This window comes from Streptomyces sp. NBC_00158 (genome assembly GCF_045160885.1).
Taxonomy (GTDB): Bacteria; Actinomycetota; Actinomycetes; order Streptomycetales; family Streptomycetaceae; genus Streptomyces.
Map to the genome: position 1 here is coordinate 6,795,928 of NZ_CP108161.1, position 57,041 is coordinate 6,852,968.

Annotated in this window: 49 protein-coding genes (2 of these 49 only partly in view); 34 read left to right on the plus strand and 15 right to left on the minus strand. The window is 74.2% G+C overall.

Features of this window, described 5'->3' with window-relative positions; all coding sequences use genetic code 11:
- A protein-coding gene (locus OG553_RS31145; protein ID WP_405982173.1) for a SulP family inorganic anion transporter crosses the window boundary here: on the plus strand, positions 1 to 174 show its 3' end. Its footprint begins 1,530 nt before the window's first position; 174 of the gene's 1,704 nt are visible here — the last part of the coding sequence; its start codon lies off the left edge, out of view; it ends in the stop codon at positions 172 to 174.
- Between the two features lie 1,126 nt (positions 175 to 1,300).
- On the opposite strand, the gene OG553_RS31150 is transcribed toward OG553_RS31145, so the two are convergent.
- On the minus strand, positions 1,301 to 2,461 hold the full coding sequence (locus OG553_RS31150) for a methyltransferase domain-containing protein (RefSeq protein ID WP_405982174.1): 1,161 nt from the start codon (positions 2,459 to 2,461) through the stop codon (positions 1,301 to 1,303).
- A gap of 276 nt (positions 2,462 to 2,737) precedes the next feature.
- Here OG553_RS31150 and OG553_RS31155 point away from each other — a divergent pair, with 276 nt between their 5' ends.
- Positions 2,738 to 3,157: a molybdopterin-binding protein gene (locus OG553_RS31155; protein WP_405982175.1), complete on the plus strand. Its 420-nt coding sequence runs from the start codon at positions 2,738 to 2,740 to the stop codon at positions 3,155 to 3,157.
- Positions 3,158 to 3,189: 32 nt separating this feature from the next.
- Here OG553_RS31155 and OG553_RS31160 read toward each other — a convergent pair whose 3' ends face one another.
- Positions 3,190 to 4,551 (minus strand): phosphatase PAP2 family protein, encoded by a 1,362-nt coding sequence (locus OG553_RS31160; RefSeq protein ID WP_405982176.1) that lies wholly within the window; start codon positions 4,549 to 4,551, stop codon positions 3,190 to 3,192.
- Positions 4,552 to 4,688: 137 nt separating this feature from the next.
- Here OG553_RS31160 and OG553_RS31165 point away from each other — a divergent pair, with 137 nt between their 5' ends.
- From OG553_RS31165 to OG553_RS31205, 9 genes are all read left to right on the plus strand, one after another.
- The gene (locus OG553_RS31165) at positions 4,689 to 5,531 is read left to right on the plus strand and encodes a DUF2182 domain-containing protein (protein ID WP_405982177.1); all 843 of its coding nucleotides are present in this window, start codon (positions 4,689 to 4,691) and stop codon (positions 5,529 to 5,531) included.
- 96 nt (positions 5,532 to 5,627) lie between these two features.
- Positions 5,628 to 6,296, plus strand: coding sequence for a DUF1326 domain-containing protein (locus tag OG553_RS31170; protein ID WP_405982178.1), 669 nt, complete (start codon positions 5,628 to 5,630; stop codon positions 6,294 to 6,296).
- Between the two features lie 307 nt (positions 6,297 to 6,603).
- The gene (locus tag OG553_RS31175; protein ID WP_405982179.1) at positions 6,604 to 7,434 is read left to right on the plus strand and encodes a class II aldolase/adducin family protein; all 831 of its coding nucleotides are present in this window, start codon (positions 6,604 to 6,606) and stop codon (positions 7,432 to 7,434) included.
- Between the two features lie 52 nt (positions 7,435 to 7,486).
- Positions 7,487 to 8,488, plus strand: coding sequence for an ABC transporter permease (locus OG553_RS31180; RefSeq protein ID WP_405982180.1), 1,002 nt, complete (start codon positions 7,487 to 7,489; stop codon positions 8,486 to 8,488).
- A gap of 44 nt (positions 8,489 to 8,532) precedes the next feature.
- Positions 8,533 to 10,089, plus strand: coding sequence for an FAD/NAD(P)-binding protein (locus OG553_RS31185; protein WP_405982181.1), 1,557 nt, complete (start codon positions 8,533 to 8,535; stop codon positions 10,087 to 10,089).
- Entirely contained in the window at positions 10,086 to 10,538 is a 453-nt protein-coding gene (locus OG553_RS31190; RefSeq protein ID WP_405982182.1) for a tyrosinase family oxidase copper chaperone, read from the plus strand. Before OG553_RS31185 ends, OG553_RS31190 begins: the two co-directional genes overlap by 4 nt.
- A 39-nt stretch (positions 10,539 to 10,577) precedes the next feature.
- Positions 10,578 to 11,444, plus strand: a complete 867-nt coding sequence (locus OG553_RS31195; RefSeq protein ID WP_405982183.1) for a tyrosinase family protein — start codon at positions 10,578 to 10,580, stop codon at positions 11,442 to 11,444.
- Between the two features lie 74 nt (positions 11,445 to 11,518).
- Complete coding sequence (locus OG553_RS31200; protein WP_405982184.1) at positions 11,519 to 11,983, plus strand: MoaF-related domain-containing protein; 465 nt, start codon at positions 11,519 to 11,521, stop codon at positions 11,981 to 11,983.
- A gap of 72 nt (positions 11,984 to 12,055) precedes the next feature.
- The gene (locus tag OG553_RS31205) at positions 12,056 to 13,465 is read left to right on the plus strand and encodes an amino acid permease (RefSeq protein ID WP_405982185.1); all 1,410 of its coding nucleotides are present in this window, start codon (positions 12,056 to 12,058) and stop codon (positions 13,463 to 13,465) included.
- Between the two features lie 62 nt (positions 13,466 to 13,527).
- Here OG553_RS31205 and OG553_RS31210 read toward each other — a convergent pair whose 3' ends face one another.
- Entirely contained in the window at positions 13,528 to 14,394 is an 867-nt protein-coding gene (locus OG553_RS31210) for a LuxR C-terminal-related transcriptional regulator (RefSeq protein ID WP_405982186.1), read from the minus strand.
- Between the two features lie 257 nt (positions 14,395 to 14,651).
- Between OG553_RS31210 and OG553_RS31215 the strand changes: the two genes are divergently transcribed.
- The 3 genes from OG553_RS31215 to OG553_RS31225 all read left to right on the plus strand — a co-directional run bounded on the left by OG553_RS31215 (position 14,652) and on the right by OG553_RS31225 (position 19,104).
- The gene (locus OG553_RS31215; RefSeq protein ID WP_405982187.1) at positions 14,652 to 15,032 is read left to right on the plus strand and encodes an SgcJ/EcaC family oxidoreductase; all 381 of its coding nucleotides are present in this window, start codon (positions 14,652 to 14,654) and stop codon (positions 15,030 to 15,032) included.
- Positions 15,033 to 15,274: 242 nt separating this feature from the next.
- Positions 15,275 to 17,515 (plus strand): protein kinase domain-containing protein, encoded by a 2,241-nt coding sequence (locus OG553_RS31220; protein ID WP_405982188.1) that lies wholly within the window; start codon positions 15,275 to 15,277, stop codon positions 17,513 to 17,515.
- The gene (locus OG553_RS31225) at positions 17,512 to 19,104 is read left to right on the plus strand and encodes a phytoene desaturase family protein (RefSeq protein WP_405982189.1); all 1,593 of its coding nucleotides are present in this window, start codon (positions 17,512 to 17,514) and stop codon (positions 19,102 to 19,104) included. The genes OG553_RS31220 and OG553_RS31225 overlap by 4 nt, the downstream gene beginning before the upstream one ends.
- Positions 19,105 to 19,264: 160 nt before the next feature.
- On the opposite strand, the gene OG553_RS31230 is transcribed toward OG553_RS31225, so the two are convergent.
- Positions 19,265 to 20,449, minus strand: a complete 1,185-nt coding sequence (locus tag OG553_RS31230; RefSeq protein WP_405982190.1) for an FAD-dependent monooxygenase — start codon at positions 20,447 to 20,449, stop codon at positions 19,265 to 19,267.
- Between the two features lie 84 nt (positions 20,450 to 20,533).
- On the opposite strand from OG553_RS31230, the gene OG553_RS31235 reads away from it, so the two are divergent.
- The 4 genes from OG553_RS31235 (at position 20,534) to OG553_RS31250 (ending at position 22,681) form a co-directional block, all read left to right on the plus strand.
- Positions 20,534 to 21,151 carry a TetR/AcrR family transcriptional regulator gene (locus OG553_RS31235; RefSeq protein WP_405982191.1) on the plus strand — a complete coding sequence of 206 codons (618 nt, stop codon included), beginning with the start codon at positions 20,534 to 20,536 and terminating at the stop codon, positions 21,149 to 21,151.
- 79 nt (positions 21,152 to 21,230) lie between these two features.
- Positions 21,231 to 21,614, plus strand: coding sequence for a VOC family protein (locus OG553_RS31240; protein ID WP_405982192.1), 384 nt, complete (start codon positions 21,231 to 21,233; stop codon positions 21,612 to 21,614).
- Positions 21,611 to 22,249, plus strand: a complete 639-nt coding sequence (locus OG553_RS31245) for a DinB family protein (protein WP_405982193.1) — start codon at positions 21,611 to 21,613, stop codon at positions 22,247 to 22,249. The genes OG553_RS31240 and OG553_RS31245 overlap by 4 nt, the downstream gene beginning before the upstream one ends.
- 60 nt (positions 22,250 to 22,309) lie before the next feature.
- A complete protein-coding gene (locus tag OG553_RS31250) occupies positions 22,310 to 22,681 on the plus strand; it encodes a DUF4180 domain-containing protein (protein WP_405982194.1) in 372 nt (123 codons plus the stop codon).
- An 11-nt stretch (positions 22,682 to 22,692) separates the two neighbouring features.
- Here OG553_RS31250 and OG553_RS31255 read toward each other — a convergent pair whose 3' ends face one another.
- Entirely contained in the window at positions 22,693 to 24,432 is a 1,740-nt protein-coding gene (locus OG553_RS31255) for a serine hydrolase (RefSeq protein ID WP_405982195.1), read from the minus strand.
- Positions 24,433 to 25,213: 781 nt separating this feature from the next.
- On the opposite strand from OG553_RS31255, the gene OG553_RS31260 reads away from it, so the two are divergent.
- The 4 genes from OG553_RS31260 (at position 25,214) to OG553_RS31275 (ending at position 30,751) form a co-directional block, all read left to right on the plus strand.
- Positions 25,214 to 26,329, plus strand: a complete 1,116-nt coding sequence (locus tag OG553_RS31260; protein WP_405982196.1) for a nitronate monooxygenase — start codon at positions 25,214 to 25,216, stop codon at positions 26,327 to 26,329.
- Positions 26,330 to 26,334: 5 nt separating this feature from the next.
- Positions 26,335 to 27,888 carry an acyl-CoA synthetase gene (locus OG553_RS31265; RefSeq protein WP_405982197.1) on the plus strand — a complete coding sequence of 518 codons (1,554 nt, stop codon included), beginning with the start codon at positions 26,335 to 26,337 and terminating at the stop codon, positions 27,886 to 27,888.
- 155 nt (positions 27,889 to 28,043) lie between these two features.
- Positions 28,044 to 29,159 (plus strand): calcium:proton antiporter, encoded by a 1,116-nt coding sequence (locus OG553_RS31270; protein ID WP_405982198.1) that lies wholly within the window; start codon positions 28,044 to 28,046, stop codon positions 29,157 to 29,159.
- An 83-nt stretch (positions 29,160 to 29,242) separates the two neighbouring features.
- Positions 29,243 to 30,751 (plus strand): fatty acyl-CoA synthetase, encoded by a 1,509-nt coding sequence (locus OG553_RS31275; RefSeq protein ID WP_405982199.1) that lies wholly within the window; start codon positions 29,243 to 29,245, stop codon positions 30,749 to 30,751.
- A 15-nt stretch (positions 30,752 to 30,766) separates the two neighbouring features.
- Here OG553_RS31275 and OG553_RS31280 read toward each other — a convergent pair whose 3' ends face one another.
- Together OG553_RS31280 and paaK are read right to left on the minus strand one after the other, a co-directional pair.
- Positions 30,767 to 31,645, minus strand: coding sequence for a YhjD/YihY/BrkB family envelope integrity protein (locus tag OG553_RS31280; protein ID WP_405982200.1), 879 nt, complete (start codon positions 31,643 to 31,645; stop codon positions 30,767 to 30,769).
- Between the two features lie 121 nt (positions 31,646 to 31,766).
- Positions 31,767 to 33,092 (minus strand): phenylacetate--CoA ligase PaaK, encoded by a 1,326-nt coding sequence (gene paaK, locus OG553_RS31285; protein WP_405982201.1) that lies wholly within the window; start codon positions 33,090 to 33,092, stop codon positions 31,767 to 31,769.
- Positions 33,093 to 33,232: 140 nt separating this feature from the next.
- Between paaK and OG553_RS31290 the strand changes: the two genes are divergently transcribed.
- Both OG553_RS31290 and OG553_RS31295 read left to right on the plus strand, forming a co-directional pair.
- Complete coding sequence (locus tag OG553_RS31290) at positions 33,233 to 34,087, plus strand: alpha/beta fold hydrolase (RefSeq protein ID WP_405982202.1); 855 nt, start codon at positions 33,233 to 33,235, stop codon at positions 34,085 to 34,087.
- A gap of 64 nt (positions 34,088 to 34,151) precedes the next feature.
- The gene (locus OG553_RS31295; protein WP_405982203.1) at positions 34,152 to 34,694 is read left to right on the plus strand and encodes a hypothetical protein; all 543 of its coding nucleotides are present in this window, start codon (positions 34,152 to 34,154) and stop codon (positions 34,692 to 34,694) included.
- Between the two features lie 13 nt (positions 34,695 to 34,707).
- Here OG553_RS31295 and OG553_RS31300 read toward each other — a convergent pair whose 3' ends face one another.
- The gene (locus OG553_RS31300) at positions 34,708 to 36,357 is read right to left on the minus strand and encodes an acyl-CoA synthetase (RefSeq protein WP_405982204.1); all 1,650 of its coding nucleotides are present in this window, start codon (positions 36,355 to 36,357) and stop codon (positions 34,708 to 34,710) included.
- Between the two features lie 174 nt (positions 36,358 to 36,531).
- Here OG553_RS31300 and OG553_RS31305 point away from each other — a divergent pair, with 174 nt between their 5' ends.
- The 8 genes from OG553_RS31305 to OG553_RS31340 all read left to right on the plus strand — a co-directional run bounded on the left by OG553_RS31305 (position 36,532) and on the right by OG553_RS31340 (position 46,091).
- Positions 36,532 to 37,332: a crotonase/enoyl-CoA hydratase family protein gene (locus OG553_RS31305; RefSeq protein ID WP_405982205.1), complete on the plus strand. Its 801-nt coding sequence runs from the start codon at positions 36,532 to 36,534 to the stop codon at positions 37,330 to 37,332.
- Between the two features lie 821 nt (positions 37,333 to 38,153).
- The gene (locus tag OG553_RS31310) at positions 38,154 to 39,113 is read left to right on the plus strand and encodes a Zn-ribbon domain-containing OB-fold protein (RefSeq protein WP_405982206.1); all 960 of its coding nucleotides are present in this window, start codon (positions 38,154 to 38,156) and stop codon (positions 39,111 to 39,113) included.
- On the plus strand, positions 39,110 to 40,171 hold the full coding sequence (locus OG553_RS31315) for a thiolase domain-containing protein (protein WP_405982207.1): 1,062 nt from the start codon (positions 39,110 to 39,112) through the stop codon (positions 40,169 to 40,171). Before OG553_RS31310 ends, OG553_RS31315 begins: the two co-directional genes overlap by 4 nt.
- Positions 40,168 to 41,343, plus strand: a complete 1,176-nt coding sequence (locus tag OG553_RS31320; RefSeq protein ID WP_405982208.1) for a thiolase domain-containing protein — start codon at positions 40,168 to 40,170, stop codon at positions 41,341 to 41,343. Before OG553_RS31315 ends, OG553_RS31320 begins: the two co-directional genes overlap by 4 nt.
- A 128-nt stretch (positions 41,344 to 41,471) precedes the next feature.
- Positions 41,472 to 41,723 (plus strand): DUF397 domain-containing protein, encoded by a 252-nt coding sequence (locus OG553_RS31325; protein WP_405982209.1) that lies wholly within the window; start codon positions 41,472 to 41,474, stop codon positions 41,721 to 41,723.
- 241 nt (positions 41,724 to 41,964) lie between these two features.
- Positions 41,965 to 42,426: a hypothetical protein gene (locus OG553_RS31330; RefSeq protein WP_405982210.1), complete on the plus strand. Its 462-nt coding sequence runs from the start codon at positions 41,965 to 41,967 to the stop codon at positions 42,424 to 42,426.
- A 130-nt stretch (positions 42,427 to 42,556) separates the two neighbouring features.
- Positions 42,557 to 45,232, plus strand: a complete 2,676-nt coding sequence (locus OG553_RS31335; RefSeq protein WP_405982211.1) for an ATP-binding protein — start codon at positions 42,557 to 42,559, stop codon at positions 45,230 to 45,232.
- Positions 45,233 to 45,266: 34 nt separating this feature from the next.
- Positions 45,267 to 46,091, plus strand: a complete 825-nt coding sequence (locus OG553_RS31340) for a maleylpyruvate isomerase N-terminal domain-containing protein (protein ID WP_405982212.1) — start codon at positions 45,267 to 45,269, stop codon at positions 46,089 to 46,091.
- 18 nt (positions 46,092 to 46,109) lie between these two features.
- Here the strand turns inward: OG553_RS31340 and OG553_RS31345 are convergent, their stop codons facing one another.
- The 4 genes from OG553_RS31345 to OG553_RS31360 are packed head-to-tail and all read right to left on the minus strand — an operon-like array spanning position 46,110 to position 49,877.
- Positions 46,110 to 47,534, minus strand: coding sequence for a pyridine nucleotide-disulfide oxidoreductase (locus OG553_RS31345; protein ID WP_405982213.1), 1,425 nt, complete (start codon positions 47,532 to 47,534; stop codon positions 46,110 to 46,112).
- Positions 47,531 to 48,715: an MAB_1171c family putative transporter gene (locus OG553_RS31350; protein WP_405982214.1), complete on the minus strand. Its 1,185-nt coding sequence runs from the start codon at positions 48,713 to 48,715 to the stop codon at positions 47,531 to 47,533. The genes OG553_RS31345 and OG553_RS31350 overlap by 4 nt, the downstream gene beginning before the upstream one ends.
- A 2-nt stretch (positions 48,716 to 48,717) precedes the next feature.
- On the minus strand, positions 48,718 to 49,251 hold the full coding sequence (locus OG553_RS31355) for a toxin-antitoxin system, toxin component (RefSeq protein WP_405983189.1): 534 nt from the start codon (positions 49,249 to 49,251) through the stop codon (positions 48,718 to 48,720).
- A gap of 14 nt (positions 49,252 to 49,265) precedes the next feature.
- Positions 49,266 to 49,877, minus strand: coding sequence for a hypothetical protein (locus OG553_RS31360; protein ID WP_405982215.1), 612 nt, complete (start codon positions 49,875 to 49,877; stop codon positions 49,266 to 49,268).
- A gap of 430 nt (positions 49,878 to 50,307) precedes the next feature.
- Here OG553_RS31360 and OG553_RS31365 point away from each other — a divergent pair, with 430 nt between their 5' ends.
- Complete coding sequence (locus OG553_RS31365; RefSeq protein WP_405982216.1) at positions 50,308 to 50,808, plus strand: hypothetical protein; 501 nt, start codon at positions 50,308 to 50,310, stop codon at positions 50,806 to 50,808.
- A 17-nt stretch (positions 50,809 to 50,825) separates the two neighbouring features.
- Here the strand turns inward: OG553_RS31365 and kstD are convergent, their stop codons facing one another.
- Together kstD and OG553_RS31375 are read right to left on the minus strand one after the other, a co-directional pair.
- A complete protein-coding gene (gene kstD / locus OG553_RS31370) occupies positions 50,826 to 52,640 on the minus strand; it encodes a 3-oxosteroid 1-dehydrogenase (RefSeq protein ID WP_405983190.1) in 1,815 nt (604 codons plus the stop codon).
- A 230-nt stretch (positions 52,641 to 52,870) separates the two neighbouring features.
- A complete protein-coding gene (locus OG553_RS31375; protein ID WP_405982217.1) occupies positions 52,871 to 53,995 on the minus strand; it encodes an aminoglycoside phosphotransferase family protein in 1,125 nt (374 codons plus the stop codon).
- A gap of 231 nt (positions 53,996 to 54,226) precedes the next feature.
- Between OG553_RS31375 and OG553_RS31380 the strand changes: the two genes are divergently transcribed.
- A complete protein-coding gene (locus OG553_RS31380; protein ID WP_405982218.1) occupies positions 54,227 to 55,720 on the plus strand; it encodes a hypothetical protein in 1,494 nt (497 codons plus the stop codon).
- Positions 55,721 to 55,860: 140 nt separating this feature from the next.
- On the opposite strand, the gene OG553_RS31385 is transcribed toward OG553_RS31380, so the two are convergent.
- Positions 55,861 to 57,041, minus strand: the 3' portion of a protein-coding gene (locus tag OG553_RS31385) for a PP2C family protein-serine/threonine phosphatase (protein ID WP_405982219.1). Its footprint extends 244 nt past the window's final position; the window shows 1,181 of its 1,425 coding nt (coding positions 245-1,425); its start codon lies beyond the right edge, outside the window — the gene reads right to left on this strand; its stop codon occupies positions 55,861 to 55,863.

Below are 57,041 nucleotides of genomic sequence, written 5' to 3' on the forward strand. Positions count from 1 at the left end.
GACCGGGGGATTGTGTTCGCGTTCGCCCGTGTCAAACAGGACCTGCGCCACCCCCTCGACGTCTACGGCCTGACGGCGAAGATCGGCCCGGAGCGCATCTTCCCCACGCTCCCCACAGCCGTCGCCGCCTACCGCGACTGGCAACGCGCCAGAGGGCGCGATACCGCCCTCTGAGTCGTAGAGCACTTCGGTCAGCCCGGTCCGCTCGACTCCGCACGCCTCGGCAACCACGACCTTTGCGTGGTCCAAGAAGCTGAAGGAGATGAGGTCGGCGAGTTCGTTCCGGGCAAGTCGCCAAGGCTCGCTGTGCGGCACCGGAACGGCGCGTAGCCCCGGGCCCGCCGGAGGACCAGCTACCTCGGACCCACCTTTCCTGGGCCTTGTGGCCCGGAGGCCGAAGCGGAGGTTCAGATATCGGGAGGACCGTCCTCGATGGAGGACGGTCAAGGGGCGGTCACGCAGGCTCAGGCAGGGCTGGCCCTTGGACGCGTCACAGGTGGGGCAGTCGACCGACCGGACATCGGTGGACGAGAGGTGCCAGGTCGGCTGAGCTGCCGGCCGCGGCCGCGGGGGCAAGGCCGGCCCGCCGGTCCACTCCGGGCCGCGTGCCTGAACCTGTCACCCGAACCTGCACCAGACCCGTCCGCTGCCAAAAGGAGGAGCTCCTCCTCGAAGCTCTCGAAGCCATGGTGGCGGCCAGTGCTGACCAGATAGCCAAGGCCCGGACGATGCCACTGATCGGTACGCCAAGTGAAGCGGCGCACGGGAACGCTGGAGGTCATGTCGACCTCGCAGCGCAGACTGGCTCGCGATCGAGGAGCAGGGTCTGAGGAGCCACGTCTCCGCTTTGCATGCCATGAGTGCGGTGGAAATTGCGAGGAGCATCGTGATTGTCTTCTGACCTTCGCAACTCGTCTCATCACACCGAGAAGTGAGTGGCCCGGCCTGTGGTAGGTGCCCCGGCAGCCTTGGGGGAGCACTTCAGGGAGGCGTTTCGACGGGTGTCTTTGAGGGTTCAGCCCCGCAGCGGCTGACCGCGAACGGCCGAGGGCGGAGGGCTCCGCGGTGCGCACTGTCGGCAGCCGCGTCGGTGATCAAGGCACCGCGGACGCGCTTTCGAGGGAATGATCCAGCGGCAGTCCGGGAAGGAGTCGGGAGCTACGAAGTGGGCGAGTGCGCATTTTGCGGCTGTGTGTACCGATGTGCCAAGAACCCTCGGTAGACAGCGCCACCTGGTGCCGAAACTGGTTGGCATAAGTACAGGTCAATCGGATGGGCTGGGGACATCTAGCGGCTGTGGTCACAGGGCCCGCGCCAGGAAGTGGCCGGGGGCGTCCTCGTACTCGGCCAGGGACCAGCCGGTGGCCCCGAGTGCGGCCGCCAGGTTGGGCTCCGCCAGCAGGTCCCGGGAATCGGGCGCGCGGCCGTGCCGGGCCGCCCGCTCGGCCCGGCCCGAGGGGTGGAACAGCAGCAGGGTGCCGCCCGGGGCGCTGACGCGGGCCCACTCGCGCAGGGCGGTCAGCGGGTCGGGCAGGTGGTCCAGGAGTCCCGCGCTGAAGATGCCGTCCAGGCAGCCGCCGGGGAGCGGGAGCCGGGTGCAGTCGGCGGCGAGCAGGCTCCCGTGGCGCGACCGGCCGTGCCGGGCGGCGGCCCCGAGCATGGCCGGGGTGACGTCGACGCCGAGGACGCTGCCGGTCTCCCCGACGTGGGCGCGCAGCGCGGGCATGGCCCGGCCGGTGCCGCAGCCGAGGTCGGCGGCCCGCCCGCCCGGCTCCGGCCGCATCCGGGCGACGGCGGCCGCGTAGGCCGGGGCCTGGTGGGCGAAGCGCTCTTCCCAGGCCTCCGCCCGGTGGGTGAAGAAGGCCCGGGTGGCGGTGTGCTCGGCGCGGACGGCCGCCAGCGCGGAGAACCTGCCGATCGTCCGCCGACACCAGGGCGCGAGGCTCTCGTCCCCGAGCCGGAGGTCCACGCCCCAGGCGCTGCCGCCGACGCGGAAGGCGTGCGTGGTGTGCAGGTCGCAGGAGACCAGGGCCACGGCCTCGGACGGCAGCTCGCGGAAGCCGGCGACGGGCCGGGGGCCGCAGGCCGGCGGGGCCGCTTCCGCCAGCAGGGGGTCGCCGCCGGCGGCCGGGGTGTACCCGGTCCGGCCGCATCCGCCCGGTTCCTCGCGCGCCGCCCGGTCCGCGGATCCGGCCGCCACGGCCAGTACGCGCGCCCCGGCGCCCGCCGCCAGTACGGGAACTCCGGCGGCGAGGGCGCCCCGGAGCAGGGAGACGCCGGCCGCGCCGGTGCCGGGGCCGCCCAGGACGATCAGTGCCTCGATGCCCGTGAGGTCCGCGGGCGGCGCCTCGTCGGCCCAGAGCCGGACCGTGCGCGTGCTCAGCCCGGCCGTGGTGACCGCGCCGCCGATGGCCGACGCCAGGTCGCCCTGGGGCGCGTACTCAAGGACGGCGACGGGCACTCTGACTCCTCAGAACCGAGCCACTTCGGCGGAATCAAGTGGCATCCACGCAAGGATGCCCGGTTCCGTGGCGCATATGCGAGGTGTGTCCCGAGGGCTGAGATCAATACGGGGACCTGAGCCCCGCGGTTCGGATCCGCAACCCGTAAGGCCCCATCCGACTGGCGGATGCGATGTGCCTGCGCAAGGGTGCGGGAAACGTGCCCTACTGTCGGAGAAAGCCCAGGTCACAGCAGGTGCACGGGCCAAGAACGAGTCTTTTGTGAGGCGTTTCCCATGAGCATGAGCATCCGCAACCAGATCCCCGGCACGGTCACGGCCGTCGCCACCGGTGAGGCGATGGCGACGGTGCGGGTACGCCTGGCGGGCGGTCAGGACGTCACCGCCGCGATCACCGCCGACGCCGTCAAGGACCTCGGCCTCGCCGAGGGCTCCGCGGTGAAGGCGCTCGTGAAGGCCACCGAGGTGGCCCTCGCCACCGGCCCGGTGGCGAACATCTCGATCCGCAACCAGCTCGCGGGCACCGTCACCGAGGTCGCGACCGGCGGCGCCATGGGCTCCGTCAAGGTGACCGTCGAGGGCGGGGAGCTCACCGCGGCCATCACCAAGGACGCCGTCGACGCCCTCGGCCTGGCCGCCGGCAGCTCCGTCGTCGCGCTGATCAAGTCGACCGAGATCTCGCTCGCCGCCGCCTGACCGGCCCGGGGACGGCCCCGCGGAGGGCCGTGTCAGACCAGCTCGGGTGCCGGCTCGCGCCGCTGGGCCGGCACCCGGGCCGGCCCCGGCTGCCGGTCCCACAGCCGGGTGGTCCGTACGTAGCCGTAGACGACCGAGGCCGTGGCCAGCAGGAGGAGGGGCCCGAACGCCCACGGGTGGCCGGCCATCTCCACCGGCAGGAAGCGGTACGACAGCAGCAGTGCGGTGAAGACCGTGGTGCCGTGGACGACGAGCAGGGTGGCCCGCCGGTCCCAGCCGCGGGCGAGCGCGCGCAGCGCCGCCTCGATCGTGAGGGTGAACACCACGCCGGAGATGATGTCCGCGCCGTAGTGGTAGCCGAAGCCGAGCGTCGCGCCGAGCGTGGCGACCAGCCAGAACGCGCCGAGGAAGCGCAGGGCGCGGGGGCCCTTGCGGGAGTGGATGAAGATCGCGGTGGCCCAGGCCGTGTGCAGGCTGGGCATGCAGTTGCGCGGGGTGAACTCGTCGAAGGGCATCGGCTGCGGGACGCCGAGGGGCGGCGCGGTGTGCGGCCACAGATCGGCCAGCGCCCACTGCCCGCCGTCGGCGCCGTAGGCGAAGATCGGCCCGACCACCGGGAAGGCCATGTAGATGCCAGGCCCGAGCAGGCCGACGACCAGGAACGTGCGCACCAGGTGGTGGGCCGGGAAGCGGCGCTCGGACGCCACGTTGCGCAGCTGGTACAGGGCGACGAGGACGGCGCCCACCGCGAGCTGGATGTAGACCCATTCCAGGACGTGGTGGCCGACGGTGCCGGTGGCCTCCACGATCCGGCCGGCCACCCACGAGGGGTTGCCGAGCGCGTGGTCGGCGGTCGCCACGTACTGGTCGAGGACCATGGGGCGGGTCTTCGACGTGATCAGCAGCCAGGTGTAGCCGGTCTTGCGGCCGGCGACCAGCAGCAGGGCCAGGGCGACGCCCTTCAGCAGCAGCGCGCGTTCCGCTCCGGTGCGGCGCACGAGGGCGAAGACGCCGCAGCCCAGGGTCACCCACAGGGCGCCGCTGCCGACCATGTTCTCGGCACCGACCGCCGACCTCACGAGCCAGAAGACCAGGTCGAGGCCGACCGCGGCGCCGAGCGCGACGAACCGCTCCCGCCAGGTGAGCACGACCATCATCAACGCCATGCTCGCGTACAGCACGGTGCCCGACCGGGGGGCGAAGACGGCCTCCCGCGCCTGGCTGACGATCGGACCCGCCACGCCGTAGTGGCGCGCGGCGATCTCCAGGGCGACGAGGAACCCGAGGCCGGTCAGGCCCACGGCCGCCCACAGGAGGACGCCTGGCCGGCGCAGGATCCCGGACGCGGTCGCGGTGCTCGTGCGCGGAAGCGCTCGTGGTTCCTCAGGTATCAATTTTCAGCCGATGTTCATATTTCAACCGGTCAGTGTTGGCTCGAACATGTTAGCTGAGGGGGCCTGGATCGCCGGGCCGCCGGTTCTGTGCTGAGCTGGAGGGGTCCTCGGGCCACCGCGCCCCCGGGAGGCGCACCATGCCGCACCCGCGCCCCGGCGCGACCGCGCCGGCCCCGCCCGCCGTCCTGCTGCCCCGGCGCGAGCTGGCGGCCGGCTGGACGCTGATGGTGCTGATCGCCGTACTCGCCTGGGCGGTCACCGTCGGCCAGTCCCGGCGGATGCCCGTGGGGAGCGGAACCATGGGCCTGGCGCCGCCGCTCTTCCTGGCGCTGTGGGTGGTCATGATGGCGGCGATGATGCTGCCGTCGGTGGCGCCCGTGGCCATCACCTGGGTCCGCGCGATCGGCCGCCACTCGGCGGGCCCCGCCCGGGTGCTGCGCACCACCGCCTTCGTGAGCGGCTACCTGCTGGCCTGGACCGCCTTCGGACTGCTGGTCTACGGGGTGCTGGCGGTGACCGGGCGCCTGGTCGGCGGCAGCCCCGGCGTCGCGCGCTGGATCGGCGCCGGGGCCTTCCTCCTCGCCGGGCTCCAGCAGTTCGGACCGCTGAAGCGGGTCTGCCTGCGGCACTGCCGCAACCCGATGTTCCAGCTCGCCCGGTACGCGCGCTACCGGCGGTGGGCGAAGGACCTGCGGGTCGGCGCCCACCACGGCCTCTACTGCGTCGGCTGCTGCTGGGGCCTGATGATCGTGCTGGTCCCGCTCGGAGTGATGAACCTGGCCGCGATGGCGGCCGTGGCCGTGGTGATCTTCCTGGAGAAGCTCTGGAGCCGGGGCCCCTGGCTGGCCCGGGCCGTCGGCATCGCCTTCCTCGTCCTCGCGGTCCTCGCCCCCTTCCAGGAGTGGCTGCTCCCCGGCCTCCAGGACGCGCCGATGGGCGACATGGACCCGATGGGGGACATGGGAGGAGAATCGAGCTGATGGCCCGCGCCGCCGACCGCCCCGGCGATGTCCGCCGGGGAACCGCCGGCCATGTGCGTCCCGCCGCGCGGCGCGGGGTCACGTGGAGGCGATGAGATGTCCGAGACCACAGCCACAGCCACCGTCCCGGCATGGCACGCGGCCGGGGACTGGTTCGACACGTGCAGGTGCGACGTCCCCTGCCCCTGTTCCTTCGCCCAGCGGCCCACCTACGGCGAATGCGACGGGGTCCTCGCCTGGCACATCCGCGAGGGCAACTACGGCGAGGTGGTGCTGGACGGCCTGAACGTCCTGATGCTCGGTTCCTTCGTCGGGAACGTGTGGGCGGAGCACAGCGACACCTACGCGGCGGTCTTCCTCGACGAACGTGCCGACGACGGCCAGCGCCAGGCGCTCCAGATGATCTTCGGGGGCCAGGCGGGCAGCTGGCCCGCCGAGATGGTGGCCATGATGAACGCGGAGATGCGGGGCATGGACTTCGCGCCGATCCACATCGAGGTCGACGAGGACCTCGGCGGCTGGCGGGCCACCGTCCCCGGCCGGGTCGAGGCCGCCGCGACGGCCCTCACCGGCCCCACCACCCCGGAGGGCGCACGGGTCCAGTCCACGAACCTGCCCGGCTGCGAGACCGGACCGGGGCAGGTCGCCACCTGGGGCCGCGCCACCGCGGACCGCGCCGACGCCTTCGGCTTCCACTGGAGCAGGGAAGGCCAGTCCAGCAAGCACATCACCTTCGACTGGACCGGCCCCGACGGGCCGGCCTGACCCCGGCGCCGGCCCCGGCGCGGACCACCGATGGGTGGTCTGTGCCGCTATGCCCGTAATCAGGCCCGCTGCGCAAAGGTGAAACGCACGCTTATGAAGCCGTGCGGAGCCGCTGGAGGCCGAAAAAACACCCCTCCGTGGGACAGGATTCAGGTGCAGGAGCTGACGCCCTCCCGGCCGTAACACCCCGACTGACCAGGGGTTTCGGCGCAATCCCCCCTACCCGCAGCGGGCTTCGCGCTGCCCTGGCGCGGGTGGGGGAGACGGGGACGGGCGGGCCCGAATCCGACCTTCCAGGAGATCCGACGTGTCCACCACCGCACCCGAAGCCATCGCACCCGAGACCACCGCACCCGAGGCCTTCCTCGCCGACACCCACACCGGCCTGCCGATCCCGGCCGACCCGGTGTTCGCCTCCGCCGACGACGAGCGCCGCCACCGCAAGCAGCGACTGGCCGCCGCCATGCGCCTGTTCGGCAAGGCGGGCTACGCCGAGGGGATCTCCGGCCACATCTCGGTCCGCGACCCCGAGGACCTGGACACCTTCTGGGTCAACCCGTTCGGCGTCTCCTTCAACCGCGTCCGGGTGGCCGACCTGATCCGCGTCGACGCGGCCGGCCGCGTCGTCGACGGCACCGGCAAGGTCAACCCGAGCGCCTTCACCATCCACTCCAAGATCCACGAGCGCCCCGAGGCCAACGCCATCGCGCACGGCCACACCGTCCACGCCCGCGCCCTCGGCGCCCTGGAACGCCTCCTGGAGCCCTACGACCAGGAATCCGCCGCCTTCTACCAGGACCAGGTGCTGTACGGGGACTACGACGGCCCGGCCATCAAGATCGAGCACGGCCAGGACATCGCCGACCGCCTCGGCGCCAAGCGCGCCATGCTGCTGCGCCACCACGGCCTGATCACCGTCGGCGGCTCCCTGGAAGAGGCCGTCCACTGGTTCTTCACCTACGAGAGCTGCGCCCAGGTCCAGCTGCTCGCCCTCTCCGCCGGGCGCCCCGTCCCGATGTCCCACGAGCAGGCCCTGCTGGCCCGCGACGGCTTCGGCGACGAACAGCTCGGCCGCTACAGCTTCCAGATCATGTGGGACGAGATCACGGCCGAACAGCCGGACCTGCTCGACGAGTAGGACCGCCCGCGCCCCCACGCCCCCCGGCCGCACCGGATCCCAGGAAGCAGTCATGAGCTCAACCGCCTCACCGCGCGCGGAAGCGCGCACCATCCTCGTCATCGTCGCGATCGTGCAGTTCGTGATCGGCGGCTGGTTCTCCTGGTCGGCGTCCCACGCCGCACCCCGGGACCTGCCCGTGCTCGTCGTGGCCGCACCCGGCGCCCCGCAGGGCGCCGGACAGCTCGCCGACCGGCTCCGCGAAGCCGCCCCCGGCGCCTACGCGATCGAGACCGCCGCCGGAGTGGAGGAGGCCGACGCCGCCCTGCGCGACCGCAAGGCGTACGGGGCCCTGCTGCCCACCGCCGGCGGACTCGAACTGCGCCTGGCCTCGGCCGCCTCGCCCACCGTCGCCCAGACGCTCACCGGGCAGGCGCAGGAACTCGCCGGCGGCCCCGTGCTCGTCACCGACGTGGTGCCCGCCGACTCCGACGACCCGCACGGCGCCGGCCTGACCATGGGCTTCCTGCCCCTGCTGATCACCGCCGTGATCGCCGCCCTGCTCTTCGTCCTCAAGGTGCGCGCCGCCGGCGCCAAGTTCCTCGGCGTCATCGGCTTCGCCATCGCCTCCGGCCTCCTCAGCTCCCTCATGCTGACGCACCTCAGCGGAGTGGCACCCGGCAACTACTTCGTCAACGCCGCGATCGTGGCCCTGCTCGAACTGGCCATGGTCTCCGTCATCACCGGCCTCGGCTCGCTCGTCGGCCCGCCCGGCATAGCCGTCGGCGCCGTCCTGATGTTCGTCGTGGGCAACCCGCTCTCCGGACTGGCCTCGGCCCCCGAGATGCTGCCCCAGCCGCTGGGCGCCATCGGCCAGTTCCTCCCGGCCGGCGCCGCGGCCACCCTGCTGCGCACCTCCGGCCCCTTCGACGGCGCCGGCGCGGCAGGACCGGTCCTGGTGCTCGCCGTCTGGGCGCTGATCGGCCTCGGCCTGCTCTACGCGAGCTCCCGCCGCCGCCCCGCGGCCGCGCCCGCGGCCCCCGCCGCCGAGCCCCAGCCCGCCGCCGCGCACTGACGGGCCGGCCCCTCTCGCCGACTCCTCTCCACGAAAGGCCGACCATGACCACCGACACGAACGACCGCCCGCCGACGCGCATCGGCCTGGTCGGCGGAGGGGCCGCGGCCGTCTGCCTGCTGGACCGGCTCTCCCGCACCCAGGGCCGCGGCCGGGGCTCGGTCACCGTCTTCGAACCCTCCGGCAACCTCTGGCGCGGCCGCGCCTACCAGCACGACGCCGACGCCGTCCTCGCCAACATCATCCCGGCCGAGATGAGCGCCCGCACCGGCGCCCCCGACGACTTCCTCGACTGGCTGCGCGCCTCCGGACTCCCCTACGGCCAGGGCGACTACGCCGCCGACGGCCACTTCCCGCCCCGCCACGTCTTCGGCTCCTACCTGGAACGCACCGCCGAGAACGCCGTCGGCGAACTCTCCCTCGGCGGCTGGCCCGTCGGCATCGTCCGCGACGCGGTCGTCGCCGCCCGCGAGGCCGGCGAGGAGGTCGTGCTGACCACCGGCGATGGCCGTACGCACACCTTCGACTACGTCATCTGCGCGGTCGGCGCCGGCCGTCCCGCCGACCACTACGAACTCGCCGGGAACACGGGCTACTTCGGCGACCCCTACCCGCTGCGCGACACGGTCGCCGCGATCCCCGCCGACGCGGACGTCACCGTCCTCGGCACCGGTCTCGCCGCCGTGGACACCGTGGTCTCCCTCGCCGCCCGCGGCCATCGCGGCCGGATCACCATGGCCTCCCGCAACGGCGCCCTCCCGGCCGTGCGCCAGCGGCCCGTCTTCCCCGAGATCCGGCACTTCACCCCCGCCGCCCTGCACGCCCGTGCCGCCGCCGGCCACGACGGCCGGCTCGGCCTGGACGACGTACTGGAGCTGCTGGAACGGGAGCTGGCCGAACACGGCGCCGATCCCTCCGCGGTGGTCGCCGAACTGACCTCCCTCGGCGGGGAACCCCCGATGGAGCGGCTGCGCCGCCAGTACGACCGCATCGACGAGGCCGACACCGGCATGCGGGTCATGCAGCACGCCGTCCCCGAGAGCGGCCCCGACGCCTGGACCCTGCTGCGCACCGCCGACCAGGACTTCATCCGGGAGCACCACTACCGGGCCGTGATGAGCCTGTGCTGCCCGATGCCCCCGGCCAACGCCCGCAAGCTGCTGGAACTGCACGCGAGCGGCGGGCTGCGCGTCCTGCGCGGCCTGTGGAACGTCAAGCCGCTGGACGGCGCCGGGTTCCACATCGCGGCCGACGGCGGCGAGTACGAGAGCGACGTCGTCGTCAACGCCGTCAGCGCGCCCTCCCACCGGGTCCCCGCCCAGGCCCGCCCGTTCGTCGACTCCCTCGTCGAGGACGGCATCGGCGAGTACCACCCCTACGGCGGCCTGCACATCGAGCCCTCCACCAGCCGGGCCGTGGGCGGCGGCCGGGCCCACCGCCGGATGCACGCCATCGGCGACATGGGCGCCGGGACGCTCTTCTTCACCTCCGGCATGCCCTCCGTCCTCGAACGGGCCGACGACATAGTCCGGGCGGTCGTCCAGGACATCACCGCCCCGGCCGCCGCCCCGGCCACCGCACCCCAGGAGCAGCACGCGTGAACACGATCACCCGCAGGGACATGATGCGGGCCGCCCTGACCACGGCCGTGGTCGTCGGCACCAGCGCCGCCGTGGCCCCGATCGTCCTGGCCGACCCCTCCCGCCCCGAGGCCCCCGCCGGGACCGGCACGGCCGCCGGACAGGGCCCGCTCCCGGGCTCCTTCGACGAGGTCTACCGGGGACGGCGCATCCAGGGCGGCCCGGTGGCCGTGAGCCAGGCCTCCGCCCGGACCGCGTCCGCCCGGACCGCTTCCGCCCCGGCCTCCGGGCCCGGCATCGAGATCAGCATCGACGGCCGCCCGCTGCACGTCATGCGCCGCGCCGACGGCAGCTACCTGAGCCTGGTCAACCACTACCAGTCCTTCCCCACGCCGCTGGAGGTGGCGCGGGCCGCGGTCGACGAGATCGGCACCGCCCAGCTCTCGACGGCCCGGCTGCACCACCACTGACGTCCCGACGGGCTTCGAAAGATCGAGGAACAAGCACACGTGTACACGCGCAAGAACCAGAAGGACCTGGACGCAGGCGAGCGCGCGAGGTTCGTCGCGGCCCTCCTGGAGGTCAAACGACGCGGCGTCTACGACGAGTTCGTCCGGCTGCACGGCCAGTACTTCGTCTCCGACGGCGAGGGCGGCCAGCGGGTGGGCCACATGTCCCCCTCCTTCTTCCCCTGGCACCGCCAGTACCTGCTGGAGTTCGAACGTGCCCTCCAGCAGGTGGACCCGAAGGTGACCCTGCCCTACTGGGACTGGACCACCGACCAGTCGCCCACCGCCGGCCCGTGGACCGACGACTTCCTCGGCGGCAACGGCCGCCCCGGCGACCACCGGGTGATGACGGGCCCGTTCGCCTTCGACCGGGGCGACTGGCCGGTCAACGTGGGCGTCACCGAGGAGAAGTACCTCATGCGCGACTTCGGCCGCCCCGCCGACCCGGTCGCCCTCCCCACGCCCGCCGAACTGGCGTGGGCGATCGACGACCCGGTCTACGACTCCGCCCCCTGGGACTCCACTTCCACCACCGCCGGCTTCCGCAACAAGGTCGAGGGCTGGACCGTCGGGGAGAAGGAGGGCTGGCACAACCACAACCGGGTCCACCTGTGGGTCGGCGGCCAGATGACCGGCGGGACCTCGCCCAACGACCCGGTCTTCTGGCTCCACCACACCTTCATCGACCTCATCTGGGCCCGCTGGCAGCGCGAGCACCCCGGCGCGGTCTACGAGCCCCGCCGGCCGCTGCCCGCCTCCGACCCCCAGCACGGCCGCGTCATCAGCCTCGACGAGCCGATGTCCCCGTGGCAGGTGCGGCCCTCGGAACTCCTCGACCACACCCGCTTCTACCAGTACGCGCAGTGACGCGCCCCGCGCGCCCGCTGCCCGCACCCCGGCACCACCGACGAACCCGTCACCACCACAGAGAAGGAACCGCCATGCGCCTCCGCACCACCGTCCCGGCCCTCGCCGCCGCCGCCCTCATCGCCCTCGCCGCCGCCCCCTCCGCCCAGGCGGCGGCCCCGGCCCCCGCCCCGGCCGGCACCCCGGTGGCCGCCGCCCCGGCGACCTCCTCCGTCCCCGCCTTCGCCGGCCACACGTACGTCCTGACGCTCGACAACGGCGCCGTCCTGCGCAACTCCTACTCCGCCGACGGCACCACCCTGGACTGGACCGCCCTGGAAGGCCCGATGGCCGGCCGCAGCGGCCAGGAGAAGCTCTCCGTCCGCGCCGTCGGCGAGGGCCTCTACTTCGTCAACTGGGTCGAGGCCTCCGGCATGACCGTCAGCCACGTCATGGACCTCGGCCACGGCACCGTCAGCGTCTACTGGACGTACGGCACCCCCGACGGCGGCCGCGCCGGAGAACTGCACACCGCGACGCTCCAGCGCGTCTCTTCTTGACCCGCACGGTGACGCGGGGCCGGCGCCACGGACGCCGGCCCCGCGCGCCTCTGCCCACGGGGGAAACCGCACATGCCCGCTCCACTCACCCAGACACCACGAACGCCCACGGCGCCCGCCCCCGCCGACGGGGAACTCGCGGGCGCCCTGCGCCCCCGCCACCTGACCATGCTGGCCCTCGGCGGCGTCATCGGAGCCGGGCTGTTCGTCGGCTCCGGCACCGGCCTGCGGATCGCGGGCCCGGCCATCATCCTGTCGTACGCCCTCGCCGCCACCCTGGCCCTGCTGGTCATGCGGATGCTCGGCGAGATGGCCGCCGCCATGCCCGCCAGCGGCTCGTTCTCCGTCTACGCGGAACGGGCCCTCGGCCGCTGGGCCGGCTTCACCGCGGGCTGGCTCTACTGGGCGGTGACCGTCATCGCGATCGCCATCGAGCTGATCGCCGCCGCGACGATCCTGCACCAGTGGATGCCGGCAGTACCGCAGTGGGCGATCGCCTTCGTGGCACTGGCCGTCTTCACCCAGTCCAACATGCTCTCGGTCTCCTCGTTCGGGGAGGCCGAGTTCTGGTTCGCGGGCATCAAGGTCGCCGCGATCATCGCCTTCCTCGCCCTCGGCGTCGCCGCCGTCTGCGGGGCCGTGCCCGGGGTCGAGGCGCCCGGGATGGACAACCTGACCGGCCGCGGCGGCTTCCTCCCACAGGGCTGGGACAGCGTCGTCGCCGGGCTGCTGACGGTGGTCTTCGCCTTCGGCGGCATGGAGGTGGTCACCATGGCCGCCGCCGAGTCCGGCGACCCCGCCCGCTCCGTCACCAAGGCGGTCAGCAGCGCGATCTGGCGGATCAGCCTCTTCTACCTCGGCTCGATGGCGGTCATCGTCACCCTGCTGCCCTGGGACGCGGCCACCCCCGGCCGCAGCCCGTACGTCGCCGTCCTCGACCGGCTCGGGATCCCCGGCGCCGGGCGGCTGATCGAGGTCGTCGTGCTCATCGCCCTGCTGTCCGCGATGAACGCCAACCTGTACGGCGCCTCCCGCATGGCCCACTCGCTCGCCGCCCGCGGCGAAGCCCCCAAGGCCCTGCTGCGCACCTCCTCCCGGGGCGCGCCGCGCCTGGCCGTCGCCGCGTCGGCGGCCTTCGGCTTCGTCGCGATCGCCCTCGACCACCGCTGGCCGGAGCGGATCCTGCCGTTCCTGGCGAAGGCCATGGGCGGTTCCATGCTGTACATGTGGCTGACCGTCGCGGCCGCCCATCTGGTGCTGCGCCGCCGGCTGGAGCGGGAGTCCCCGCACCTGCTGGTGGTGCGGATGCGAGGCTTCCCGTACCTGTCGTGGCTGGCGGCGGCCGGCATCGTGGCCGTGCTGGTGCTGATGGCCCTCGACCCGGAGGCGCGGGGCCAGCTCGGATGGTCGACCCTGCTGGTCCTGGTGCTGCTGGCGGTGGCCGGCGTACGGGCCCTGCGCGCACCCCGGAACCCGGGCTGACGCACGGCGGGCCCGGCCGGGAGGTTCCCGGCCGGGCGTGCGGGTGCTCGAAGGGGCGGGGGTCAGGCCGACAGCGGGCCGCAGTCCGTCTCGGTGTGCTCGTCCATGGGCAGCAGCCCGCTGGTGGCGATGAGGTAGCCGAGCTGGGCGCGGCTGCGGCTCTGCAGGGTGGCGGCGATCCGGCTCACGTGCGCGGCGACGGTCCGCCGGCTGGTGCCGAGCCGGCGGGCGATGGCCTCGTCCGTGTAGCCGGCCACCAGCAGGCGCATCACGGCCCGCTGGATCTCGTCCGCGATGTCGGGCTCCACGGTGCGGGAGGCGCCGGGGTCGATGGTCGAACCCCGTTCCCAGGCCTCCTCGAAGACCTGCACGAGGAAGGAGACGATGGAGGGCTGCCTGATCTCCAGTACCGAGGTCCGGGCCTCGCCGGGACCCGGGACGTAGGCGACGGCCCGGTCGATGACGATGAGGCGGTCGAAGACGTGGTCGAGGGTGCGGACCTCGCAGCCGGCCTCGGTGAGCCGCTCGATGTGGCGCAGCGTGGCCGCGTGGGTCCGGACCGCGTGCGGGTAGAGGGTGCGGTGCCGGGCGGTGCCGCGGACGTGTTCGAGCTCGTCCAGGTCGTAGGAGACGCGCGCGCCGCCCGGCTGTACGGTCATCAGCTCCTCCCGGCACTCGCGGACCGCGTGCGCCAGCGTGGAGTGGACCACCCTCTCCCCGTCGATCGCGGTGGCCCAGCCGGTGTGTTCGCGTTTGGCGGCGGTGTAGATGGCGGCCACCGGTACGAAGCTGCCCGCGATGGCGTGCGCGTCCAGCCGCTGCTTCTCCAGCGACTGCTCGATGGGCCGGACCAGTTCGGCCTTGGCCACGTCCGGCGCCACGGGCACGAGGACGGTCGGGTCGTCCGGCGGGGCGACGAGCAGCCCCATCCGCAGGAGACAGGCGGGTGCCCCCTCCCTGGGCGTGCACCCCTTCACCACGGCCTTGCGGTAGACGGTCAGGCCCTCACCGCATACGCCGCCCCCCTCTGCAGAGTCGTCACGTTCACAACATTCCCCCGGGTACTGACTTGCATGATCCTGCATGACCTAATTATGCACTTGGAAAAGTAGCCGGTATCGGTACTTAGGCTGCCAACATGGTGTCTTAACAAGGTATTGACCATGGAACCGGAGGTAGCGGGCGCATGTCGAACGGATACGGGGTACTGGCGGACATCCTGGAGGAGTGGCGTACGGCCTTCGACGCCCGCCGCGTGGACGACGTCGTCGCCCTCTTCGCCGAGGACGCCCTCTTCCAGGGACTCTCCCCCCGGTTGCTGAACGGCCGCGCGGAGATACGGACCTACTACGAGAACGTCCCGCCCGGCACCACCGCCGCCGTGGAGGTCCTGCACTCCCGCCCCCTCGCCGCCGAGGCCCTCGCCGGGTTCGCCACCGTCACCTTCCGGACACCCACCCCCCAGGACCCCGCCGGCGCCCCGCTCCCCGTCCGCCTCTCGGTCATCGCCCAGCACACCGGGGCCGGTTGGCGGATCCGCCAGTACCACGTCTCACGGCTGGGCTGACCCCCGCCGGGGCGGGAACCCCGGGGCCCGTCCGCGCCCACCCGCCGCCCGCGTCCCACGGGTCGCTCGCCGCACACCATTCCCGCAGGTCTACGCTGGCGGCTGCCTCCAGGTCACATCTTGAAAGCGATGCGCCGACCGGGGCCCGGCAGTCGCCCTTCCGCGTACACACTGCGAAAATCAGCGGCCATACTGGACCGGCCGGGGAGGGCGCGGCACGACGACGGGGGCGGCTTTAAGACATGGCGGAGTCCAGACTGATCCAGGGCCGGTACCGGTCACTCGATCTGATCGGGCGCGGCGGCATGGGCGAGGTGTGGCGCGCCCGCGACGAGTCGCTGGGCCGGCAGGTCGCCGTGAAGTGCCTCAAGCCGGTCGGCGCCGAACAGGACGCCCACTTCACCCAGGTCCTGCGCGAGCGCTTCCGGCGCGAGGCGCGGGTCGCCGCCTCGCTCCAGCACCGGGGCGTCACCGTCGTGCACGACTTCGGCGACGACAGCGCCTCCGGCGGCCCCCTCTACCTGGTCATGGAACTCCTGGAGGGCCGCAACCTCAGCCAGCTCATGGAGGAGAACGAGGCGCGCCCGCTCCCCGTCGACGTGGTCCTCGACATCGCCGAGCAGATGGCCGCCGCCCTCGGCTACACCCACGACCAGGGCGTCGTCCACCGGGACCTCAAGCCCGCCAACATCATGCGGCTCACCGACGGCACGGTGAAGATCTGCGACTTCGGCATCGCCCGCCTCGCCCACGACATCGGCTTCACCGCCAAGCTCACCGGCGGCGGCATGGCCATGGGCACCCCGCACTACATGTCGCCCGAGCAGATCGCGGGCGGCGAGGTCGACCACCGCAGCGACCTCTACTCCCTCGGCTGCGTCCTCTACGAGATCGCCACCGGAGCCCCGCCCTTCGACCTCGGCGACTCGTGGTCCGTGCTGGTCGGCCACCGCGACACCGCGCCCGTACCGCTGCGCGACCACCGGCCCGAGCTGCCCGGCTACTTCGAGCAGCTCGTGCTGGACCTGCTGGCCAAGCGGCCCGAGGACCGCCCCGGCGACGCCCGCCACCTGCACCGCCGCCTGGTCGAGGCCCGTTTCGGCCCCGGCGGGCGGCCCGCCGCGCAGCCCCCGCTGCCGGCCTGGGCCGAGGGGATGACCGCCGGGCGCAAGGCCGGGGTGGACGCCCGCCCCGCCAGCGGGGAGTGGGCCCTGCTGACCGGCTCCTGGACGGCGGCCCGCCCGGCCCCGGCCGCCGCCGGTTCCGGCCCGGGGCACGGCCCCGGCCCCTTCCCCGGCCCGGGGCACGGCCCCGGAGGTTGGGTCTCCGCCCAGGGGGACGTCCCTGGCGGTTCGGTCTCCGCCCAGGGGGACGTCCCTGGCGGCTCCGCCCCCGCCCGGGGGTACGTCCCCGGTGCCTTCCCCGCCTCCGGCGAACACCGCATCACCCGCCCCGCCCCCGCCGAGGACCCCCGGCTCACCGCCGCCTACGGCCTCGCGCTCGGCACCCCGCCCGCCGGGGAGCCCGACGAACTCGCCGCCGGGCACACCCGCGCGTTCGCCCTCAGCCGGGCCGGCCGGCCCGAGGAGGCCCTCGCCGTGTACGTGGCCGTCGCCCAGGGGCGGGCCCGGGTGCTCGGCCCCGACCACGCGGAGACCCTCGCCGCCTGCCAGGAGGAGGCGTACGAACTCGGCCGCCTCGGCCGGCACGGAGAGGCGTACGAGATGTACCGCGCGGTCCTCGCCGCCCGCGTCCGCACCGCCGGCCCGCTCCACCCCGACACCCTGCGCTGCCGCCACAGCCTCGCCTGCGCCCTGAGCGCCCTCGGCCGGCACGCCGAGGCCCACGCCACCGCCGCCGAGGTGGCGGCCGACCGCGCCGCCGTGCTCGGGCCCGAGCACGCCGACACCCTGCAGAGCCGCTACGAGGCCGCGTACTCCCTGGGCCGGCTCGGCCGCTGGCAGGAGGCGCTGACCGGCTTCCGCCAGGTCGCCGCCGCCCGGCACCGGGTGCTCGGCCGCGACCACCCCGACTCCCTCGCCGCCCGCTACGAGACCGGCATCGCGCTGGGCCGCACCGGCCGCTCCGCCGAGGCCCTCGACACGTTCCGCTCCCTGGTCCGCGACCGCACCCGGGCCTACGGAGCCCGCGACCCGGAGACCCTGCGCGCCCGGCACGTCCTCGGGGTCAACCTGGGCCGCCTCGAACGCTGGGAGGAGGCCGTCGCCGAGGCCCGCGAGGTCGGCCGGCTCCGCGCCGGGGTCCTCGGCGCCGAACACCCCGACACCCTGGTCAGCCGCCGGGAACTCGCCGTCGGTCTGGGCCGGCTCGGCCGCTGGGACGAGGCGCTGCCCATATACCGGGACCTGTCCGGCATCCGCGAACGCTCCCTCGGCGACGAGCACCCCGACACGGTCCTCGCCCACGCCGACGAGGCGCACTGTCTGGAGCGGCTCGGCCAGGTGTGCTACCAAGAGCCATGACCGCCAACTCAGGCTCCCGGGGCTTCGCGCAGGACGTGTACGACGCGGTGATCGTGGGAGGCGGCCACAACGGCCTCGTCGCCGCCGCCTACCTGGCCCGCGCCGGCCGCTCGGTGCTGGTCCTCGAACGGCTCGGCCACACCGGCGGGGCCGCCGTCTCCACCCGGCCCTTCGCGGGCGTCGACGCCCGCCTCTCGCGCTACTCCTACCTCGTCTCCCTGCTCCCCGCGAAGATCGTCCGCGACCTGGGGCTGCGGTTCGAGGTGCGCCGGCGCACGGTCTCCTCGTACACCCCCTACGAGCGCGGGGGCCGCCCCGGCGGTCTCCTCGTCGGCGGCGGCGAGGACCGCACCCGCGGGTCCTTCGCGGAACTGACCGGTTCCGACCGGGAGTACGAGGCCTGGCGGGCCTTCTACGGGACCACCGGCCGGCTCGCCCGCAAGGTCTTCCCCACCCTCACCGAACCGCTGCCCACCCGTACGGAACTGCGGGCCCGGATCGACGACGAGGAGGCCTGGCGGATGCTGTTCGAGGAGCCGCTCGGCCGGGCGGTGGAGCGGCGGTTCGCCGACGACCTGGTCCGGGGCGTGGTCCTCACCGACGGCCTGATCGGCACCTTCGCCGACGCCGACGACCCCTCACTCGTCCAGAACCGATGCTTCCTCTACCACGTCATCGGCGGCGGCACCGGCGACTGGGACGTGCCCGTGGGCGGCATGGGAGCCCTCACCGACGCGCTCGCCGGAGCCGCCCGGGCGGCCGGCGCGGAGATCGCCACCGGGCACGAGGCCCTGCGCATCCACACCGACGGAACCGCCCCCGCCGAGGTCACCTTCCGCACGGCGACCGGCGAGGGCGCCGTCGTCGGCCGGGACGTCCTGGTCAACGCCTCCCCGCGGGCCCTGGCCGAACTCCTCGGCGAGGACCCGGGCGACGCGGGCCCGGCCCCGGAGGGGGCCCAGTTCAAGGTGAACATGCTGCTGAGCCGGCTGCCCCGGCTGCGCGACGCCTCCGTCGACCCCCGCGAGGCCTTCGGCGGCACCTTCCACATCGCCGAGGGGTACGAGGAGCTCAGGCGCGCCCACGGTGAGGCGGCCGCGGGGGAACTGCCGTCCGTCCCGCCCTCGGAGATCTACTGCCACTCGCTGGCCGACCCCTCGATCCTCGGGCCGGAACTCGCCGGGCAGGGCTACCAGACGCTCACCCTCTTCGGGCTGCACACCCCGGCACGGCTCTTCGAGAAGGACAACCGGCAGGCCCGCGAGGTGCTGCTGACCGCCACCCTGGCCCAGCTGGACGCCCACCTGGACGAGCCGCTCACCGACTGCCTGGCCTTCGACGGGGACGGCCGCCCCTGCATCGAGGCCAAGACCCCGCCGGACCTGGAGCGCGAACTGCGGCTGCCCGGCGGGCACATCTTCCACCGGGACCTGTCCTGGCCCTACGCCGACGGGCAGGAGGCGGGCCGCTGGGGCGTGGAGACCGCCCACCGCAACGTCCTGCTGTGCGGCGCGGGGGCGGTCCGCGGCGGCGGGGTCAGCGGCATCCCGGGGCACAACGCGGCGATGGCGGTCCTGGAGCGCCGCTGAGCAGCCGTGCCCCGGCGCGGACCGGGGCTCCGTCAGCGGGCCCGTCAGCGGCCCCGTCGGGCGGGACCACCCCGTCAGGCGGGCCCTCGTCAGGCGGGCTCGATGACCACGACCGGGATCTCGCGGTCCGTCCTGGCCCGGTACTCGTCGATGACCGGGCTCAACGCCCCGGGCCGCGGACCGCGTTCCCGGCCTGTTCGGCCGGAAGGGTGAAGCCGCCGAAGAGGTCGTCCAGCGCGCGCCGCGTCGCGCTCGCGGGGGTGACCCGGAAGGCGAGGTCGCGGGCGGCCACGGCCAGCGGGTGGGTGAGGGCGGCCACCCGGCCCATCCGGCGGGCCCGGATCCGGATGGCGTCGGTACGGGCGAGCCTGGCCCGGGTGTAGGCGGCGAGGGCGGCCGGTACGTCCGGCCCGCCGAGCAGGTGGGCCAGGACCACGGCGTCCTCGACGGCCTGGCAGCCGCCCTGGCCGAGGTTGGGCGTCATGGCGTGCGCGGCGTCCCCGATCCACGCGGTGCGGCCGTCGTGCAGCCGGGGGAGCGGCCCGGCCAGGTCGTACAGGTCGTGCTGGAGCACCGCCTCCGGGTCGATCCGGTCCAGCAGGGCGGGGACCGGGTCGTGCCAGGTGCCGAACCGCCGCAGCAGCTCGGCGCGGACGTCCGCGGGCCGGTACCCCTCGGGGACGACGGCGGTGGCGTACAGGTAGACCCGCCCGTCGGCGAGCGGGACCGTCCCGAAGCGCTCTCCCCGGCCCCAGGTCTCGGCCGCTTCGGCCGCCGGGCCCGAAGGCAGCACGGTCCGCCAGGCCGTCTCCCCGCTGTAGTGCAGGCCCGGGTGGTCCGGGAAGCGGCGGCGGCGCAGCGGGCTGTGGATGCCGTCGGCGGCCACGACGGCGTCGGCGTGGAGCTCCCCGGCGGCGGTACGGGCCACCGCGCGGGCGCCGTCCTCCTCGACGGCGGTGACCTCGGCCCCGTACCGCAGGGCGCCCTCGGGCAGCGCCGCCGCGAGGGCGGCGGTGAGGTCCGCGCGGTGCACGGCGAGCGGGGGCCGGCCGTAGCGGGCGGCGAGCGCGGCGGTGTCGGCGCGGGCCAGCCGGGTGCCGCCGGGGCGGCGCAGGCCCATCGAGGCCGGGACGGCCCGGCCCGCGGCCCGGGTGGCGTCGAAGCCGATGGCGTCGAAGGCGCGCAGGGCGTTGGGGGCGAGGACGATCCCCGCGCCGACGGCGGTCGGGGCGGCCGCCCGCTCGCACACGGTGACCCGCCATCCCTGGCGGTGCAGGGCCAGGGCGGCGGTCAGACCGCCGATGCCGGCACCGGCGACGACGGCGTGGCGCTGGGTTTCGGGCATGGCACGGCCTCCTGCCTTTCTCGGGGAGCCTCTACAGGTGTAGAGGGCTGCTCGCTCTGCACTCTACAGCTGTAGAGTTGCTGCATGTCCACCCCGGAAACCCCGCTCCCCGCCGCCGACCGCCGGACGCTGATCGCGGACACCGCCATCGCCCTCGTCGCCGCCGGCGGACTGCGGGGCCTCACCCACCGGGCCGTCGACGGCGCCGCCGCGCTCCCGGCGGGCAGCACCTCGTACTACTTCCGCACCCGGACCGCGCTCATCGGCGCCTGCTACCGGCGGCTGGCCGAGCTGGACCTCGCCGACCTCGACGGCGACGCGGCGGACGGCCCCCCGCGGGCCCCGGCGGACCGGGACGCGGCCTCGCGGATGCTCGGGACGCTGCTGCACGAATGGCTGACCCGGGGGCGGGAACGGCAGCTGGCCCGCTTCGAACTCAGCCTGGAGGCCGCCCGGAACCCGGAACTCGAACCGGCGCTCCGGCAGGCGGGCCTCGCCGCCCGCGCCCGCGCCGCCACGGTCCTCGCCGCCCTCGGCGCGTCCCGGCCCGAGGAGTCCGCCCAACTCCTCGCAGCCTGGACCGACGGCCTGCTCTACGACCGCCTCGCGGGCGCCCTCGCGCACTCCCGCCCCGCCCCGGACCCGGCCGAACTGACCGCCGCCGCCCGGCGGATGCTCGACGCCGTACTCGCCCCGGCCTAGGGGAAGTCCGCAAACCGGCGCCTGCCCCGCGACTCCGGGCGGACGGCGCCGGTTCGCGGACATCCCCTAGGATCCCGCCATGATCGCCGAACTGCAGTGCGTGGTACTCGACTGTCCGGAACCGCTCAAGCTCGCCGAGTTCTACGGGGAGTTGCTCGGCGGCGAGGTCAACCGGCCCGACCGGCGGTGGACCCTGGACGCCCACTGGGCCACGCTCCACACCCCCTCCGGGGCCGTCCTCTGCTTCCAGCAGGTCACCGACCACCGCCCGCCGAAGTGGCCCGACCCCGCCCACCCCCAGCAGGCCCACCTGGACCTCGCCGTCGCCGACCTCGGCCGCGCCCAGGAACAGGTGCTCGCCCTCGGCGCCGCCCTCCTCGACGACTCCCGTGACGCCGAGGGCTGGCGCGTCTACGCCGACCCGGCGGGCCACCCGTTCTGCCTGATCCGGGAGGGGCAGTGAGCGGCGCCCCCCGGCTCGTCCCGCTGATACGGCAGTTCGACTTCGCGGCCGCCCGGCTGTCCGGCCGGCTGGCGGGCCCCGTGATGGACAGCGGAGACGGCACGGACACCCGCGTGGTGCCGCTGACCGACGAGGAGTACCTCTGGGAACCGGTGGCCGGCTGCTGGTCGGTGCGGCCGCGCACGCGGGGCCCGGGTGCCCGGGCGACACTGCTGGCCGGAGCCCCCGACGGCGAGTGGGGCCGCGACGCGGCCTCGTACCCGCACCCCTGGCCGCCGCCGTTCACCACCCTCGCCTGGCGCCTGAGCCACCTCACGGAGATGCTGACCCTGCGCGCCGACCACACGGCGGGCAGCCGCAGCCTCACCCGCGACGACCACCCCGTCATCGGCGACGCCGACGGAGCCGTGGCCGCCTTCGCGAAGGCCGCCGACGCCTGGCGCGGCGCGCTGCTGAGCGTCGACGAGGCCGCGCTCGACACCGTGGGGTACTGCACCTACCCGCACGGCGGCGACGCGGAGGAGCCCTTCGTCGACATCGCCTGGTGGGTCAACCAGGAGGTCCTCCACCACGGCGCCGAGATCGCACTGCTCCGCGACCTCTACCGGGACCGGGGCCGCCGCACCGGGGCGTAGGCCCCGGGCCGCCCGAAAAGGGGTCGACCCGGGCCCCGCCAGGACCTAGCGTCGGGCCGCATGAGCGACTTGCGGACCATCCACGACGTACCGGTGCTGATGTGCGACCCCGAGGGCGAGCCGATCGGGGGCGAACGGGACGTCCTCGACCTGGTGGGCAACGCGGCCTGGCAGGGCGCCCGGTGGGTGGTCGTACCCGCCGGGCGCTTCGCCGAGGACTTCTTCCGGCTGCGCACCCGGATCGCCGGGGACGTCGTCCAGAAGTTCGTCACCTACCGCGTGGGCCTCGTCGTCCTCGGAGACATCTCCCGGCACACGGACGGCAGCGAGGCCCTGCGGGACTTCGTCCGCGAGTGCAACCGCGGCGGCCAGACCTGGTTCCTCACCGACCTGGAGGAGCTGGCGGAGCGGCTGGAGGGCCGGGCCGCCTGAGCGGGGCCCGGTCAGTCCGCCGAACGGGCCCAGCCCACGGCCTCGATGCGGGACGCGTCCGCCGGGCGGTCCTCCGAGAACAGCAGCCGGGCCGGTTCGGCGACCCGCAGCACGTCCACGTACACCCCGCGCCCCACGTACCGGCCGGTCGACTCGTGGCGGAAGCGGAGCCGGACCTCCCGGCCCGCCGACCAGGCGGGCAGCGGGGCCTCCAGACGGTGCCAGATGCGGCCCGACCAGCCGCCGGCCGAGCCCGCCGGCCACTCCTCGGGGGAGCCGCCGGTACTGCGCACCGTGCTGAACGGGACGGGCTCCCAGGCGCTCCCGTCCGCGGAGGCCTCCAGGTGGAAGGCGCCCGCGCCGGGCACCGTGTCCCACCACACCGCGCAGCGCAGCCGGGCGCGCGCCGTCGCGGGGGCCAGCGGGGGCAGGGTGAGGGTGCCCGACCCGCCGGTCTCCATGCCGGAGAACCAGGCCGCGCCGCCGTGCTTCGTACGCACCGGCACGGCGCGGGCGAAGCGGTTGCCGGTGGCGACCCGGGGCGCGCTGCCGGCCCGCCAGGTCCGCACGGGGTGGACGGAGTTGCCCAGCAGGACGAGGAACGAGTCGGTGGAGGGGTCCAGCACCAGGGAGGTGCCGGTGAAGCCGGTGTGCCCGGCGGAGTGCGGGGTGGCCATGGCGCCCATGTACCAGTGCTGGTAGAGCTCGAAGCCGAGGCCGTGGTCGTCGCCGGGGAAGGCGGTGTTGTAGTCGGTGAAGAGCAGTTCCACGGAGGCGGGGCGCAGGATGCGCCGCCCCGCGTAGGCCCCGCCGTCGAGCAGGGTGCGGGAGAGGACCGCGAGGTCCCAGGCGGTGCCGAACACGCCCGCGTGGCCCGCGACCCCGCCGAGGGCGTACGCGTTCTCGTCGTGGACGGCGCCCCACACCAGACCCCGGTCCAGGCCGGACCAGGGCGGGCGCTGGACCTCGGTGGCGGCGGTGACCCGGCGCCATGAGAGCGGTGGGTTGTAGCGAGTGCGGTGCATCCCGAGCGGAGCGGTGATCTCGTCGTGGAGCAGGACATCCAAAGTGCGGCCGGTGATCCGTTCCAGGAGGAGCTGGAGCGCGATCAGGTTGAGGTCCGAGTAGCGGTACACCGTCCCGGGGGTGTCCTGCGGCCGCACCGACCACAGCAGTCGCAACTGCCCCTCCCGGGTGGACTCCTGGTAGAACGGCGCCCACGAGCGCAGCCCCGAGGTGTGCGTGAGCAGCTGGCGGACCGTCACGTGTTCCTTGCCGCCGCCGGTGAACTCCGGCAGGTACCGGTCCACCGGCGCCTCCAGCTCCAGCCGGCCCCGCTCCATCTGCTGCACCGCGAGGATGGAGGTGAACAGCTTGCTGAGGGAGGCCAGGTCGAAGACGGTGTCCTCGGCCATCGCGATCCGCTCGGCCGCCGGGAACTCCGCCGGCCGGTCGGTGCGGCCGTCGTACTCCGCGTACCGCACCGCGTACCCCATCGCCCGGTGCAGCGCGACGGTCCGGCCGCGCCCCGCCAGCACCACGGCCCCGGCGTAGTACGGGTGCTCGGGGGAGGGCCCGAGGAAGCGGCGGGCCTCCTCGGCGACCCCTTCCAGGTGCCGCTCCAGCAGCCCGGCCTGCCGCGCCGATCCGTACCGCAGCCGCAGCCCCTGCAGCGCCCGCCGCTCGGCCGCCCCGGCGGCCGGCCCCGGCAACGCCGCGTGCAGCACGAGCACCCCACCGAGCGCCAGCAACCGAGCCCCAAGCCCCCGCCGACTCAACCCCCCGCCCCGCCCCTGCCCATCGCCGCCGCCCCCGGCCCGGTCTCCGGCTCCGGCAGCGTCTCCGGCCCCGCCCCCGGCCGGGTCTCCGGCTCTGCCCCCGGCCGGGTCTCCGGCTCTGCCCCCGGCCGGGTGTTCGGCTCCGGCCGGGTCTCCGGCTCTGCCCCCGGCCAGGTCTTCGGCCCCGGCGGCGTCTCCGGCTCCGCCCCCGGCCAGGTCTTCGGCCCCGGCCCGGATTTCGGCCCCGGCCCAGCCTTCGGCTCCGACCGGGTCTCCAGCCCCGGCCCCAGCCCGGTCTCCAGTCCTGGCCGGGCTTGCGGCCCAGGTCCCGCTGTCGCCTCCGGCCCCGCCGTCGCCCCGGGCCCCGGCTGCCGGCCCGCGCCGGGCTCGTGGCTCGTGTCCGTCGGCCTCTGTCTGCGCCCCCGTCGCCTCCACCATGACCGGCCCTCCTGTCCGCCCCGAACTGCCCGTCGATCGTCCTCTGTCGCACGTCGCACGTCGCACGTCGCACGCCGTGCGGCCCCGGCACGGTCCGCGGCCCCGCTCCCCGCAGGGGCAGGACCCGGCCGCCAGACCGCGGACGCACCCGCCCGGGGCGGCCCGGACACCGCCGAAGCCCGCCGCAGGCGCTCCGCACGCTACTGGGTATCTGCCCGCCCGCCGGGGACCCTCCGCACCGGCCCGCCCGCAAGAATCTGACACTGCATCAGAAAACCTCTTCCCTCGAATGCGCCCCTGCGGCATCCTCACGCCCATGGAGACGGAGCTGAGCAAGAAACTGGGAGTCGAGCACGCCATCTTCGGCTTCACGCCCTTCCCGGCGGTCGCCGCGGCCATCACCCGCGCGGGCGGATTCGGCGTGCTCGGCGCCGTCCGCTACACCGCTCCCGACGACCTCAGGCGCGACCTCGACTGGATGCAGGAGCACACCGGCGGCAAGCCCTACGGCCTCGACGTCGTCATGCCCGCCAAGAAGGCCGTAGACGGCGTCAGCGAGGCCGACATCGAGGCGATGATCCCCGCCGGACACCGCGCCTTCGTCCGCGACACCCTCGCCAAGCACCACGTGCCCGAACTCGCCGAGGGCGAGGCCTCCGGCTGGCGGATCACCGGCTGGATGGAGCGGGTCGCCCGCGACCAGCTCGACGTCGCCTTCGACTACCCCGTCAAACTCCTGGCGAACGCCCTAGGTTCCCCGCCCGCCGACGTCATCGCCCGCGCCCACGACAACGGCGTGCTCGTCGCCGCCCTCGCCGGCAGCGCCAAGCACGCCCGCCGCCACGCCGAGGCCGGCATCGACGTCGTCGTCGCCCAGGGCTACGAGGCCGGCGGCCACACCGGCGACATCGCCACCATGGTCCTGGTCCCCGAGATCGCCGAGGCCGTCGCCCCGCTCCCCGTCCTCGCCGCCGGAGGCATCGGCAGCGGCGAGCAGATCGCCGCCGGACTCGCCCTCGGCGCCCAGGGCGTCTGGCTCGGCTCCCTCTGGCTCACCACCACCGAGGCCGACCTGCACTCCCGCGCCCTCACCGAGAAGCTCCTCGCCGCGGGCTCCGGCGACACCGTCCGCTCCCGCGCCCTGACCGGCAAGCCCGCCCGCCAGCTGCGCACCGAGTGGACCGACGCCTGGGACGACCCGGAGGGGCCCGGCGCCCTCCCCATGCCGCTCCAGGGCCTGCTCGTCGCCGAGGCCGTCTCCCGCATCCAGAAGTACGAGGTGCAGCCGCTGCTCGGCACCCCCGTGGGACAGATCGTCGGCCGGATGAACAGCGAGCGCAGCGTCCAGGCCGTGTTCGACGAGCTCACCAGCGGCTTCGAGCGCGCCATCGACCGCATCACCCGTATCGCCGGCCGGTCCCGAGAGGTGTGAACAGCATGAGTGACCAGCTCCCCAACGGATTTTGGGCGCAGGCCGCCGCCGACCCAGCCCGCACCGTCCTCGTCACCCCCGACGGCGACGAGTGGTCCGCCGGACGCCTGCACGCCGACGTCAACCGCCTCGTCCACGGCCTGCGCGCCGCCGGACTGGAGAAGGGTGACGCCTTCGCCGTCGTCCTGCCCAACGGCGTCGAGTTCTTCACCGCCTACCTCGCCGCCTCCCAGGCCGGCTTCTACCTGGTCCCCGTCAACCACCACCTCGTGGGCCCCGAGATCGCCTGGATCGTCTCCGACTCCGGCGCCAAGGTCCTCATCGCCCACGAGCGCTTCGCGGACGCGGCCACCGCCGCCGCCGAGGAGGCCGGGCTCGCCCCCGACCACCGCTACGCCGTCGGAGCGGTCCCCGGCTTCCGCCCGTACGCCGAACTCCTCGACGGGCAGAGCGGCGACGCGCCCTCCGACCGCACCCTCGGCTGGGTCATGAACTACACCTCCGGCACCACCGGCCGCCCCCGCGGCATCCGCCGTCCGCTGCCCGGCAAGCTCCCGGAGGAGACGTACCTCGGCGGATTCCTCGGCATCTTCGGCATCCGCCCCGCCGACGGCAACGTCCACCTGGTCTGCTCGCCGCTCTACCACACGGCCGTGCTCCAGTTCGCAGGCGCCTCCCTGCACATCGGGCACCCGCTGGTGCTGATGGACAAGTGGGGCCCGGAGGAGATGCTCCGCCTGATCGACCGGCACGCCTGCACCCACACGCACATGGTCCCCACCCAGTTCCACCGCCTCCTCGCGCTCCCGCAGGACACCAAGGACGCCTACGACGTCTCCTCGATGCGGCACGCGATCCACGGCGCGGCCCCCTGCCCCGACCACGTCAAACGGGCGATGATCGACTGGTGGGGCCGGTGCGTGGAGGAGTACTACGCCGCCAGCGAGGGCGGCGGGGCCTTCGCCACCGCCGAGGACTGGCTGAAGAAGCCGGGCACGGTCGGCAAGGCCTGGCCGATCAGCGAGCTCGCGGTCTTCGACGACGACGGCAACCGGCTGCCCGCCGGGGAACTGGGCACCGTCTACATCAAGATGAACACCGGCGGCTTCAGCTACCACAAGGACGAGGGCAAGACCCGCAAGAACCGCATCGGGGACTTCTTCACCGTCGGCGACCTCGGCCTGCTCGACGAGGAGGGCTACCTCTTCCTCCGCGACCGCAAGATCGACATGATCATCTCGGGCGGGGTGAACATCTACCCGGCCGAGATCGAGTCCGCCCTGCTCACCCACCCGGCCGTCGCCGACGCCGCCGCCTTCGGCATCCCCCACGACTCCTGGGGCGAGGAGGTCAAGGCCGTCATCGAACCCGCCGACGGCTTCGAGCCGGGCGAGGCGCTGGCCGCCGAGATCCTGCACCACTGCGAACGGCAGCTGGCCGGCTACAAGCGGCCCAAGTCCGTCGACTTCATCGAGACCATGCCCCGCGACCCCAACGGCAAGCTCTACAAGCGCCGGCTGCGCGACCCCTACTGGGAGGGGCGCGAGCGCGCCGTCTGACGGAGTCCCCCGCCCGCCCGCCCCGGCGGCAGTGGGTCGCCCGGGCCGGCCCCCATGTCCGCAACACGCTGATATTTCGTGAGAAGTGCCACTCCGTAGCCCCGGATGCGCGCCTCGCGGCGCACCAGGGCCCCGGTTCTGGCAACTTGGCTGGCATGAGTACGGCAACGCGCAGATCCCCCCTGACCGACTGGACCCTGCTGGTCCCCGTGGTGGCGCTCGTCGCGCTCGTCCTCAGCTGGGGGCGCGACCTGCCCGGCTTCGCCGTGGCCCTGGTCGCCCTCTGCCTGGCGGGTGCGGTCCTCGCGGCCGTGCACCACGCCGAGGTCGTCGCCCACCGGGTCGGCGAACCCTTCGGCTCGCTGGTCCTCGCCGTCGCCGTCACCGTCATCGAAGTGGCCCTGATCGTCACCCTGATGGCCGATGGCGGCGACAAGACCGCCTCCCTCGCCCGCGACACCGTCTTCGCCGCCGTCATGATCACCTGCAACGGCATCGTCGGCCTGTCCCTGCTCGTGGGCGCCCTGCGCAACCGGGTCGCCGTCTTCAACGCCGAAGGCTCCGGGGCCGCCCTGGCCACCGTCGCGACCCTGGCAGTGCTGAGCCTGGTCCTGCCGACGTTCACCACCAGCAAGCCCGGCCCCGAGTTCTCCTCCGCCCAGCTCACCTTCGCCGCCGTCGCCTCCCTGGCCCTCTACGGCCTGTTCATCGCCGTCCAGACGGTCCGCCACCGGGACTACTTCCTGCCCGTGGACACCGGGAGCGGCGGTCCGGGCTCCGGCAACGGCGACGACGACCACGCCGAACCGCCCACCGCCCGCGCCGCCCTCGTCAGCCTCGGCCTGCTCTTCGTCGCCCTCGTCGCGGTCGTCGGCAACGCCAAGGCCGTCTCCCCGACCATCGAGAAGGGCGTCTCCGACGCCGGCCTGCCCCACGCCGTCGTCGGCGTGATCATCGCCCTGCTGGTCCTGGCCCCGGAAACCCTCGCCGCCGTCCGCGCCGCCCGCCGCGACCGCGTCCAGACCAGCCTCAACCTGGCCTACGGCTCCGCCATCGCCAGCATCGGCCTGACCATCCCGGCCATCGCCCTCGCCTCCATCTGGCTGACCGGGCCGCTGCTGCTGGGCCTGGCACCGCTGCACATGGTGCTGCTCGCCCTCACGGTCGTGGTCGGCGCCCTGACGCTCGTCCCGGGCCGCGCCACCCTGCTCCAGGGCGGCGTCCACCTCGTCCTGCTCGCCGCCTACCTCTTCCTCGCCGTCAGCCCGTAGGCCCCGTCCTCCGGACCAGGGGGCCGAACCCGGCCGGCGCAGCGATATTGACCCCGGCGCGCGGCGGGGCGAAGATCGCGCCCATGACGGCAGTGCGGCACCAGACGGTCGACGGGCTCGTACGGGACAGCGCGCGGCGCGTCCCCGACCGGGTCGCCATCCGCTACCGGGAGCGGAGCTGGACGTACGGGGAACTCGACGCGGCCGTCTCCGCCGGCGCGGCCGTGCTCGGGCAGCGGTACGGGCTGGCCGCGGGGGACCGGGTCGCGGCCTTCGCCCACAACTCCGACGCCTACCTCATCGCGTTCCTCGCCTGCGCCCGCGCCGGGCTCACCCACGTACCCGTCAACCAGAACCTCACCGGCGAGGACCTCGCGCACATCCTCGGCGACTGCGCGAGCGCCCTGGTCCTCGCCGACCCGGACCTGACGGCGCGGGTCCCCGAGGGGCACCCCGTACGGGCGCTGCGCGACGCGCCGGGGTCCTTCCTGGCCGAACTCGCCGGGGCGGCCGGGGCGGCGGAGTACGAGCCCGCCGGGGATCCGGACGCCGTCGTGCAACTGCTCTACACCTCGGGCACCACCGCCCTGCCCAAGGGCGCGATGATGACCCACCGGGCGCTGGCGCACGAGTACGAGAGCGCGATCGAGGCCCTGGACCTGGGCGAGGCCGACCGGCCCGTCCACTCGCTGCCGCTCTACCACTCGGCTCAGATGCACGTCTTCCTGCTGCCCTACCTGGCGGTCGGCGCGCACAACACGATCCTGGACGCGCCGGTCGCCGAGGAGGTCTTCGACCTGGTGGAGGCCGGCCGGGCCGACAGCCTCTTCGCGCCCCCCACGGTGTGGATCGCGCTGGCCAACCACCCGCAGTTCGGGCAGCGGGAGCTCGGCGCCCTGCGCAAGGCCTACTACGGGGCCTCGATCATGCCGGTCCCGGTCCTGGAGCGGCTGCGGGCGCGGCTGCCCGGGCTGGGCTTCTACAACTGTTTCGGGCAGAGCGAGATCGGCCCGCTGGCCACCGTCCTGGGGCCGGGGGAGCACGAGGGGCGGATGGACTCCTGCGGGCGGCCCGTGCGGCACGTGGAGGCCCGGGTCGTGGACGAGGAGGGCGCCGACGTCCCCGACGGCACGCCGGGAGAGGTCGTCTACCGGTCCCCGCAGCTCTGCCTGGGCTACTGGAACGACCCCGAGGCCACCCGGAAGGCCTTCCGGGACGGCTGGTTCCGCTCCGGCGACCTCGCGGTACGGGACGCCGAGGGGTACTTCACGGTGGTCGACCGGGTGAAGGACGTCATCAACTCGGGCGGGGTGCTCGTGGCGTCCCGGCAGGTGGAGGACGTGCTCTACACCCACCCCGGGGTGGCCGAGGCGGCGGTGGTCGGACTGCCCGACGAGCGGTGGATCGAGGCCGTCACGGCGGTGGTCGTGCCCCGCGGGGAGGTCACCGAGGCGGAGCTGACGGCCTACGCCCGGGAGCGGCTCGCGCACTTCAAGGCGCCCAAGCGGGTGCTCTTCGTGGACGCCCTCCCGCGCAACGCCAGCGGAAAGATCCTCAAGCGCGAACTCCGCGACCGCTTCGGTACGGGCTGAGGCGCCCCCGGCCGCTCACTCCGGCCCCGCACCGTCGGCGTGCCCGTCCCCGTCCCCGTCTCCGTGCCCGTGCGCCGGCGGCAGGACCCCGGCGGTGCGCAGCCGGCGCAGGGTCAGGTGCTCGTGGACGAGGCGGCCGACCATGGCCCCGCCGTAGACCACGAAGCCGACGCCGACGAGCCAGGACTGCACGACCAGCAGCGTCCCGAAGGGGCCGTACGTGACGGCGTTCGAGGCGATCAGCGGGGAGAACACGAGCTGCGAGAAGACGCGCAGGCCCAGCAGGCCGAGGCTCGTCGCCACCGCGCCGGGCAGCAGCGCCCGCCAGCGGACCCGGCCGCCCAGCAGGAGCCGCCCGGAGCTCCAGAAGAACAGGCAGGTGCCGACGGTGTCGCTGACGGTGCCCAGAGCGGTGCCCGCCACGCTGTCGGACGGCGCGGGGATCCCGACCAGCAGCCCGAGGTAGCAGACCAGCAGCGCCAGCCACACGACGTGCCGCCACATGGTGTGCCAGCGGGCCGTGGGCAGGTCCCAGACCTTCTCGTAGCCGGTCTGCACGGCGGATCCGAAGGTCAGCCCGAAGACCGCGAGGGCCGCCAGGCCGAAGGCGGTGGTCCGCTCCAGCGCCAGGTCCGCCGCTCCGAACAGCATCTCGACCCGGGCCCGCGAGGACGCCGTCACCCCGAGGGCCTGGCCCAGCCAGCGGCCGAAGTTGACACCGCTGCCCGGCGCGGCCGCCGCCACGACCACGAGCAGCGGCACCAGGGTGAGGAAGCCCAGGGCGGCGAAGCCCATCGCCCGGTGCATCAGCTCGATCTCCCGGCCACGGCTCCAGGCCAGCCCGGCCGGGGAGCCGAGGAGCCGGTCGTGGAGGCGCCGGAGGGTCGAGGTCACACCTGATCCCCTACCCGGACGGTCCCGGCCGCTCCCGGAAGCCGCACCGAAATGGGACCGGACGGGTGGTTTCGGCCGCCCATCGGTGTGCCCGCCGGCCCCGGGAGGCGTGCGGCGCCGGTCAGGAGGTGTGTGCCTCCCGGAGGTCCCGCACCCGCTTGATCTTGCCGACGGACCGTTCCAGGCTTTCCGGGTCCACCACCTCGACGGCGACGGACACCCCCACCGACTCCTTGACCGCCCGCACCAGCTCGGCGGCGGCCGCCCGCCGCCGGTCGGCGTCGGCCTCCCGGCGCGCCTCCACCCGCACGGTGAGGGAGTCGAGGCGGCCCTCCCGGGTCAGCCGCAGCTGGAAGTGCGGGGCGAGACCCGGGATGCGCAGGAGTATCTCCTCGATCTGGGTCGGATAGAGGTTCACCCCGCGCAGGATGATCATGTCGTCGCTGCGGCCGGTCACCTTCTCCATCCGGCGGAAGGCCGGCCGGGCCGTCCCCGGCAGCAGCCGGGTCAGGTCCCGGGTGCGGTAGCGGACCACCGGCATGGCCTCCTTGGTGAGGGAGGTGAACACCAGCTCGCCGGGCTCCCCGTCGGGCAGCACCGCCCCGGTCAGCGGATCGACCACCTCGGGGTAGAAGTGGTCCTCCCAGATGTGCAGGCCGTCCTTGTGGGAGGCGAACTCCTGCGCCACGCCCGGTCCGATCACCTCGGACAGGCCGTATATGTCCACCGCGTCGATGCCCAGCCGGTCCTCGATCTCCCGGCGCATCTCCTCGGTCCAGGGCTCGGCGCCGAAGACCCCGGTGCGCAGCGAGGTCCGGCGCGGGTCGATGCCCTGGCGCTCCATCTCGTCCAGCAGGGTGAGCATGTAGGAGGGGGTCACCATGATGACCTCGGGGCGGAAGTCCTGGATCAGCCTGACCTGCCGGTCCGTCATGCCCCCGGAGGCGGGGACCACCGTGCACCCCAGGCGCTCCGCCCCGTAGTGGGCGCCGAGGCCACCGGTGAACAGGCCGTACCCGTACGCGACGTGCACGATGTGCCCCGGCCGGGCGCCCGCCGCGCGCAGCGACCGGGCCACGACGTCGGCCCAGGTGGCCAGGTCCCCGTCGGTGTAGCCCACCACCGTGGGGCGGCCCGTGGTGCCGCTGGAGGCGTGGATGCGCCGCACGTCCGCGCGCGGTACGGCGAACATCCCGAACGGGTACTGGTCCCGCAGGTCCGCCTTGGTGGTGAGAGGGAAGAGCGACAGGTCGGCCAGCGAGCGGCAGTCGTCGGGATGGACCCCCGCCTTGTCGAAGGCCTGCCGGTAGAAGGCCACGCGGTCGTAGGCCCGGTGCAGGGTCGCCCGCAGCCGCTTCAGCTGGAGCGCCGCCAGCTCGTCGGGGCTCAGCCGCTCGCCTTCGTCCTGGAATCCGTCGAGGTCGTCGAGACCCGCACGCGCCGTCATTGCCGCCACCTCATCGCCATCGTCATCGTCGTCGAGAGTCGTACCGCCAGAAGCCAACCGAACGTTCATTCGGTAGATTGCCGGACCCCGCCGGGTAAATCAATGACTCGAACGAGTGATCGTCTGATCTGATGGCCCACATGCCTGTATTCACCACCTATGACGGAACCGAACTCGCCTACCGCGTACGGGGCGAGGGCGAACCGCTCGTCTGCCTCCCGGGCGGCGCCATGCGGGCCTCCCGATACCTGGGCGACCTCGGCGGGCTCTCCGCCGGCCGCCGGCTCATCCTCCTCGACCTGCGCGGCACCGGCGACTCCGCGCGGCCGGCCGACGAGTCCACGTACCGCGTCGACCACCAGGTCGCCGACGTGGAGGCGCTCCGCCTGCACCTGGACCTGGACCGCATGGACGTGCTGGCCCACTCCGCCGCCGGCAACCTCGCCCTGCTGTACGCCGCCGCGCACCCCGGGCGGATCCGCCGCCTGGCCCTCGTGACCCCGACCGCCTGGGCCGTGGACCTCGGCCCGACCCCCGAGCAGAGCCTGGCCGCGGTCCGCACCCGGGCCGGCCGGGAACCCTACGACACGGCGATCGCCGCCTACGAGCGGATGTGGGCGGCAGGCGCCGACCCCTCGCCGGAGGACCGCCGGCAGGCGATGGTCCTCGCCTACGGCCGCTGGGACGAGCGGGCCCGCGCCCACCTCGCCGCGAGCGACCACGAGCGCAACCAGGCGGCCGCCCTCGCCTTCGCCGGCCCCGGCGCGTTCGACCCGCCCGCCACCCGCGCGGCGCTCCGCCGGTTCGACGGCGAGGCGCTGGTCCTGGCGGGCGAACTGGACGGCTACCCCACCGTCGCCGTCGCCGCCGAACTCGCCGGGCTCCTGCCGCGCGCGGCCCACGACGTCCAGCGCGGCGCCGCGCACTTCCCGTGGCTGGACGACGCCGAGTGGTTCGCGGCCCGTGTGGAACGCTTCCTGGCCACCGGAGCCTGACCCGGCCGCGGAGTGCCCCGAACGGCCCCCGCGGCGGTCCTCCGTTCCGGCAGACTCCCGGACCGTGGGACACAGCGAACTGTTGGTCGGCGTCCTGACCGCGCTGACCGCCCTCGGGGCCGGCTGGATCACGGCGCGCGCGACCTCGCGGGCGGCCCTGGCGGGGGCCCGGACGGCCGCCAGGGCGGACGCGCTCCGCGAACAGCGCGAGCGCCGCCGGTCGGCCTACCGGGAGATGATGGCCTGCACCCACGCCTTCTTCGAGGTCACCTGGCAGATCGACGCCGCCGACGCCGCACCGGACCGGGAGTCCAAGGACCGGCTGCTGACGCGGATGTGCGAGCACATGGCCCCGGCCCTCGGGAACATGAACCGGGCCAACCACGAGGTCCGCCTCGACGGCCCCGCCGAGGTGTCCGACGCGTCCGAACGCGTCCGGCTGGCGGCCCGCCGCGTACAGCCCCGGCTGGGGGAACTGGTCGGTGCGACCGCTCCGGAGCCGAGGCGCGCCTACGACGACGCGTTCGTCGACTTCCGGGACGCCTACGCCGCCTTCATCGGGCTGGCCCGACGGGCCCTGGAGGTAGAGGAGGCCGGGGAGGCGTGAAGGCGGCCGGCGGCTAACCGGCCGAACCCGGCCCCGCCCCCGCGTCGGCCTCCGTGGCCACCGCCTTCGCCCAGCGGTAGTCCGCCTTGCCGCTCGGGGAACGCTGCACCGACGGCGTGATCACCAGCTGGCGCGGGATCTTGTAGCCGGCCAGCCGGGTCCGGCAGTGCCGCTGGATCTCCTCCAGCGTCGGCTCCGGCGCGCCCTCCCGCACCTGCACCACCGCGGCCACGTGGTTGCCCCACGTCGGGTCCGGGACCCCCGCCACCAGGGCGTCGTACACGTCCGGATGCGACTTCAGCGCCTGCTCGACCTCCTCCGGGTACACCTTCTCCCCGCCGGTGTTGATGCACTGCGAGCCGCGCCCCAGCACGGTGACGATGCCCTCCTCGTCGACCGTCGCCATGTCACCGAGCAGCACCCAGCGTTCGGCGCCCTTCCGGAAGAAGGTCTCCGCCGTCTTCGCCGGGTCGTTGTAGTAGCCGAGCGGGACGTGCCCGCGCTGCGCGAGGCGCCCCGGGACACCGACCGGCACGGGCTCGTGCGTGACCGGGTCCACCACCTGCGTACGGTCGTTGACCTGGAGCCGGAACCCCTTCTCCGGGCCCGAGTCGTCCGTCGCCCGCCCGTTGGAACCGGATTCGGACGAGCCGAAGTTGTTCAGCAGCACCACGTTCGGCACCAGCCGCTGGAACTCGGCGCGGACGGAATCCGACATGATCGCCCCGGAGGAGGAGACGCTGAACAGCGAGGACAGGTCCGTCCCCTTGAGCGGGCCGTTCAGGGCGTCGATCAGCGGCCGCAGCATCGCGTCGCCCACCAGCGAGACGCTCGACACCCTCTCCTTCTCTATGGTGCGCAGCACCTCCTCGGGCGCGTACTTGCGGTGGATGACCACCCGCTGGCCGTAGTTGAAGGCGATGAACGAGGTCAGCGTCGACGTACCGTGCATCAGCGGGGGAGCGGGGAAGAAGGTGAGCCCGGCGCCGCGCGCCGCGACCCGCTCGGCCAGCTCCTCCGGCCGCTTCACCGGCTCGCCGGACGGCTCCCCGCCGAACAGGCCCGCGAAGAACAGGTCCTCGGCCCGCCACATGACGCCCTTGGGCATCCCGGTGGTGCCGCCGGTGTAGATGATGAACAGGTCGTCGGGGCTGCGCTCCGGGAAGCCGCGCTCCGCGGAACCGGCCGCCTCGGCGTCCTCGTACGCGACCGGCGCGACCGCCGGCTCCGGCGCGCCGGCGGGCGCCCGGCCGACCCGGACCAGGTGGCGCAGCTTCGGCGTCTGCGGCAGCGCGGCCGCCACCCGCCCGGTGAACTCGCCCTCGAAGACGAGGGCGGCGAGGTCGGCGTCGTTGTAGAGGTAGACCAGCTCCTCCTCCACGTACCGGTAGTTGACGTTCACCGGCACCAGGCGGGCCTTGAGGCAGGCCAGTACGGTCTGCAGGTACTCGATCCCGTTGTAGAGGTGCAGCCCCACGTGCTCGCCGGGCCGCAGCCCGCTGTCCAGCAGGTGGTGCCCGACGCGGTTCGCCGCCGCGTCCAGTTCCGCGTACGTCAGGCGGCGCTCCGCGCCGGTACCCGGGTGGTCGACGTACACCAGCGCCTCGCGGTCCGGGACCACGTCCACGACCGATTCGAACAGGTCGGCAAGGTTGTACTCCACCGTTCCTCCTGACCCGAAAGTGCTCACGGCTGGGCTGCTCGGCGGTCATTAGAGCGCCGCCCGGTCCAAGTGGGAAGGGCGCACGCCAGGAAATCTGACTGGGTGTCAGAAAACTATTGAACTGCACCCGGCCCTCCTGCAACCTGTTCTAGGTCTTGAGACGGGAGGACGGCAATGGGTGGGACCGAACACCTGACCGTGGAACGCCGGGGCGCCACGCTGGTGCTGACCATGAACAGGCCGGAGGCGAAGAACGCGCTCTCGCTCCCCCTGCTGGTGGGCCTGTACGACGGCTGGCTGGAGGCGGACGCGGACGACACCGTCCGCTCGGTGGTCCTGACGGGCGCGGGCGGCGACTTCTGCGCCGGCATGGACCTCAAGGCCCTGGCGGGCCGGGGCATGGAGGGGGACCAGTACCGGGACCGCCTCAAGGCCGACCCCGACCTGCACTGGAAGGCGATGCTCCGGCACCACCGGCCGCGCAAACCGGTGATCGCGGCGGTCGAGGGCTACTGCGTGGCGGGCGGCACCGAGATCCTCCAGGGCACCGACATCCGCGTCGCGGGGGCGGGCGCCACGTTCGGCCTCTTCGAGGTCAAGCGGGGGCTGTTCCCGATCGGCGGCTCCACGGTCCGGCTGCCCCGGCAGGTCCCGCGCACGCACGCGCTGGAGATGCTGCTGACGGGGCGCCCGTACTCGGCGGAGGAGGCGGCGCGGATCGGGCTCGTGGGGCGGGTGGTGCCGGACGGGACGGCGCTGGACGCCGCGCTGGAGACGGCCGAGCTGATCAACGCGTGCGGGCCGCTGGCCGTGGAGGCGGTAAAGGCCTCGGTGTACGAGACGGCCGAACTGACGGAGACGGAGGGGCTGGCCGCCGAACTGGTGCGGGGCTGGCCGGTCTTCGACACGGCCGACGCGAAGGAGGGGGCGCGCGCCTTCGCGGAGAAGCGCCCGCCGGTCTACCGCCGAGCCTAGGCGCTGGCCGCGCGTGTACCCGAACCCCTCGGGGTACCCCCGAGCCCCCTTGACCCACGGCCCCGGCCGCGGCCCCGGCGCTCCGCGCCGGGCCTGCGGCCTGGGCTCCGCGCCGGGCCTGCGGCCTGGGCTCCGCGCCGGGCCTGCGGCCTGGGCTCCGCGCCGGGCCTGCGTCCGGTCCCGCCTCAGACCTGGGGCGCGGTCCCGGATTTGGGCCTGCGCCCCGGCCCCTGCCCGTGGCCCGGTCCCGCCTCGGGCCTGCGGCCTGCGGCCTGCGGCCTGCGGCCTGGGGCCGGCGCCGCGCCTCGGGCCTGCGGCCTGGGCCGCGCGTCGGGCCTGCGGCCTGGGCCGCAGGCCGGCCTGCGGTCTGGTCCCGGATTTGGACCTGCGGCCCCGGCCCCGGAGTTGGGCCTCGGCCCAGGCCGCAGGCCCAGGCCCGCGGCCCGCGCCGGGCCCGTTGCCCGGTCCCGCCTCGGGTCTGCGGACTGGGCCCCGGCGCCGCGCCTCGGGCCTGGGCCTGCGGCCCGGACCGGCGGCGGGCCAGCGTTCCGGTCCCGCACCGGAACCGGGCCGGTCCCGCACCGGAACCCGGGCCCGGCCCGCGGCTCAGGCCCGCGCCGGGTCTGTGGCCCGGTCCTGCCTCGGGTCTGTGGTCCGGGTCCGGGGTTGGGCCTGCGGCCCGGTCCCTGCCGGGTCCGTGGCCGGGGCCGGCGAGGGCCGGCCGCCCTCCGGGCGCCGTGGCCCGGGGGGCGAGTGGGCCGCAGGGGCTTGCCGTCGTCAGAGGTTTCGTACCGTCCCCCCCGAGAATCGGAGAGCCGTTCATGACAGCCGCGTCCCCGCCCGAGGTGCTGCGTGCGCCCCTCGTCGTCGAGTTCCCCTTCACCCGGTCCCTCGGGCCCGTGCAGAGCGCCTTCCTCACCGGCCTCCGGGAAGGAGTCGTGCTCGGCGTCAGGACCTCCGACGGGCGGGTCATGGTCCCGCCCGCCGAGTACGACCCCGTCACCGCCGAGGAGATCCGGGAGCTCGTCGAGGTCGCCCCCACCGGTACCGTCACCACCTGGGCCTGGAACGGCGAACCCCGCCCCCAGCAGCCCCTCGGCACCCCCTTCGCATGGGTGCTCGTACGCCTCGACGGCGCCGACACCGCGATCCTGCACGCCCTCGACGCCCCCGGCCCCGAGGCCGTGTCCACCGGGATGCGGGTCCGCGTCCGCTGGGCCCCCGAGCGCACCGGGGCCATCACCGACATCGCCTGCTTCGAACCGTACGGGGGCCCGGGAACGGGCGCGGCCGCCCCCCACGACGGGGCGTTCGACGAGCCCGTCACCGGCATCGTCGCCGAGGCCCGCCTCGACTACACCTACAGCCCCGGCCGCGCCCAGACCGCCTACATCAACGCCCTCTCCGAGCGGCGCACCGTCGGCGAACGCTGCCCCTCCTGCCACAAGGTGTACGTCCCCCCGCGCGGCGCCTGCCCCACCTGCGGGGTGGCCACCACCGATCGGGTCGAGGTCGGCCCCGCCGGGACCGTCACCACCTTCTGCATCGTCAACATCAAGGCGCGCAACCTCGACATCGAGGTCCCCTACGTCTACGCCCACATCGCCCTCGACGGCGCCGGCCTCGCCCTCCACGGCCGGATCGGCGGCATCCCGTACGACCAGGTCCGCATGGGCCTGCGCGTCGAACCCGTGTGGACCGACGGCGGCCGTTACCCCGACCACTACCGCCCCACCGGCGAGCCGGACGCCGACTACGACGCGTACAAGGAGCTGCTGTGACCACCCGATACGCGCGCGAGGTGGCCGTCGTCGCCTTCGCCCAGAGCGACCACCTGCGCCGCACCGACGAACTCAGCGAAGTCGAGATGGTGATGCCCGTCCTGCACCGGGTCCTGGCCGCCACCGGCCTCAAGGCGGGCGAGATCGGCTTCACCTGCTCCGGCTCCAGCGACTACCTCGCCGGCCGGGCCTTCTCCTTCACCATGACCCTCGACGGGGTCGGCGCCTGGCCGCCCATCTCCGAGTCGCACGTCGAGATGGACGGCGCCTGGGCGCTCTACGAGGCCTGGGTCAAGATCCAGACCGGCGAGGCCGACACCGCCCTCGTCTACTCGTACGGAAAGTCCTCGCCCGGATCCGTACGCGACGTCCTCACCCGGCAGCTCGACCCGTACTACCTCGCCCCCCTGTGGCCCGACTCGGTCGCCCTCGCCGCCCTCCAGGCGCAGGCCCTGATCGACGCGGGCGAGACCGACGAGCGCGCGCTCGCCGGGATCGCCGCCCGCAGCCGCGCCCGTGCCGGGACCAACCCGCACGCCCAGCTCAGCGGCCCCGTCCCGCAGGGCGACTACCAGGTCCGGCCGCTGCGCACCGGCGACTGCCCGCCCATCGGGGACGGCGCCGCCGCCGTGGTCCTGGCCGCCGGGGACACCGCGCGGCGGCTGTGCGAACGGCCCGCCTGGATCACCGGCATCGACCACCGCATCGAGGCGCACTCCCTCGGCCTGCGCGACCTCACCGACTCGCCGTCCACCCGGACCGCCGCCGAGCACGCCGGGGTCTTCGACGCCCCCGTCGACACGGCCGAACTGCACGCGCCGTTCTCCTCCCAGGAGGTGGTGCTCCGCAAGGCGCTCGGTCTCGGCGACGCGGTGGCCGTCAACCCCTCGGGCGGGGCGCTCGCCGCCAACCCGATGATGGCCGCCGGCCTGATCCGGATCGGCGAGGCGGCCGCCCGCATCCACCGCGGCGAGTCCCGCCGGGCCGTCGCGCACGCCACCTCCGGCCCCTGCCTCCAGCAGAACCTGGTCGCCGTCCTGGAAGGGGACCCCGCATGAACACACCGGGCAAGGAGCCCGTGGCCGTCGTCGGGATCGGCCAGACCAAGCACGTCGCCGCCCGGCACGACGTCTCCATCGCCGGCCTGGTCCGCGAGGCCGCGGCCCGCGCCCTCGCCGACGCGGAGCTGACCTGGGCCGACGTCGACGCCGTCGTCATCGGCAAGGCCCCCGACTTCTTCGAGGGCGTGATGATGCCGGAGCTCTACCTGGCCGACGCCCTCGGCGCGGTCGGCAAACCGATGCTCCGCGTCCACACGGCCGGGTCCGTCGGCGGGTCCACCGCCCTGGTCGCCGCCAACCTCGTCGCCGCCCGCGTCCACCGCACCGTCCTGACCCTGGCCTTCGAGAAGCAGTCCGAGTCCAACGCCATGTGGGGGCTCTCGCTGCCCGTCCCCTTCCAGCAGCCGCTGCTCGCGGGCGCGGGCGGCTTCTTCGCCCCGCACGTGCGCGCGTACATGCGGCGCACCGGCGCCCCCGACGCCGTGGGCTCGCTCGTCGCGTACAAGGACCGGCGCAACGCCCTGAAGAACCCGTACGCGCACCTCCACGAGCACGACATCACCCTGGAGAAGGTCCAGGCCTCGCCGATGCTCTGGGACCCGATCCGGTACTCCGAGACCTGCCCGTCCTCGGACGGCGCCTGCGCGATGGTCCTCACCGACCGGGCCGGCGCGGCCCGCTCGCCGCATCCGCCCGCCTGGGTGCACGGCGGGGCGATGCGCAGCGAGCCGACCCTCTTCGCGGGCAAGGACTTCGTCTCCCCGCAGGCCGGCAAGGACTGCGCGGCCGACGTCTACCGGCAGGCCGGGATCACCGACCCGCGCCGGGAGATCGACGCGGTCGAGATGTACGTGCCGTTCTCCTGGTACGAGCCGATGTGGCTGGAGAACCTGGGCTTCGCGCAGGAGGGCGAGGGCTGGAAGCTCACCGAGGCGGGGGTGACCGAACTGGACGGAGACCTCCCGGTGAACCCCTCCGGCGGGGTGCTGTCCACCAACCCGATCGGCGCCTCGGGCATGATCCGCTTCGCGGAGGCGGCCCTCCAGGTCCGCGGCCGGGCCGGGGAGCACCAGGTGCCCGGGGCCCGCCGGGCGATGGGGCACGCGTACGGCGGCGGCGCGCAGTTCTTCGCGATGTGGCTCGTCGGCGCGGAGCCGCCGAGCTCCTGAGCGGAGGGGCGGGGCGGGCAGGTGTGCCGGACCGGCCGCGGGTGGCGCCCGCGGCCTGTGCGGCGCCCGCCCCGGTCGCTACTCTGGGCCCCCGGACGACGACGTACCGTACCGGGAGGAGCACGCACGTGGCGGAGAGCACGGTTTCGCAGCCCGTTGCCGGCTGGGGCACGCCCAGGCCCAGGCCCGAGCTCGATCTCAGCGGGGCCGACTGGCAGGCCGGCAGCCGGGGGGTGGGCGACGTCCAGATCGCCTTCGTGGAGGGGTTCATCGCCATGCGCAACGGCGAGCGCCCCGACGGCCCCTCACTGGTCTTCGCGCCGCGCGAGTGGCGCAGGTTCGTCCTGGGGACGCGCGGCGGACGCTCCGGCCCGAACTGAGCGCCCGCACGGCCGGCCCGCCACGGTCACGCCGGCCGGGCGCTCAGCCGCAGGGCGACCTGGAGCTCGTGCTCCCCGGACACGGTGCCCAGGTGCCCGCCGGTGAAGGCGTCCTCCAGTACGGCCTCGGCGTGCCTCACCCGGCGGCCGTCCACGGACGGCCGCCGCGAACCCGCCGGGGCCGGATCCGGCCCGGTAATCCGGTGGCGACCGCCGCCGGCGGCGCCCTACCGTCGCCCCGATGGACATCTCCTTCCGGAAGCTGCCGGGCAATCAGCACGAGATCACGGTCACCGGCCGCCGCGGCCCCGACGTACGGCTGCCCGCCCGGCCCACCGGCCCGACCCTGCCGCACGACCTCGCCCACGCCGCCGTGGAGGAGGCGCTCGGCATCACCGACGGCTTCTGGGGCGCCATGGCCGCCGGCGCCACCTTCCAGGGCTTCGAGACGACCGACCCGGGCCGCCACCGCCGCTCGGGCCTCAAGGTGCTGCGCCGGGGCGCAGACGCCGTGATGGCGGCTGAGATGGCCGTCAACTGGGCCTACCGCGCCTGGTCCGGACTGCCCGTCACGGGGCGCGGCGTCGGCCGGCCCCCGCTCGACGAGGCACAGCTGGAGCGGGCCCGCACCGCCCTCGACGCGGCCTCGGCCCGATGGACGGCCCTCCCCGAGGGCGCGGCCCTCGGCTGGCGGTGGCACTGACGGCCCCGCCCCCGCGGCCCGTTCGGCCGGGGCCCGGAACAGAAGATCGGATTCTTTCCCGATAGTGGGATCCATCGGCTCGTGCGCGGGCGTACGCTGATCCCCCGAGCCGGCCTGGGGGGTACGAGCCATGACGGAACGCCGGACCCGCACACGGCGCACGCTCTTCGAACGCGAAGCCGAACTCGTCGCCGTGGAGGAGGCGCTGGACCGGCTCACCGGATCCGGCCCCGACTCCGGCGGCGGCCTCCTCGCCCTCTCCGGCCCGGCCGGCCTCGGCAAGACCACCCTGCTCGCCGAGGTGCGCCGCCGCGCCCTCGCCCGCGCCTGCACCCTGCTGGCCGCCCGCGGCGGCGAACAGGAGCAGACCCAGCCCTTCCACGTCGCCCGGCAGCTCATCCAGCCCCAGCTGGCCGGCCGCCCCGAGGCCGAACTGCGGGCCGCCCTCGGCAGCTGGTACGCCATCGTCGGACCCGCCCTCGGCCTGTGCGCCCCCGCCCAGGGCGCCCCGCCCGACCCGCAGGGCCTGCGCGACGGGCTCGACTGGGTCCTGACCCACCTCACCGTCCAGCGGCCCCCCGTCGTCCTCGTCCTGGACGACGCCCACTGGGCCGACCCCGAGTCCCTCGGCTGGCTCGCCGGCTTCGCCCCGCGCGCCGAACACCTCCCGCTGCTCCTCGTCACCGCCTACCGGCCCGACGAACTCCCCGCACACGCCGAGGCCTTCCGCACCCTGCCCGGCCGCGCCGGACAGCGCCCGCTCATCCTCAACCCGCTCAGCGCGGACGCCGTCTCCACCCTGGTCCGCGAGACCGTCGGCGCCCACGCCGAGGAGGCCTTCTGCCGCGAGGCCTGGGCCGTGACCACCGGCAACCCCTTCGAGGCCGTCGAACTCACCGCCAAGGTCCGCGCCAAGGGCCTCGCCCCCGTCGAGGCCAGCGCCCCGCTGCTCGCCGACCTCGCCGCCGCCCAGCGCGGCAGCGGGCTCGTCGCCCGCCTGCACAGCCTCGGCCCCTCCACCGTCCGCTTCGCCTGGGCCTGCGCCGTCCTCGGCACCGACGTCCCGCGGCGCATCGCCGCCCGCGTCGCCGTACTCGGCGCCGAGGAGGCAGCCGACGCCACCGTCCGGCTCCGCGACGCCCGCATCCTGTCCGCCCCGCCGGCCGAGGCCGCAGCCGCCGAAGAGGGCGACACGGGGCTGGAGTTCGTCCACCCGCTGATCGCCACCGCCATATACCGGGCCATCCCCGACGCCCTGCGCGTCGCCCTGCACGGCAAGGCCGCCGCGGCCGTCGTCGACGCCGGACTCGGCTCCTCCGCGGCCGCCCGCCACCTCCTGGAGACCCAGCCCGAGAACGACCCCTGGGTGGTGCGCACCCTGCGCGAGGCCGCTGCCGAGAACCTCCGGGCCGGCGCCCCCGAAGCCGCCCGCCGCCAGCTCGCCCGCGCCCTGGAGGAACCCCCGGACTTCGACGAACGCGCCGCCGTCCTCTACGAACTGGGCTGCGCCTCCCTGCTCACCGAACCCGCCAACACCGTCAACCACCTGCGCGCCGCCCTCGCCGAACCCTTCGACGACCCCGCCCTGCGCCAGGGCATCGTCATCCGGCTCGCCCAGGTCCTCGCCCACAGCGACCACCTCGCCGCCGCCTCCGAACTCCTCGGCCGAGAGATCCCGCGCACCCACGACGCCCGCGCCCGGCTGCGCCTGCAGTCCGAGCAGTTCATGTGGGACGCCTTCAACGCCGCCGAAACCGACTCCCCGGCCCGCTCGCGCCGCCTGACCCGGCTCGCCGACCGCCTGCCCGGCCGCGACCTCACCGAGCGGTACGTCATCGGACTGCGCGCCTGGGACGCCTGCCTGCGCGGCGAACCCCTCGACACGGTCCTCCACCACGCCGACCGGGTCCTCGCCGAGCCCTTCAGCTGGGCCCACGAGGACCGCGGCTTCGAGGTCCCCGTGCTCGCCGCCATGGTCCACATGTACGCCGACCGGCCCGGCCGCGCCGAGGAGCTCTTCGAGGAGGGCACCGCCGAGTTCGAACGCCAGGGCTGGCACGGCGCCCACCTGTCCTTCGCCTACAGCCTCCGCGCCTACATCCGCTACCGCCGCGGACGGCTCGTCGAGGCCGAGGAACTGGCCCGGGCCGGACTGCGCCTCGCCGAGCGCGTGGGCCGCCGTACGCCCGTGCACTGGTACGCCATCGCCATCCTCCTCACCACCCTCGTCGCCCGGGGCCGGGTCGACGAGGCCTGGGGCCTGGCGCGGGAGCACGAGTACGGGGAGCCCTTCCCCGCCGCCGTGGTCTTCCCCGACTCGCAGACCGTGTACGCGGAACTCCTGCTGGCCGGCGGCGACCGCAAGGCCGCCGCCGCCGAACTGGAGGCCGTCGAGCGGCGGCTCACCCCGCGCGGCATCCAGAACCCGGCCTGGTGCCCCTGGCGGCTGCTCCTGGCCCGCGCCGTCGCCCCCGAGGACCCCGCAAGGGCCCGCGCGCTGACGGCCGAGGCCGTACGCCGCGCCCGCGCCTTCGGCGCCCCCTCCGCCATCGGCCAGGCCCTGCGCGTCGCGGCCGAGGTGGCCGCCCCGCCGGACCGCGCCGACCTGCTCCGGGAGGCCGTCGCCCTGCTGGAGGACTCCCCGGCCGCCTACGAACTGGCCCGGACGCTGGCCGCGCTGGGCACCGAACTCCAGGACCCCGGGCTGCTCGCCCGCGCCCACCTCACCAGCCGCGAATGCGGCGCCGGCGCCCTGGAGGCGAGCACCGCGCAGGCCCTCGCGTCGTTCGCCCAGCGCGCAAGCTGAGTCCCCGGGGACACCAGGGGGCAGGGTGGACCCCATGGACCACCTCACCCGGCTCCACATCCTCCAGCACGAGGCGGAGGTCTTCGACAAGGCCGTCCGCCGGGCGGCCGACGGCGGACGGGAGGCACCGCCGGTGCCCTCCTGCCCCGGCTGGTCGGTCGCGGACCTCGTCGGCCACCTCGGCAGCGTCCAGCGCTACCTCACCCACATCCTCCGGGAGCGGCTCGCCGAGCCCTGCGACCCCACGGACCCGGAGCTCTACGCCCTCCCCGCCGACCCCCTCGTACGGGCGGCCTGGCCCGTGCCGGACCGGACCCCGCACCGCGGGCCCGTGCCCGAGGAGCTCTTCGACTGGTCGGCCGCGGCCGCCCGGGACCTGGTGGCGGTCCTGCGCGAACTGGGACCGGACGCACCGGTGTGGACCTGGTCGCCGGACGGGGACCGCACCAGCGGCTTCTGGATCCGGATGCAGACCATCGAACAGGCCGTCCACCGCTGGGACGCCGAAGCGGTCACGGGGTACCCGGCCCGCTTCGCGCCGGCCCTCGCGGTGGACGCCGTCACCCAGACCTTCGAGGTGATGGCCCCCGCCCGGCGCGGCTGGAAGCAGGCCCCGCCCGGAACGGGCGAGCGCTACCGCTTCCGCCGTACCGACGCCCCCGGCAACTGGACGGTGGAGTTCGACGGCGACGAGGTCCGGTCCGACCGCCGCGACACCGCTCCCGTCCACGTCGAGGCGGCCGGCACCGCCTCCGACCTGATGCTGTTCCTGTGGGGGCGGCTCCCCGCCGAGCAGCTCGACGTCACCGGTGACGCCGCACTGCTGGAGCACTGGTTCACCCTCGTCCCGCCCGCCTGAGCGGAACCGGGGCCCCGGCTACCCCCGCGGCTCGGCCACCGCCGCCAGCTCCGACGGCGTGAGCGGCGGGCCCGTCAGCTGCGCCCGGCCGGGCCCCAGCAGGGCCGCCAGCAGCACCGGCGGGGTGAACAGCCGGGTCGCGGGGCGCTCCAGGGTCATCACGTCGGTCACCGCACGGGCCACCCGCCCGTTCCCGGTGCTGGTGCGCATCAGCCTGCGCACGTAGGCGGCGGCGGCCCGCTCGGCCGCCGTCGGGCCGTTCTCGGTGGCACCGGGGTAGAAGACGTCGTTCCCCGTGGACAGCGCCCAGGCGGCAGCCACCGGCCCGGCGAGGGCCTTCTGGGCGCGGGCGGCGAGCCGCCCGTCGGACAGGCCGTGGCGGGCGACGGCGGCCCGCAGCGCGAGCGCGCTCTGCGCGGCCACCGACATCCCGTGCCCGTACACCGGGTTGTAGGCGGCGACCGCGTCCCCGAGCACCAGGAACCCCGCGGGCAGCGCGGCCTTCTCGTAGTGGTGCCTGCGGTTGACGGTCGTACGGGTGAGCACCACGTCCGTCAGCGGCTCCGCACCGGCGATCAGCTCGCTCACGATCGGGTGCCGCAGCCCCCGCGCGAACTCCCCGAAGGCCTCCGGGTCCGCGCTGGGTTCGCCGCCGCGCGTCCCCGACAGGGTCACGAGCCAGCGGTCGCCCTCGATCGGGACCAGGGTCGCGGACCGCCCGGGCCCGGTCCGGCGTGGATCGGCCTGGACGTTCACCACGACCGGGAAGGTGTTGCCGAGGTCCTTCGGGGCCCGGAAGACCCGGCTGGCGTAGACGAGCCCGGGGTCGACCGTCCGTACGGCCGCCCCGGGCACCCCGAACCCCTCCAGCCACACCGGCGTGCGCGAGGCCCGCCCGGACGCGTCCACCACCAGGTCCGCGTCCAGGACCCGTTCGACGGCGTCCGTCCCGCGCACCCGGACCCCGGTGACCCGCCGGGCACCGCCCGTCAGGCCCAGCACCTCGGTGCGGTCGGTGACGGTCACGTTCGGGAGCGCCGCCACGGCCCGGCGGACGTGCCAGTCGAGCAGGTCGCGGCTGGCGATGAGCACGTAGTGGGACTCCCGCGCCCAGCGGCGGAACCAGCCCTCGGGGGAGAGGCCGACCATGTTCGTGGGCAGCGAGATCCGGTGGGCCCCGTCCTTCATCAGCGCCCCGATGGTGCCGGGCAGCAGGGAGTCGACGGCCGCGGCCCCGCCGGACCACAGCAGGTGCGCGTGGTGGGCCTGGGGCAGCCCCTTGCGGGGGACCGGCCCGTCGGGCAGCGCGTCCCGCTCGAAGACGACGACCTCGCTTGGCCCGGAACCGGAACCGGCGAGCGCGGCGGCCGTGAGCATGCCCGCCAGGCTGCCGCCGATGACGACCGAGGTGTGCCGGCCGGCCGGCCGCGGTGAACTGCTCATGGCCTCACGCTCTCTGGACGGTCTGACGGCCCGGACCGGGCGCGCAAGGAGGAAACGGCGGGGGACCGGCGCAGCGCCTTGGCCACCGCGACCAGGTCCGGTGCCTCCGCCGGCACCGGCACCGCGGCGCCCTCCGCCTCGGCGCCGCCGCGCAGGGCCGCCACCGCCGCGACCACGGCCACCGCCTCGGCGGTCGCCGCCGCCCGCTGCGGCGCCTCGCCCCGCGCCCGCGCCTCGGCGAGCGCCCGCTCGCGGATCCCGGGGTCCATGTACGGCTGGAGCCGCAGCAGCCCGTCGCTGATCTGGGTCCTGCGGTGGACCAGCCGACGGCTGATGGGCGAACGCCGGGGCAGCCGCATCGACGCGGTGTCCAGGTCCGCCAGCTCCCGCGTGAACGGGGCCAGGCACCGGTAGTGGTAGTAGTCGGTGCAGAGCGCCTGGAGCGCCTGGCCCGCGTGGGGCAGGATGAACCCCAGGGCGATGAACAGGGCGCACACGGAGGCGATGGGCGGGGCCACGTAGGTGCTGAGCCAGTCCAGGTCGCGGCCGTTCCAGCGGGCGATCACCGCCGTCAGCTTCACCGTGTCGTAGCAGAGGTTCAGCAGGAACCCGACGACCAGGAGCACCAGGCCGGCCCGCAGCCATCCCGTGACCTCCCGCAGCCAGGACCAGGTGACGACGGCGGTGATGGCGCAGGCGGTGGTGTGGGCCCCCAGGTAGAGCACGATGTGCTCGCGCATCCAGGGGGTGTTGGCGTAGTACGTGTCCAGGTCCCGCAGCCGCTCGACCGGCACCTCGGCGAACGCGAAGGTGATCCACAGGCCGGCCACCACGGCCGCGTAGAGGACGCCGATGGTCCAGGTGGCCCGGCGCACCCGCCGGGGATCGCCGCCCCTCCAGTGGATGATCATGATCAGGCAGGAGGCGCAGAACATCATGAGCAGCGTGTAGACCAGCGGCGCCGCGAAGTTGCTGACGCCCGTCGCGCTGTTCAGCAGCACGAGGGTCTTGGGACGGCCGAAGTAGAAGACGGCCGACGCCAGCAGGAGCAGGCCGCCGACCGAGCGCACGTTGGGGTCGATCCGCCAGAACCTCATCATGACGGGCAGGCGGATCGCGAAGGCCAGGGTGAGGATCGCCGCCGGTATGAGGTACGGGATGTAGTACTTGTCCGAGGTCACCGTCAACCGATCGGTCCGCGGTAGCCCAGGGCGTTGCCTATCCGGCCGGCGACGTCGCTGCGGCGGGCGGCCCCGGCCGCCTCGCCGCCGCTCAGCCACGGCCGGCACCTGTCCCCGAGCATCAGCCCGAAGCTCTCCGCCTCGATCTCCTGGACGTCCTCGTAATGGGACCGCGCGGCCACGCTCGCGTACGTCAGGTCCGAGGCGTCGGGCAGGGAGCGCGCGGCGTCGTCCGCCGCCCCGCCCCCGTGGCCGTGGCAGTGGCCGGCCTTCATGTGCCACAGCTCGTGCCCGAGGATGACGAGTTGGTGGTCGGGCGTCGTGAACTTCTCCACCACGACGATGTCGTAGTCCTCCATGTTCAGCCACAGGCCCGAGGTGGTCAGCCCGGACGGGAAGCGCTCGAAGCGCAGCACGATCGGGCGGCCGCCGCGGGTGCGGCTCATGGCGTCGCACAGGGCGCGGAAGAGGGTCTGCGGCTCGACCGGCGCCTCCAGGTCGAGCGAGGAGGTCAAGGCCGTGCACAGCTTGCGCATCGAACGGGACAGGTTCACCGGGCCACCTCGGAGGAGAGGAGTCCGGTGATCATGCCCAGCAGCAGCGTCTCCTGCGTGCGGGTGAGGGCTCTTCCCCGGGTGGAGATCGACACCAGCCCGTACTGGTTCGTGAGGTCGGCCATCAAGTCGCCCGATCGGTAGTTGAGGGATTCGACCGCTGGCCACAGGGCCCTGTTCACCGCCTGGGCCGGCGTGTCCGTCAGGAAGGTGACGTCGCGGCCGAAGAAGGCCGCGAACTCCGCGCAGTGCCGCAGGTGCGGCGGTCTGCGGCCCGACACCAGGTCGCCGACCCACCGCGAGTCGGCGCCGATCGCCGCCGCGATCTCCGCGACCGCGTACGGCTGCCCCTGCGGGTCGCGCGAGACGGCGTACAGGAAGGCCGCGCGACGGCGGACCGTCTCCTCGGTCTCCTCGGGCGAGGGGTCGGCGAACTCCTCGCCGCGCAGCAGCGCCGCCGTCACCTCCACGGGGACGCCGGTCCGCTCGGAGAGGGACACCGCGTCGAGGATCTCGTCCACGTCCAGTCGTCTCTCCGCGGCGAGCGCCCGGAGCCGGGCGAGCGTCGTGGTGAGGGCAAGCGGCGGACCGCCAACGGGGACAGTCATCTGTCTGTGCTCCCATACGTCCGAAGGGCAGATCCGTCTGCGCACCGGGGACGACCGTAGGCCCCCCCGGGCCGCAAGATCCCCAGCACCGAGCCGATCGTTGTCGAATCGAAAACGATCGATGACCGGACGCGGGGACGCACAGCAAGATACAGCCAGTGCGGCGGCCCGTGGCGGGAAAGGACGCATGCTCGCAGCTCATCGCGCCTGTCCGCGCCACGGGTAAGGACCCACCGGGGCGCCCGCCCCATACCCCCGGCGCCGCCGGTCCGGACCGTCCCCGGGCCCGGACTCCCGGTGCCCCTCCCGCCCGGCACCCGGGGCCCTCCCGGGACCCCCGCCCGAGCCCCTCCCGCCGCCGCCCCGCCCCGCTGCGCCGGGAGGGAGCCCCCGGCGCCGGAAAACCCGCGCGGCCACGTACCATGGCGGCATGTCCTTCCTCCGCCGCCACCGCGCCGCCACACCCGCGGGCCCGGACTTCGACGTCCTGGCCATGGACCCGGGGGACTGGCCGGGCAACCTCGGGGCCGGGCTGCTGCCCGCGCCCGACGGCAGCTGCCAGGGCGTCTTCCTCCGCTACGACCTGTTCGGCGGCCGCGGCCCCGCGATGATCATCGGCAACCTCCCCGAGGGGTCCCCGGCGCGCGAGCTCGCCGAGGGCCAGGTCCCCTTCGAGGTGGCCCAGCTCCTCGACGCCCTGGAGAACGACGAGGACGTCGAGGTCACCGGGATCGAGGACTGCCCCGTCATGCAGGGCGACAACCTCCTCATCGTCCGCAAGGTCAAGCTCTCCGAGGGCCGGATCTCCTGCGTGCAGTTCGACCGCAGCGACAACGTCCTCGTGACGATCGCCAGCTGGGACCGCCCCATCACCGACGACCTCTACGCGCTGCTGAAGCCGCTCCCCGCCGAGCTGTTCCAGCAGGGCTAGCCCGGACCGGCCCCGGCCTAGGCCGGGGTGTCCGCGATGTCGTTCGCCGCGACGTAGCCGAACGTCATCGCGGGCCCGATCGTCGATCCGGCCCCCGCGTAGCTGTGGCCCATCACCGCCGCGCTCGCATTGCCCGCCGCCCACAGGCCCCGGATCACCGAACCGTCCGCCCGCAGCGCCCGCGCCCGGGCGTCCGTGACGATGCCGCCCTTGGTGCCCAGGTCGCCCGGGACGATCCGGAACGCGTAGAACGGCGGCGCCCAGACGGGCGCCAGGCACGAGTTGGGCACCACGTTCGGATCCGTGTAGTAGTGGTCGTACGCCGTGTCCCCCCGGTGGAAGTCGGCGTCGTTCCCGCTCCACGCCTGCGCGTTGAAGCGGTTCAGCGTCGCCCGCAGCGCGGCCGCCGGGACCCCGATCTGCCCGGCGAGCGCGTCCCAGGTCCACGCCTTCCTCGCCGCCCCCGACTCGAACCAGGCGTCCGGGAAGGGCAGCGTCGGCAGGATGTCCTTGAACAGGTACTTGCTGCGGTAGTTCTGGTCCACGATCAGCCACGCCGGGATGTGCGAGCCCGTCGCACGCCGGTCCTTCTCGTACATCACGTGCACCACGTCGCTGTACGGCGCGGCCTCGTTCACGAACCGGGTGCCCGCCCGGTTCACGATCAGACCGCCCGGCAGGGTGCGCTCCGCCAGGCAGAAGTACGGCTCCCCGGGCAGCGGGATCGACGGCCCCCACCAGGCGTCCTCCATCAACGCCAGCGCGGCGCCCGCCCGTTGCCCGGCACGGATCCCGTCCCCGGTGTTCTCCTTCGCGCCGACCGACCACTGCGTTCCGATCGGCTGCTGCTGGTACTGGGCCCGCATCTGCGCGTTGTGCTCGAAACCGCCCGAGCCGATCACCACGCCCCTGCGGGCCCGTACGACGCCCCGTACGCCCTCCTTCTCCACCACGACCCCGGTGACCGCGCCGCCCTCCTGGACCAGCTCGACCAGCGGGCTGTTCAGCCACACCGGCACCCCCGCCCGCAGCAGCCCGGCCCGCAGCCCCGCGGCCAGCGACTGGCCCATCGTCAACGGCTTCTCCCCGCACAGCGCGGCCTTCGTCCCGCGGGCCAGGCACTCCGTGGACACCGCGAGCCCCTTCGCGCTGACCGCCGCGAGGTTCAGCCACTTGTAGTCCTGGCTGAACACCACCATCCCGGCGGGCACCGGCATGTACGCCGGGTTGAGGTGCGCCAGTTCGGCGCCCAGGAGGTTGCCGTCCAGCTGGTCGGGCTCGATGCTGCGGCCGTTCGGCAGCCCGCCCGGCAGGTTCGGGTAGTAGTCGCTGTAGCCGTCCATGAAGCGGAACCTCAGCGGGCTGTTCGCCATCACGAAGTCCAGCATCCGGGGGCCGTTCTCCAGGAACGCCCGCTGCCGGTCGGCCGGCACCTCCGGCCCCACCACCGCCGACAGGTACGCCGCCGCCTTCTCCGGGGTGTCCGGTACGCCCGCGCCCAGGATCACCGAGTTGTTCGGCAGCCAGATCCCCGCGCCGGAGCGCGCCGCTGAACCGCCGAACGTCGGCGCCTTCTCCACCACCAGCACGCTCAGCCCCCGCCCGGCGGCGGTCAGGGCGGCCGTCATCCCCGCCGCCCCCGAGCCGACCACGACGACGTCGTACTCGCCGAGCGCGCTCCCGGCGGCCCGGGCGGCCGCACCCGGCAGGACGGCGGCGGCGAGCACCCCGGCCCCCGTACCGGCGAGGACCGCCCGGCGGGAAGGGGCGGCGGGGCGGGGTCGGTCGGGGCTCTCGGACGCGGTCACGGGTGCGGGCGTGGTCACGGGCATGGCCTCGGTCATGGACGGGCTCCAGCGGGGTGGGAGGACGGGACGGCGGCTCGGCTCCGGCGTTTCTGATGCCGAGTCAGAGAAACTGTTCGCGGGATCATGTGAAGTCAAGTCACGCGCTCCCCCCAACCGTTCCGACCCACCGTTCCGACCCCGGACACGCCGGATCCCGCGCCCCGCACACAGGGTGTGCGGAACACGGGATCCGTACGGGCCGGGCGGGCCGGCGGTCAGCGGGTGCCGACCGCCGCCCGGACCGCTCTACGCGCCATCCCCGCGTCGTCGTGCAGCCGGCGGAGCAGAAGACGCTGCTCCTCCCCGGAGGAAAGGGCGCCCACGGGCAGCGGCCGGTCCGGGGCCGACGCCACCATGGAGCGCTGCACCGCCGTCTCGCACATCCGGATCTCCCTCGTCAGCACCAGCATCAGGTTGACCAGGAAGGCGTCCCGCGCCGCCGGGCCGGCCGACTGCGCCAGCCTGCTGATCTGGCCGCGCGCCGCCGGGGCGTCGCCCAGAACCGTCCACAGCGTGGCCAGGTCGTAGCCGGGCAGGTACCAGCCGGCGTGCTCCCAGTCGAGGAGCACCGGGCCGGCCGGGGAGAGCAGCAGGTTCGACAGCAGCGCGTCCCCGTGGTTGAACTGCCACTGGACGCCCGACGGCCGCAGCCCGTGCAGCAGCTTCTGCAGGTCGCCGAAGTCCCGGTCGGTCAGCAGCCCCAGCTCGTGGTCACGGGAGATCCGCCGCAGGTAGTCCACCGGGTACCCGAACAGGTCGGCCGGCGGCCGCCACTGGTTCACCCGGCACACCGCTCCCAGCGCGGCCCGTACGTCCGTCCGCGGCGGCGCCTCCACCGGGTGCCGCTGGAGCGCGGCGACCCGGCCCGCCATCCGCTCCACCACCAGTACGCAGTTCTCCGGGTCCGCGGCGATCAGCCGGGGCACGCGGACCGGCGGACGGTGCCGGACGAAGGTCCGGTACGTCCCTATTTCGTGCCGGTACCGCTCGCGCCACTCGGGCGAGTGGTCCAGTAAAACCTTCGCCACCGCGGTCATCCGGCCGGTCGTCCCCACCAGGAGCACCGAGCGGCCGCTGCGCCGCAGGACCTGCACCGGCGCGAACTCCGGACAGATGCGCTGCACCGACGCGAGCGCGGTGCGCAGCTGCGCCCCCTGCGGCCCGGAGAGGTCGATCCTTCCGCTGAGCTGCTGCGGTACGCCGCCCGGCATCCGCCGCGCCCGTACGGCGCCCTGCGCCGGTACCGGCTGGCGGCCGGGTTCGATGTACGAGCCGCCCCCCGCCTGGAGGGTGCGGTGCTGGCGTACCGGGGCGGACACGGAGGACGTTGCTGCGTACATGGCGTTTACGGTTCCCTTCGTGCGCCGACGAGTGCGTACGCCGCCCCGCCGGATCCCGTACTTCACCCTGGGGAGTTCCGCCGGTGAACCGGGTCGGGGAGGCGCATTCCTACCTGACACCCGCCCGCAGGTGGCGAACCACGGGGCGGCGGGTGGCGAACCCTGGCGAATAGTCCACGGGGAACTGACAGGGGGTTACTGTCAACTCAGCCGAGAACCTGGGGGCTTGACGTGAGCAAAGGTCCAAACACCCGTCTGAACGACCTGTTCGGCCTGGCCGGCTGGTCGAAGGGCGAACTCGCGAGGATGGTGAACCGGCAGGCGGCCGCGATGGGCCACCACCAGCTGGCCACCGACACCTCGCGGGTGCGGCGCTGGATCGACATGGGGGAGACCCCGCGCGAACCGGTTCCCACGGTACTGGCAGCACTGTTCACCGAGCGGCTCGGTCGTGTCGTGACCATCGAGGACCTCGGGTTCGTACGGCAGCGGCGCACCACCAAACGGCAGCCGGAAGGGGTTCAGGAGAACCCCGACGGAGTGCCCTGGGCGCCCGAACGCACAGCCGCGGTCCTCACCGAATTCACGGGAATGGACCTCATGCTCAACCGTCGCGGCCTGATGGGCGCGGGAGCCGCGCTCACCGCCGGCTCAGCCCTCAGCAACGCCATGTACGACTGGCTGCACACCGAGCCCGCCGGCGCCAAGAACGCGAAGACCTTCGGTGACCCCTACCAGGCCGATCCGGCGGGCTACGACCGCTACGAGGCCGCGCCCATCGGCTCCCAGGAGATCGAGGCCCTCGAACGCTCCGTCGAGGTCTTCCGGGCCTGGGACGCCTCCAGAGGCGGCGGGCTCCAGCGCAAGGCCGTCGTGGGCCAGTTGAACGAGGTCGGCGGCATGCTGGCCTACCACCACCCGGACCACCTCCAGCGCAGGCTGTGGGGGGTGGCGGCCAACCTGGCGGTGCTCGCGGGCTGGATGTCGCACGACGTGGGCCTCGAACCGACCGCGCAGAAGTACTTCGTCATCGCCGCGCACGCGGCCCGCGAGGGCGGCGACCGCCCCCGCGCCGGCGAGGCCCTCTCCCGCGCCGCCCGCCAGATGGTCCACCTCGGCAAGCCGAACGAGGCCCTGGACCTGATGAAACTGGCGCAGTCCGGCTCCGGCGAGCAGACCCTGCCGCGCACCCGCGCCATGCTGCACACCATCGAGGCCTGGGCCCAGGCCGCCATGGGCAAGGGCCAGGCCATGCGCCGCACCCTGGGCGAGGCCGAGGACCTCTTCGTGTCCGACAAGGGCGACGTACCGCCGCCCTCCTGGATGCAGCACTTCGACGAGGCCGACCTGCACGGCATGCAGGCCCTGGCCTACCGCACCCTCGCCGACCACGACGCCACGGCGGCGCCCATCGCGGCCCGGCACGCGCGGGAGGCGCTGCGGCTGCGCGGCGACGGCTACCAGCGCTCGCAGATCTTCGACTACATCTCCATGGCCTCGGCCTGCTTCATCGCCGACGACCCGGAACAGGCGGACCGCTACGCCCGGCTCGCGCTGGTCTCGATGAACGAGACCTCCTCGCACCGGACATGGGACCGGCTCCGCGAGATGTACCGGCTGACCGGCCAGTACGCCGGGTACGCGGGCATCGGGGACCTGCGCGAGGAGATCGAGCTGGCCCTCCCCGACAGCCCCGCCCCCGTGGCCCGCGGCGCGGAGGTCTAGGGGCCGGGCCGTACCGGTGTCGCGAAGGACGGAAGGGAAGGCGGGGGAGCGGGAACGACGGGGAGACGGTGAGACGGAGGAGGGGGGCCGCGCCTCGTCGGCGCGGCCCCCCTGGAATTCCCGGACTTCCCCTGCCGCCGTCAGCCGCCGATCCGGGCGACCAGTACGCAGGCGTCGTCCTCGCGCTCGCTCTCGCCGAACTCCTCCGTGACCATCCGTACGCAGTCCCGCGCCGACCGGGCCTCCGAGAACCTCGGCGCGAGCGCCAGCAGCCGCTCGGTGCCGTCCGCCCGGCTGAACTCGATGCTGCGCGGGGTCAGTCCGTCCGTGTGCAGCACGAGTACGTCGCCCAGTTCGAGCTGCTCCTCGGCCTGCCCGTACACGGCCCCCGAGGTGGCCCCGAGCAGCACCCCCTCCGGGGGTTGCAGGGCCCGGCCCTGGCCGCGCCGGAACAGCAGGGGCGCGGGGTGCCCGGCCTGGGCCCAGGAGAGCACCCGGCGGGCGGGGTCGTAGCGGCAGCAGACGGCGGAGCCGAGGGCCGGCTGCACGGAGGTCTCCAGCAGCTGGTTGAGCCAGCCCATCAGCGGGCCGGGCTCGATCCCGGCCATGGCCATCCCGCGCAGGGCGCCGAGCATCATCGCCATCCCGGAGGTGGCGCTGACCCCGTGCCCGGTCAGGTCCCCGACCGTCAGCAGGGAGCGTCCGTCGGGCAGTTCGAGGGCGTCGTACCAGTCGCCGCCGATCAGCGCGCTGGTCGCGGAGGGCAGGTAGTGCGCGGCCACGTCCATCGTGCCCGCGTTCTCGTGCGGGAACCGCAGGGAGCCGCGCCACGGGGGGAGCACGGCTTCCTGCAGCTCGACCGCCAGCCGGTGTTCGGTCTGCGCGATCTCCCGCTGGCGCTGGAGCGAGTCCCGTGACTCGCGCACCGCCCGCTGGCTCCGGCGCAGTTCACTCACGTCCCGCAGCACGGCCCACATGGAGGCCGTGCAGCCGTCGGAGTCGAGCACCGGCTCGCCCCTCATGTGCAGCGTCCGGACCCGCCCGTCGGCGCGGACGATGCGGAACTCGCCGTCTATCGGCTTCCCGTCGACCAGGCAGTCCGTGACCATCGCGGTCATCAGCGGCTGGTCCTCGGAGAACAGGGTGGAGCCCAGTTCGTCCAGCGGCAGCGGGCCCGCCTCGGGCGGCCGTCCGAAGATCTGGAAGAGTTCCTCGGACCAGGTGACCTCGTCCGTCAGCAGGTTCCACTCGGCGCTGCCGACGCGGGTCTGCCGGTCCTCCTGGGTGGCCTCCGGGGCCGCCGCGGGGAGTTCGACGGGCT

Coding starts and splice junctions, on each gene's coding strand:
- OG553_RS31155 (WP_405982175.1), top strand. CDS start 2,738: ATGAGCATGAGCATCCGCAACCAGATCCCCGGCACGGTCACGGCCGTC.
- OG553_RS31165 (WP_405982177.1), top strand. CDS start 4,689: ATGCCGCACCCGCGCCCCGGCGCGACCGCGCCGGCCCCGCCCGCCGTC.
- OG553_RS31170 (WP_405982178.1), top strand. CDS start 5,628: ATGTCCGAGACCACAGCCACAGCCACCGTCCCGGCATGGCACGCGGCC.
- OG553_RS31180 (WP_405982180.1), top strand. CDS start 7,487: ATGAGCTCAACCGCCTCACCGCGCGCGGAAGCGCGCACCATCCTCGTC.
- OG553_RS31185 (WP_405982181.1), top strand. CDS start 8,533: ATGACCACCGACACGAACGACCGCCCGCCGACGCGCATCGGCCTGGTC.
- OG553_RS31200 (WP_405982184.1), top strand. CDS start 11,519: ATGCGCCTCCGCACCACCGTCCCGGCCCTCGCCGCCGCCGCCCTCATC.
- OG553_RS31205 (WP_405982185.1), top strand. CDS start 12,056: ATGCCCGCTCCACTCACCCAGACACCACGAACGCCCACGGCGCCCGCC.
- OG553_RS31210 (WP_405982186.1), bottom strand. CDS start 14,394: ATGGGGCTGCTCGTCGCCCCGCCGGACGACCCGACCGTCCTCGTGCCC.
- OG553_RS31215 (WP_405982187.1), top strand. CDS start 14,652: ATGTCGAACGGATACGGGGTACTGGCGGACATCCTGGAGGAGTGGCGT.
- OG553_RS31220 (WP_405982188.1), top strand. CDS start 15,275: ATGGCGGAGTCCAGACTGATCCAGGGCCGGTACCGGTCACTCGATCTG.
- OG553_RS31225 (WP_405982189.1), top strand. CDS start 17,512: ATGACCGCCAACTCAGGCTCCCGGGGCTTCGCGCAGGACGTGTACGAC.
- OG553_RS31230 (WP_405982190.1), bottom strand. CDS start 20,449: ATGCCCGAAACCCAGCGCCACGCCGTCGTCGCCGGTGCCGGCATCGGC.
- OG553_RS31235 (WP_405982191.1), top strand. CDS start 20,534: ATGTCCACCCCGGAAACCCCGCTCCCCGCCGCCGACCGCCGGACGCTG.
- OG553_RS31240 (WP_405982192.1), top strand. CDS start 21,231: ATGATCGCCGAACTGCAGTGCGTGGTACTCGACTGTCCGGAACCGCTC.
- OG553_RS31250 (WP_405982194.1), top strand. CDS start 22,310: ATGAGCGACTTGCGGACCATCCACGACGTACCGGTGCTGATGTGCGAC.
- OG553_RS31260 (WP_405982196.1), top strand. CDS start 25,214: ATGGAGACGGAGCTGAGCAAGAAACTGGGAGTCGAGCACGCCATCTTC.
- OG553_RS31265 (WP_405982197.1), top strand. CDS start 26,335: ATGAGTGACCAGCTCCCCAACGGATTTTGGGCGCAGGCCGCCGCCGAC.
- OG553_RS31270 (WP_405982198.1), top strand. CDS start 28,044: ATGAGTACGGCAACGCGCAGATCCCCCCTGACCGACTGGACCCTGCTG.
- OG553_RS31275 (WP_405982199.1), top strand. CDS start 29,243: ATGACGGCAGTGCGGCACCAGACGGTCGACGGGCTCGTACGGGACAGC.
- paaK (WP_405982201.1), bottom strand. CDS start 33,092: ATGACGGCGCGTGCGGGTCTCGACGACCTCGACGGATTCCAGGACGAA.
- OG553_RS31290 (WP_405982202.1), top strand. CDS start 33,233: ATGCCTGTATTCACCACCTATGACGGAACCGAACTCGCCTACCGCGTA.
- OG553_RS31305 (WP_405982205.1), top strand. CDS start 36,532: ATGGGTGGGACCGAACACCTGACCGTGGAACGCCGGGGCGCCACGCTG.
- OG553_RS31310 (WP_405982206.1), top strand. CDS start 38,154: ATGACAGCCGCGTCCCCGCCCGAGGTGCTGCGTGCGCCCCTCGTCGTC.
- OG553_RS31320 (WP_405982208.1), top strand. CDS start 40,168: ATGAACACACCGGGCAAGGAGCCCGTGGCCGTCGTCGGGATCGGCCAG.
- OG553_RS31330 (WP_405982210.1), top strand. CDS start 41,965: ATGGACATCTCCTTCCGGAAGCTGCCGGGCAATCAGCACGAGATCACG.
- OG553_RS31335 (WP_405982211.1), top strand. CDS start 42,557: ATGACGGAACGCCGGACCCGCACACGGCGCACGCTCTTCGAACGCGAA.
- OG553_RS31340 (WP_405982212.1), top strand. CDS start 45,267: ATGGACCACCTCACCCGGCTCCACATCCTCCAGCACGAGGCGGAGGTC.
- OG553_RS31345 (WP_405982213.1), bottom strand. CDS start 47,534: ATGAGCAGTTCACCGCGGCCGGCCGGCCGGCACACCTCGGTCGTCATC.
- OG553_RS31355 (WP_405983189.1), bottom strand. CDS start 49,251: ATGCGCAAGCTGTGCACGGCCTTGACCTCCTCGCTCGACCTGGAGGCG.
- OG553_RS31360 (WP_405982215.1), bottom strand. CDS start 49,877: ATGACTGTCCCCGTTGGCGGTCCGCCGCTTGCCCTCACCACGACGCTC.
- OG553_RS31365 (WP_405982216.1), top strand. CDS start 50,308: ATGTCCTTCCTCCGCCGCCACCGCGCCGCCACACCCGCGGGCCCGGAC.
- kstD (WP_405983190.1), bottom strand. CDS start 52,640: ATGCCCGTGACCACGCCCGCACCCGTGACCGCGTCCGAGAGCCCCGAC.
- OG553_RS31375 (WP_405982217.1), bottom strand. CDS start 53,995: ATGTACGCAGCAACGTCCTCCGTGTCCGCCCCGGTACGCCAGCACCGC.